Source organism: Kluyvera genomosp. 2, assembly GCF_036759865.1.
Taxonomy (GTDB): domain Bacteria; phylum Pseudomonadota; class Gammaproteobacteria; order Enterobacterales; family Enterobacteriaceae; genus Kluyvera; species Kluyvera ascorbata_B.
This window is the reverse complement of the sequence record NZ_JAPKIA010000006.1, coordinates 173,014-229,734: the sequence shown is the minus strand read 5'-3', so window position 1 is coordinate 229,734 and position 56,721 is coordinate 173,014. Positions and strand designations below refer to the sequence as shown.

Annotated in this window: 55 protein-coding genes and 1 pseudogene (2 of these 56 cut by a window edge); 18 read left to right on the top strand and 38 right to left on the bottom strand. The window is 56.4% G+C overall.

The genetic code is table 11. The features are described from left to right. Positions 1-373, bottom strand: partial view of an oxidoreductase gene (locus V6942_RS08655; RefSeq protein ID WP_182929890.1) — the start only. Its footprint begins 659 nt before the window's first position; 373 of the gene's 1,032 nt are visible here — the first part of the coding sequence; its start codon is at positions 371-373; the stop codon falls past the left edge of the window. Between the two features lie 266 nt (positions 374-639). Between V6942_RS08655 and yhhY the strand changes: the two genes are divergently transcribed. After that, positions 640-1,137 carry an N-acetyltransferase gene (gene yhhY, locus V6942_RS08650; protein ID WP_182929889.1) on the top strand — a complete coding sequence of 166 codons (498 nt, stop codon included), beginning with the start codon at positions 640-642 and terminating at the stop codon, positions 1,135-1,137. A 45-nt stretch (positions 1,138-1,182) separates the two neighbouring features. Here yhhY and ggt read toward each other — a convergent pair whose 3' ends face one another. Continuing rightward, positions 1,183-2,925 carry a gamma-glutamyltransferase gene (gene ggt, locus V6942_RS08645; protein ID WP_333501110.1) on the bottom strand — a complete coding sequence of 581 codons (1,743 nt, stop codon included), beginning with the start codon at positions 2,923-2,925 and terminating at the stop codon, positions 1,183-1,185. Between the two features lie 122 nt (positions 2,926-3,047). On the opposite strand from ggt, the pseudogene V6942_RS08640 reads away from it, so the two are divergent. Continuing rightward, positions 3,048-3,359, top strand: a pseudogene (locus V6942_RS08640) (DUF2756 family protein); the annotation flags it as partial. 2 nt (positions 3,360-3,361) lie between these two features. Here the strand turns inward: V6942_RS08640 and ugpQ are convergent. The 12 genes from ugpQ to livK form a co-directional block, all read right to left on the bottom strand. Beyond that, entirely contained in the window at positions 3,362-4,102 is a 741-nt protein-coding gene (gene ugpQ / locus V6942_RS08635) for a glycerophosphodiester phosphodiesterase (RefSeq protein WP_106925094.1), read from the bottom strand. Next, positions 4,099-5,169, bottom strand: a complete 1,071-nt coding sequence (locus V6942_RS08630; protein ID WP_333501105.1) for a sn-glycerol-3-phosphate import ATP-binding protein UgpC — start codon at positions 5,167-5,169, stop codon at positions 4,099-4,101. The genes ugpQ and V6942_RS08630 overlap by 4 nt, the downstream gene beginning before the upstream one ends. 2 nt (positions 5,170-5,171) lie before the next feature. Beyond that, positions 5,172-6,017: a sn-glycerol-3-phosphate ABC transporter permease UgpE gene (ugpE, locus tag V6942_RS08625; RefSeq protein WP_106925092.1), complete on the bottom strand. Its 846-nt coding sequence runs from the start codon at positions 6,015-6,017 to the stop codon at positions 5,172-5,174. Next, positions 6,014-6,901 carry a sn-glycerol-3-phosphate ABC transporter permease UgpA gene (gene ugpA / locus V6942_RS08620; RefSeq protein WP_106925091.1) on the bottom strand — a complete coding sequence of 296 codons (888 nt, stop codon included), beginning with the start codon at positions 6,899-6,901 and terminating at the stop codon, positions 6,014-6,016. Before ugpA ends, ugpE begins: the two co-directional genes overlap by 4 nt. Positions 6,902-7,001: 100 nt before the next feature. Further along, the gene (gene ugpB / locus V6942_RS08615; RefSeq protein ID WP_182966836.1) at positions 7,002-8,318 is read right to left on the bottom strand and encodes a sn-glycerol-3-phosphate ABC transporter substrate-binding protein UgpB; all 1,317 of its coding nucleotides are present in this window, start codon (positions 8,316-8,318) and stop codon (positions 7,002-7,004) included. A gap of 232 nt (positions 8,319-8,550) precedes the next feature. Then, positions 8,551-8,919 carry a type II toxin-antitoxin system death-on-curing family toxin gene (locus tag V6942_RS08610; protein WP_106925089.1) on the bottom strand — a complete coding sequence of 123 codons (369 nt, stop codon included), beginning with the start codon at positions 8,917-8,919 and terminating at the stop codon, positions 8,551-8,553. Next, positions 8,916-9,137 carry a type II toxin-antitoxin system Phd/YefM family antitoxin gene (locus tag V6942_RS08605; protein WP_333501104.1) on the bottom strand — a complete coding sequence of 74 codons (222 nt, stop codon included), beginning with the start codon at positions 9,135-9,137 and terminating at the stop codon, positions 8,916-8,918. The genes V6942_RS08610 and V6942_RS08605 overlap by 4 nt, the downstream gene beginning before the upstream one ends. Positions 9,138-9,235: 98 nt before the next feature. Next, positions 9,236-9,949: a high-affinity branched-chain amino acid ABC transporter ATP-binding protein LivF gene (livF, locus tag V6942_RS08600; RefSeq protein ID WP_106925088.1), complete on the bottom strand. Its 714-nt coding sequence runs from the start codon at positions 9,947-9,949 to the stop codon at positions 9,236-9,238. A gap of 1 nt (position 9,950) precedes the next feature. Beyond that, positions 9,951-10,718, bottom strand: coding sequence for a high-affinity branched-chain amino acid ABC transporter ATP-binding protein LivG (gene livG / locus V6942_RS08595; protein WP_182929886.1), 768 nt, complete (start codon positions 10,716-10,718; stop codon positions 9,951-9,953). After that, positions 10,715-11,995, bottom strand: a complete 1,281-nt coding sequence (gene livM / locus V6942_RS08590; RefSeq protein ID WP_106925086.1) for a branched chain amino acid ABC transporter permease LivM — start codon at positions 11,993-11,995, stop codon at positions 10,715-10,717. Before livM ends, livG begins: the two co-directional genes overlap by 4 nt. After that, on the bottom strand, positions 11,992-12,918 hold the full coding sequence (livH, locus tag V6942_RS08585) for a high-affinity branched-chain amino acid ABC transporter permease LivH (protein WP_106925085.1): 927 nt from the start codon (positions 12,916-12,918) through the stop codon (positions 11,992-11,994). The genes livM and livH overlap by 4 nt, the downstream gene beginning before the upstream one ends. 54 nt (positions 12,919-12,972) lie before the next feature. Then, positions 12,973-14,082 (bottom strand): high-affinity branched-chain amino acid ABC transporter substrate-binding protein LivK, encoded by a 1,110-nt coding sequence (livK, locus tag V6942_RS08580; protein ID WP_106925084.1) that lies wholly within the window; start codon positions 14,080-14,082, stop codon positions 12,973-12,975. Between the two features lie 444 nt (positions 14,083-14,526). Here livK and panM point away from each other — a divergent pair, with 444 nt between their 5' ends. Beyond that, a complete protein-coding gene (gene panM / locus V6942_RS08575) occupies positions 14,527-14,910 on the top strand; it encodes an aspartate 1-decarboxylase autocleavage activator PanM (RefSeq protein ID WP_106925083.1) in 384 nt (127 codons plus the stop codon). A gap of 155 nt (positions 14,911-15,065) precedes the next feature. Here panM and livJ read toward each other — a convergent pair whose 3' ends face one another. The 6 genes from livJ to ftsY all read right to left on the bottom strand — a co-directional run bounded on the left by livJ (position 15,066) and on the right by ftsY (position 22,324). After that, complete coding sequence (livJ, locus tag V6942_RS08570) at positions 15,066-16,169, bottom strand: branched chain amino acid ABC transporter substrate-binding protein LivJ (RefSeq protein ID WP_182929885.1); 1,104 nt, start codon at positions 16,167-16,169, stop codon at positions 15,066-15,068. Positions 16,170-16,476: 307 nt separating this feature from the next. Further along, positions 16,477-17,742, bottom strand: a complete 1,266-nt coding sequence (locus V6942_RS08565; RefSeq protein WP_106925081.1) for a 4-aminobutyrate--2-oxoglutarate transaminase — start codon at positions 17,740-17,742, stop codon at positions 16,477-16,479. A gap of 243 nt (positions 17,743-17,985) precedes the next feature. After that, the gene (gene rpoH / locus V6942_RS08560) at positions 17,986-18,840 is read right to left on the bottom strand and encodes an RNA polymerase sigma factor RpoH (protein ID WP_106925080.1); all 855 of its coding nucleotides are present in this window, start codon (positions 18,838-18,840) and stop codon (positions 17,986-17,988) included. A 256-nt stretch (positions 18,841-19,096) separates the two neighbouring features. Then, positions 19,097-20,155 carry a permease-like cell division protein FtsX gene (gene ftsX / locus V6942_RS08555; protein ID WP_106925079.1) on the bottom strand — a complete coding sequence of 353 codons (1,059 nt, stop codon included), beginning with the start codon at positions 20,153-20,155 and terminating at the stop codon, positions 19,097-19,099. Next, a complete protein-coding gene (ftsE, locus tag V6942_RS08550) occupies positions 20,148-20,816 on the bottom strand; it encodes a cell division ATP-binding protein FtsE (RefSeq protein ID WP_106925078.1) in 669 nt (222 codons plus the stop codon). Before ftsE ends, ftsX begins: the two co-directional genes overlap by 8 nt. Positions 20,817-20,818: 2 nt before the next feature. Then, complete coding sequence (ftsY, locus tag V6942_RS08545) at positions 20,819-22,324, bottom strand: signal recognition particle-docking protein FtsY (protein ID WP_333501103.1); 1,506 nt, start codon at positions 22,322-22,324, stop codon at positions 20,819-20,821. Between the two features lie 179 nt (positions 22,325-22,503). Here ftsY and rsmD point away from each other — a divergent pair, with 179 nt between their 5' ends. Continuing rightward, positions 22,504-23,100 (top strand): 16S rRNA (guanine(966)-N(2))-methyltransferase, encoded by a 597-nt coding sequence (gene rsmD / locus V6942_RS08540; RefSeq protein ID WP_333501102.1) that lies wholly within the window; start codon positions 22,504-22,506, stop codon positions 23,098-23,100. Further along, a complete protein-coding gene (locus V6942_RS08535) occupies positions 23,090-23,368 on the top strand; it encodes a DUF1145 family protein (protein WP_106925075.1) in 279 nt (92 codons plus the stop codon). Before rsmD ends, V6942_RS08535 begins: the two co-directional genes overlap by 11 nt. Before the next feature lie 35 nt (positions 23,369-23,403). Here the strand turns inward: V6942_RS08535 and V6942_RS08530 are convergent, their stop codons facing one another. Beyond that, the gene (locus V6942_RS08530; protein WP_333501101.1) at positions 23,404-23,760 is read right to left on the bottom strand and encodes a DUF2500 domain-containing protein; all 357 of its coding nucleotides are present in this window, start codon (positions 23,758-23,760) and stop codon (positions 23,404-23,406) included. Between the two features lie 135 nt (positions 23,761-23,895). On the opposite strand from V6942_RS08530, the gene V6942_RS08525 reads away from it, so the two are divergent. Together V6942_RS08525 and zntA are read left to right on the top strand one after the other, a co-directional pair. Beyond that, positions 23,896-24,522 carry a lysoplasmalogenase gene (locus V6942_RS08525; RefSeq protein WP_106925073.1) on the top strand — a complete coding sequence of 209 codons (627 nt, stop codon included), beginning with the start codon at positions 23,896-23,898 and terminating at the stop codon, positions 24,520-24,522. A gap of 78 nt (positions 24,523-24,600) precedes the next feature. Beyond that, a complete protein-coding gene (gene zntA, locus V6942_RS08520; RefSeq protein ID WP_106925072.1) occupies positions 24,601-26,796 on the top strand; it encodes a Zn(II)/Cd(II)/Pb(II) translocating P-type ATPase ZntA in 2,196 nt (731 codons plus the stop codon). 127 nt (positions 26,797-26,923) lie between these two features. Here zntA and V6942_RS08515 read toward each other — a convergent pair whose 3' ends face one another. Next, positions 26,924-28,819: a bifunctional metallophosphatase/5'-nucleotidase gene (locus tag V6942_RS08515; protein WP_182928499.1), complete on the bottom strand. Its 1,896-nt coding sequence runs from the start codon at positions 28,817-28,819 to the stop codon at positions 26,924-26,926. Positions 28,820-28,953: 134 nt separating this feature from the next. Beyond that, on the bottom strand, positions 28,954-29,199 hold the full coding sequence (gene tusA, locus V6942_RS08510; RefSeq protein WP_106925187.1) for a sulfurtransferase TusA: 246 nt from the start codon (positions 29,197-29,199) through the stop codon (positions 28,954-28,956). 181 nt (positions 29,200-29,380) lie between these two features. Between tusA and V6942_RS08505 the strand changes: the two genes are divergently transcribed. Together V6942_RS08505 and V6942_RS08500 are read left to right on the top strand one after the other, a co-directional pair. Next, the gene (locus V6942_RS08505; protein ID WP_182929880.1) at positions 29,381-30,046 is read left to right on the top strand and encodes a 7-cyano-7-deazaguanine/7-aminomethyl-7-deazaguanine transporter; all 666 of its coding nucleotides are present in this window, start codon (positions 29,381-29,383) and stop codon (positions 30,044-30,046) included. A gap of 73 nt (positions 30,047-30,119) precedes the next feature. Then, entirely contained in the window at positions 30,120-30,677 is a 558-nt protein-coding gene (locus V6942_RS08500; protein ID WP_106925069.1) for a DcrB family lipoprotein, read from the top strand. 33 nt (positions 30,678-30,710) lie between these two features. Here the strand turns inward: V6942_RS08500 and V6942_RS08495 are convergent, their stop codons facing one another. From V6942_RS08495 to V6942_RS08455, 9 genes are all read right to left on the bottom strand, one after another. Beyond that, complete coding sequence (locus V6942_RS08495; protein ID WP_182929879.1) at positions 30,711-31,901, bottom strand: MFS transporter; 1,191 nt, start codon at positions 31,899-31,901, stop codon at positions 30,711-30,713. A gap of 146 nt (positions 31,902-32,047) precedes the next feature. After that, positions 32,048-32,437 (bottom strand): 4-amino-4-deoxy-L-arabinose-phosphoundecaprenol flippase subunit ArnF, encoded by a 390-nt coding sequence (arnF, locus tag V6942_RS08490; protein WP_106925067.1) that lies wholly within the window; start codon positions 32,435-32,437, stop codon positions 32,048-32,050. After that, complete coding sequence (gene arnE, locus V6942_RS08485) at positions 32,437-32,775, bottom strand: 4-amino-4-deoxy-L-arabinose-phosphoundecaprenol flippase subunit ArnE (protein WP_106925066.1); 339 nt, start codon at positions 32,773-32,775, stop codon at positions 32,437-32,439. Before arnE ends, arnF begins: the two co-directional genes overlap by 1 nt. After that, entirely contained in the window at positions 32,772-34,427 is a 1,656-nt protein-coding gene (arnT, locus tag V6942_RS08480; protein WP_106925065.1) for a lipid IV(A) 4-amino-4-deoxy-L-arabinosyltransferase, read from the bottom strand. Before arnT ends, arnE begins: the two co-directional genes overlap by 4 nt. Beyond that, positions 34,424-35,326, bottom strand: a complete 903-nt coding sequence (arnD, locus tag V6942_RS08475; RefSeq protein WP_333501100.1) for a 4-deoxy-4-formamido-L-arabinose-phosphoundecaprenol deformylase — start codon at positions 35,324-35,326, stop codon at positions 34,424-34,426. Before arnD ends, arnT begins: the two co-directional genes overlap by 4 nt. Next, positions 35,323-37,308: a bifunctional UDP-4-amino-4-deoxy-L-arabinose formyltransferase/UDP-glucuronic acid oxidase ArnA gene (gene arnA / locus V6942_RS08470; protein WP_106925063.1), complete on the bottom strand. Its 1,986-nt coding sequence runs from the start codon at positions 37,306-37,308 to the stop codon at positions 35,323-35,325. Before arnA ends, arnD begins: the two co-directional genes overlap by 4 nt. Then, entirely contained in the window at positions 37,308-38,288 is a 981-nt protein-coding gene (gene arnC, locus V6942_RS08465; RefSeq protein ID WP_106925062.1) for an undecaprenyl-phosphate 4-deoxy-4-formamido-L-arabinose transferase, read from the bottom strand. Before arnC ends, arnA begins: the two co-directional genes overlap by 1 nt. A gap of 1 nt (position 38,289) precedes the next feature. After that, positions 38,290-39,429 carry a UDP-4-amino-4-deoxy-L-arabinose aminotransferase gene (gene arnB, locus V6942_RS08460; protein ID WP_106925061.1) on the bottom strand — a complete coding sequence of 380 codons (1,140 nt, stop codon included), beginning with the start codon at positions 39,427-39,429 and terminating at the stop codon, positions 38,290-38,292. 384 nt (positions 39,430-39,813) lie between these two features. Next, the gene (locus V6942_RS08455; RefSeq protein WP_106925060.1) at positions 39,814-40,320 is read right to left on the bottom strand and encodes a phenolic acid decarboxylase; all 507 of its coding nucleotides are present in this window, start codon (positions 40,318-40,320) and stop codon (positions 39,814-39,816) included. Between the two features lie 99 nt (positions 40,321-40,419). Between V6942_RS08455 and V6942_RS08450 the strand changes: the two genes are divergently transcribed. Next, a complete protein-coding gene (locus V6942_RS08450; RefSeq protein WP_106925186.1) occupies positions 40,420-41,286 on the top strand; it encodes a LysR family transcriptional regulator in 867 nt (288 codons plus the stop codon). Between the two features lies 1 nt (position 41,287). Here the strand turns inward: V6942_RS08450 and V6942_RS08445 are convergent, their stop codons facing one another. Further along, positions 41,288-42,478, bottom strand: coding sequence for an NAD(P)/FAD-dependent oxidoreductase (locus tag V6942_RS08445; RefSeq protein WP_333501099.1), 1,191 nt, complete (start codon positions 42,476-42,478; stop codon positions 41,288-41,290). 230 nt (positions 42,479-42,708) lie between these two features. Here V6942_RS08445 and pitA point away from each other — a divergent pair, with 230 nt between their 5' ends. Beyond that, positions 42,709-44,196 (top strand): inorganic phosphate transporter PitA, encoded by a 1,488-nt coding sequence (gene pitA / locus V6942_RS08440; protein WP_106925058.1) that lies wholly within the window; start codon positions 42,709-42,711, stop codon positions 44,194-44,196. A gap of 60 nt (positions 44,197-44,256) precedes the next feature. Here pitA and uspB read toward each other — a convergent pair whose 3' ends face one another. Further along, the gene (uspB, locus tag V6942_RS08435) at positions 44,257-44,592 is read right to left on the bottom strand and encodes a universal stress protein UspB (RefSeq protein ID WP_035894834.1); all 336 of its coding nucleotides are present in this window, start codon (positions 44,590-44,592) and stop codon (positions 44,257-44,259) included. 380 nt (positions 44,593-44,972) lie between these two features. Here uspB and uspA point away from each other — a divergent pair, with 380 nt between their 5' ends. After that, entirely contained in the window at positions 44,973-45,410 is a 438-nt protein-coding gene (gene uspA / locus V6942_RS08430; RefSeq protein ID WP_106925057.1) for a universal stress protein UspA, read from the top strand. A gap of 44 nt (positions 45,411-45,454) precedes the next feature. Here uspA and V6942_RS08425 read toward each other — a convergent pair whose 3' ends face one another. Next, the gene (locus V6942_RS08425; protein ID WP_106925056.1) at positions 45,455-45,964 is read right to left on the bottom strand and encodes an RrF2 family transcriptional regulator; all 510 of its coding nucleotides are present in this window, start codon (positions 45,962-45,964) and stop codon (positions 45,455-45,457) included. A 232-nt stretch (positions 45,965-46,196) separates the two neighbouring features. Between V6942_RS08425 and V6942_RS08420 the strand changes: the two genes are divergently transcribed. Continuing rightward, positions 46,197-47,396: an NAD(P)/FAD-dependent oxidoreductase gene (locus V6942_RS08420; protein ID WP_333501098.1), complete on the top strand. Its 1,200-nt coding sequence runs from the start codon at positions 46,197-46,199 to the stop codon at positions 47,394-47,396. 106 nt (positions 47,397-47,502) lie between these two features. Here V6942_RS08420 and rsmJ read toward each other — a convergent pair whose 3' ends face one another. Further along, a complete protein-coding gene (gene rsmJ, locus V6942_RS08415; protein ID WP_333501097.1) occupies positions 47,503-48,252 on the bottom strand; it encodes a 16S rRNA (guanine(1516)-N(2))-methyltransferase RsmJ in 750 nt (249 codons plus the stop codon). A gap of 8 nt (positions 48,253-48,260) precedes the next feature. After that, a complete protein-coding gene (gene prlC / locus V6942_RS08410) occupies positions 48,261-50,303 on the bottom strand; it encodes an oligopeptidase A (RefSeq protein ID WP_106925053.1) in 2,043 nt (680 codons plus the stop codon). A 193-nt stretch (positions 50,304-50,496) separates the two neighbouring features. Here prlC and V6942_RS08405 point away from each other — a divergent pair, with 193 nt between their 5' ends. Both V6942_RS08405 and gorA read left to right on the top strand, forming a co-directional pair. Beyond that, complete coding sequence (locus V6942_RS08405) at positions 50,497-51,339, top strand: 23S rRNA (adenine(2030)-N(6))-methyltransferase RlmJ (protein WP_106925052.1); 843 nt, start codon at positions 50,497-50,499, stop codon at positions 51,337-51,339. Between the two features lie 105 nt (positions 51,340-51,444). Then, the gene (gorA, locus tag V6942_RS08400) at positions 51,445-52,797 is read left to right on the top strand and encodes a glutathione-disulfide reductase (protein ID WP_333501096.1); all 1,353 of its coding nucleotides are present in this window, start codon (positions 51,445-51,447) and stop codon (positions 52,795-52,797) included. Between the two features lie 106 nt (positions 52,798-52,903). Here gorA and V6942_RS08395 read toward each other — a convergent pair whose 3' ends face one another. Continuing rightward, positions 52,904-53,644, bottom strand: coding sequence for a MipA/OmpV family protein (locus tag V6942_RS08395; protein ID WP_106925050.1), 741 nt, complete (start codon positions 53,642-53,644; stop codon positions 52,904-52,906). A 118-nt stretch (positions 53,645-53,762) separates the two neighbouring features. Between V6942_RS08395 and V6942_RS08390 the strand changes: the two genes are divergently transcribed. The 3 genes from V6942_RS08390 to V6942_RS08380 form a co-directional block, all read left to right on the top strand. Continuing rightward, complete coding sequence (locus V6942_RS08390) at positions 53,763-54,707, top strand: LysR family transcriptional regulator (protein WP_333501095.1); 945 nt, start codon at positions 53,763-53,765, stop codon at positions 54,705-54,707. A 133-nt stretch (positions 54,708-54,840) separates the two neighbouring features. Next, the gene (locus V6942_RS08385) at positions 54,841-55,926 is read left to right on the top strand and encodes a YncE family protein (RefSeq protein WP_333501094.1); all 1,086 of its coding nucleotides are present in this window, start codon (positions 54,841-54,843) and stop codon (positions 55,924-55,926) included. A 399-nt stretch (positions 55,927-56,325) separates the two neighbouring features. Next, positions 56,326-56,721, top strand: the 5' portion of a protein-coding gene (locus V6942_RS08380) for a LysR family transcriptional regulator (protein WP_182929866.1). Its footprint extends 492 nt past the window's final position; only the first 396 of its 888 coding nucleotides appear in the window; the start codon lies at positions 56,326-56,328; its stop codon lies off the right edge, out of view.

Here is a 56,721-nt window from a genome sequence, read left to right as displayed (position 1 = left end):
GATTTTGGTAAGGCGAAATCGTCAGGCCTTTATTTTTCGCCAGTGCAAACAGTTCTTTAGCTTCGGCCAGCGTCGGGGTGAACGGTTTTTCAACCAGAACATTTTTACCCGCTTCCAGCACTTTTTTCGCGTACTCAAAGTGGCTGTCGGCGTGGGTACACACCACCACCAGCTTCACCTGCGGATCGTTCAGGATGTCGTCGAGCTCACTGGTAAAGTGGATGTGCGCATACTGCGGCGCCTGTTCGTCCGGCTTTGGGCTACGGCGATAGATGTGCGCCACGTGCCAATCGGCTTTACGGTGCAGAACGTAGGGAAGATGGTAGCGAGTGGTGCTTTTGCCAAAGCCAATGAAGGCACAGTGTAGAGTCATGGTTCAGTCCTTTTGAAGTGTTTACTGAACACCATAGCGCAACGACAGGCAAAAAAAAGCCAGCGTTAAGCTGGCTAAAGTAATACTGGAAGCAATGTGAGCAATGTCGTGCTTTCAGGTACTCCGCAAGGACGCCCTGAATGCATGACAATAATAATCATTCTCATTCGCACTTGTCCAACACTTTTTTGCAAAAAAAGCGCATTGACGCACATTTTAAAATCAATGATGGTAAAGATGACTATCAACCACAGAGGATAAGATGAATGAGCGATATTGTGATACGCCACGCCGAAGCCAGAGATGCTGAACCTTTACGCCGCATCACCGCACATCCGGGGGTTTATCATGACACGCTACAAATTCCTCATCCGGCCATGGAAATGTGGGAAGAACGACTAAAACCGCGTCCAGGCCGTCGACATCTGGTGGCCTGCATCGACGAGCAGGTGGTCGGCCATCTGGTGCTGGATGTGGCGGATAACCCGCGCCGCAGCCACGTCGCCACCTTCGGCACCAGTATTTCCGCCGATTTTCAGGGGCGCGGGGTGGGCAGCGCGCTGATGCGTGAAATGATCAACCTGTGCGACAACTGGCTGCGCGTCGAGCGCATCGAACTGACGGTCTTCGTCGATAACCCCGTGGCGCTGGCGCTGTACCGTAAGTTCGGTTTTGACATTGAAGGCACCGGTAAGCGCTACGCGCTGCGTAACGGTGAGTATGTCGATGCCTACTTTATGGCGCGGCTGAAGACGGCGCACTGAACGGCTCCCTCTCCCTTACGGGGAGAGGGTTAACGTTAGGGTCAACTAGAACCCTGCGGTTAAGTCATCCGGCGAACGCGGGTCGGACGCACCGTACAGCCTACCGTCCGGGTCGACCATAATGCTCTGCGTGCTGCCCATGGCCTCTTTCACCGCCACCTTCTGCCCTTTCGTTTCCAGCAGTTTAAGCGTATCCGGGCTGAACCCCTTCTCAACCCGCAGCTCGTCCGGCAACCACTGGTGGTGGAAGCGCGGCGCATTGGTCGCCTCAGCGACGTTCATCCCAAAATCAATGCTGTTCACGATCATTTGCAGCACCGTAGTAATAATGCGACTCCCACCCGGGCTACCGGTGACCAGCCAGGTTTTACCGTCTTTCACCACGATGGTCGGCGACATCGACGACAGCGGGCGTTTTCTTGCCTCTACCGCGTTGGCATCACCGCCCACCAGACCATACACGTTCGGCACGCCGGGCTTGGCGGAGAAGTCATCCATTTCATTATTCAGCAGAATGCCGGTGTTCCCCGCCACAATGCCGGTACCGAAGGTGGTATTGAGGGTATAGGTTACCGCCACCGCATTGCCGTCTTTATCCACTACCGAGAAATGGGTGGTCTGGTTACTTTCATATGGCGCCAGCTTGCCGGGTTTTATCTGGCTGGAGGGTTTGGCTTTGTGGATGTCAATCTGGTCGGCTATCGATTTAGCGTAGGCTTTGTTGGTCAGCGCCTGCCACGGCACCTTCACAAAATCCGGGTCACCAAGATATTCGGAGCGGTCGGCATAGGCGCGTTTTTCCGCTTCCGCCATCAGTTGCATCGCGTCGGCGCTGCCGAAGCCGTATTGATGCAGGTCGAAGTTCTCAAGGATATTCAGGATCTGCACGATATGGATCCCGCCGGAGGACGGCGGCGGCATAGAGAAGATTTCATAGCCCCGATAGGTACCGCTAATCGGCGTGCGTTCGATGGCCTTATAACGAGCCAGATCCGCCTTGCTCATCAGCCCGCCGTTTTTGTGCATTTCATCGGCAATCTGATCGGCAATCGACCCTTTGTAGAAGGCATCCGGACCGTGTTCGGCAATCAACGCCAGGCTTTGCGCCAGATTTGCCTGCACCAGCTTGTCGCCTTTTTTCAGCGGCTCATCGTTTTTCCAGAAAATAGCTTTGCTATTGGCGTGATTCGGCAGCACTTCACTACCGTAAGTCTTGAGATCGTCGGCCAGCGCATCGTTCACGATAAAGCCGTCTTTCGCCAGCTTCATCGCCGGGTGGATCACTTTATTGAGCGGCATCGTGCCGTATTTTTCCAGCGCCAGTGAAAAGCCCGCAACGGTACCCGGCGTGCCTGAAGCCAAATGCGATGTCAGCGATTTTTTACTGTCCGGGTTGCCGTGCTCATCAAGGAACATATCGCGAGAAGCCTGCTCCGGGGCCATTTCACGAAAGTCGATCGCCGTAGTTTTACCGTCTTTGGTACGCAACAGCATAAACCCGCCGCCGCCGAGATTACCGGCCTGCGGGTGCGTGACCGCCAGCGCGTAGCCCACCGCCACCGCCGCATCGACGGCATTACCGCCCTGACGCAGAATATCCACGCCCACGCGGGTGGCTGCTGCATCGACGGATGCCACCATCCCCTTTTGGGCCCGTACGGGATGAAACACATCTTCTTCCACGCCGTAAGATACCGGGGGCGGAGGCGGGGCCGCCAGCGCGCTAAAACAGCTTCCTGAGAGCAGGGCGGCAAGCGCAACCCGGCGTAAAAACGTCAGCGTTATCATCATCATTATTCTCCAGACATGCAGGTATGGTCCGCACTAAGCCTGGTTCATAATGCTGAAATAATCCTCGTGACGGTGGGAAAGGAGTAAACTTAGAGTATCCCCTACAAGGAGGAAAGATGATGAAACGATTACTGATTGTCGCGGCGCTCTTGCCGTTCGCCGCGCTGGCCGCACCGCTGAACGTTGACAACAACCCAAACCAGCCGGGCTACGAAATTCCCAGCCAGCAGCGGATGCAGTCACGCATGCTCAACCAACAGCAGCAGCAGAAAGGCATGCTGAACCAGCAGCGGCAGGTGCAGACGCAGCAACAGCAGCAGCATCTGCAAAACCAGCTCAAAGCTAACCAGCAGCGCGTCCAGCAGGCGCAGCCCGGGATGCTCAATCAGCAGCAGCCGTTGCCCAATAACAACGGCGGCATGCTCAAATCCTATTAAGGCTGGAAGTCGGGTCCTATCACGTCAATCGCATCGGTACAGATGCAGTTTACGCCCCAGCGCAGCAGCTCCCGTGCGCGCTGGGGATTGTTTACCGTATACACCAGAATCTTCAGCCCGGCAGCGCGCAGCGCGTCCACCCGCGCTTCATCCAGCACACGGTGATTAAGGTGAATGGAGACGCAGCCCAGGCGTGAGGTCAGCGTCTGCCAGTCATCCCGCCACTCATCCAGCAGCAAACCGCGCGGCAGCTCGGGGGCCGCGAGCTGCGCGGCCTCAAGCGCATCGATTTCAAACGACGACAGCAGCGGCGGCGTCATATCGTTCCACAGCTCACGGGCGGCCAGCGCGATCGTTTTACCGGTCAGCGGCCCACAGCCGGTCGTCGGTTTAATTTCAATATTAGCCATCATGCCATGCCGACGGCAGCGTTCCGCCACCTCAGACAGCAGCGGCAGCGGCTCGCCCTTAAAAGCGCTGCTGAACCAGCTTCCCGCATCCACACGCAGCAGATCCTGCCAACTGAGATCGCCCGCTACGCCCCAGCCGTTGCTGGTGCGCTCAAGGTTATCATCATGCAGTAAAAAAATCTGACCGTCCTGAGATAGCTTGGCGTCAAACTCAATCATGGTGTGGCCGTAGCGCGCGCCCACGTCGATCGCCGCCAGGGTGTTTTCCGGGGCTAATTTACCGCCGCCGCGGTGGGCGACGATGTGAGGATAAGGCCAGTTGCTCATACACGCATTCCTGTTTCACCTTCGAAGAGGTGCAGATGATCGTCCGGCAGATGCAGCCACAGCGTAGTGCCTGCGTGCGGGCGTAACTGATGCGGTAAACGCACCACCATTTTCTGTTCGCCAAAGCGCCCATGCGCCAGGTTATCTGCACCCAAAATTTCCAGCGTATCGACCATCATCGGCACGCCGTTTTCCGCCTGTGAGCTTAACGCAATATGTTCCGGACGAATACCCAGCGTCATGGCGCGTCCGGCATATTCACGCCGCGTCTCCGGCAGCGACAGCTGCATACCGTTTGCCAGCGCAAAGCGCGTGCCGGACGCGTCCAGCCGCCCGTCCAGCAGGTTCATCGCCGGGCTGCCGATAAAGCTCGCCACAAAGCGGCTGGCCGGCTTCTCGTACACTTCCATCGGCGTGCCGATTTGCTCGGCGATACCTTTGTTCATCACCATGACGCGCTGGGCGAGGGTCATCGCTTCAACCTGATCGTGGGTGACGTACAGCGAGGTGGTGTTCAGGCGGCGGTGAAGCTGCTGCAATTCAAGACGCATCTGCACGCGCAGTTTCGCATCAAGGTTGGAAAGCGGTTCATCAAACAGGAACACCGCCGGGTCGCGCACGATGGCGCGGCCCATGGCCACACGCTGACGCTGGCCGCCGGACAGCTCGCGCGGGCGGCGTTTCAATAGCCCATCCAGCTCAAGAATGCGCGCCGCTTCCCGGACCTTCTCAGCAATGTGCGCCTTGCCCAGACCGCGAATTTTCAGCCCCCAGGCCATGTTTTCTTCCACGCTCATGTGCGGATAGAGCGCATAGTTCTGGAACACCATTGCGATGCCGCGATCCTTCGGCTCCATCTCGGTGACGCGTTTACGGTCAATCCAGATATCGCCGCTGGTGACGCGCTCAAGCCCCGCCACCATGCGCAGCAGCGTCGATTTCCCGCAGCCCGACGGGCCAACCATCACAATAAACTCCCCGTCCGCCACGTCCAGCGTCAGCGGTTGAATGACCTGGGTTTTACCGTCCCAGCTTTTGCTTACTGCCTGTAGTTTTAAACCAGCCATTTTTATTTCTCACTGTCCACTAAACCACGCACAAATGCCCTCTGCATGGCTAAAACGATAACGACGGGGGGAATCAGGGTCAGCAGCATCGCCGCCATCACCTGGTTCCACTGCGTGGTGCCTTCACCGGTGGCGATCATCCCTTTGATGCCCGCTACGGCGGTGCCGAGATTGACGTCGGTAATAATCAGCAGTGGCCAGAGATACTGGTTCCAGCCGTAAATAAAGGTAATCACGAACAGCGCCGCCAGATTGGTTTTCGACAACGGCAGCACGATGTCGCGAAAGAAACGCATCGGCGAGGCGCCATCGATTCGCGCGGCCTCAATCAACTCGTCCGGCAGGGTCATAAAGAACTGACGGAACAGGAAGGTGGCGGTTGCCGAGGCCATCAGCGGCAGCGTCAGCCCCGCGTAGCTGTCGAGCATCTTCAGGTTGGCAATCACTTCAACCGTCGGGAAAATACGCACCTCAACCGGCAACATCAGCGTGATAAAGATCATCCAGAAGAATAGGTTACGCAGCGGAAAGCGGAACCAGACGATGGCGAAGGCGGAGAGCATCGACACCGCGATTTTGCCGACGGTAATGGCAAACGCCATGATGAAGCTGTTAAGCATCATCAGCCAGAACGGCGCGCTGTTGGCACCCACGCCGTTGACCCAAATCGCCTGCATATTTTCCAGCAGATGCGTGCCAGGAATGAGCGTCATCGGCGTTTCAAACACGGCCTGGTTATCCAGCGTGGCCGCCGTAAACGCCACGTACAGCGGGAAAAGAATCACGATAATCCCGAGGATCAGCATGGTGTGGCTGAATATCGTCAGCCCGCGACGGTTCTCAATCATTGGTAGCGCACCTTTCTTTCCACGTAGCGGAACTGCACCACGGTCAGGATGATGACGAGGAACATCAGCACCACCGACTGGGCGGCAGAGGCTGAGAGGTCCAGCCCGGCAAACCCTTCGCGGTAAATCTTGTAAATCAGCGTGGTGGTGGCCTGCACCGGGCCGCCGGCGGTAGCCGCATCAATCACCGGGAAGGTGTCGAAGAAGGCGTACACCAGGTTCACCACCAGCAGGAAGAAACTCACCGGCGCAATCAGCGGCAGCGCCAGCTTGAAGAAGCGGCGAATCGGGCCCGCGCCGTCGATGGCAGCGGCCTCCACTAAGGAGCGCGGAATAGATTGCAGCGCGGCGAAGAAGAACAGGAAGTTGTAGCTGATTTGCTTCCACACCGAGGCGAAAACCACCAGGAACATAGCCTGACCGCTGTTTTGCGCATGGTTCCAGTCATAGCCGAACTCGCCGAGGAAATGGGTAATCAGGCCACGACCGGGGTTGAACAGGAAGATCCACAGCACGGCGGCCACGGCAGGCGCGACGGCGTAAGGCAGCAGCATCAGCGTCTGATAGAGACGGCTGCCGCGCACCACGTAATCCACCAGCGCGGCGAAAAACAGCGACACCAGCAGGCCGCTGACGGTGACCAGGGTGCTGAACTTCATCGTCGTCCAGAAGGAGTCGAGATAGTACGGATCGTGGAACAGCGTGACGAAGTTATCCAGGCCGACAAACTGGCTGGAGAGGCCAAACGGGTCGACGTTTTGCAGCGAGTACCACAGCGCTTCACCGGCGGGCCAGATAAAGAAAATAACGGTGATAATCAGCTGCGGGGCGACCAATGCGTAGGGCAGCCAGCGGGATTTAAACACCGGACGGGATGATGACATGAAGGTTTTATTCCTGAGCAGTGCCGGATGGCGCGATGCTTATCCGGCCTACATCAACGCGTAGGCCGGGTAAGGCGAAGCCGCCACCCGGCATTTCACATTAAGACTTGGTCGATTGCTCGAAGCGGCGCAGCAGCTGATTCCCGCGATCTACCGCAGAATCCAGCGCCTGCTGAGGCGTTTTCTTACCGGTCCACACGCTTTCCAGTTCTTCATCCACGATGGTGCGAATCTGCGGCATGTTGCCCAGACGCAGGCCTTTGGTGAACGGCAACGGCGGCTTGTTCAGCATTTGACGCGTGGCGATGTCGGCACCTGGGTTCTTGTCATAGAAGCCCTGCTGACGCGTTAAATCGTACGCTGCGGTGGTGATCGGCAGATAGCCGGTTTTCTGATGCCATTCCGCGGCATTTTCCGGCTTCGCCAGGAACTCAAGGAACTTCGCCACGCCGGTGTAGGTTTCTTTGTCTTTACCCTGCATCACCCACAGGCTCGCCCCGCCGATGATGGCGTTTTGCGGCGCGCCCTTCACGTCGGCGTCGTACGGCATCATGCCCACGCCGTAGTTGAATTTGGCGTAATGACGGATGTCTGCCAACGAGCCGGAAGAAGCGGTGGTGATAGCGCAATCGCCGTTGTAGAACTTCTCGGTCGATTCGTCTTTACGGCCAAAGTAACTGAAATCGCCCTTCTTATTCAGCGCTTCCAGCAAGGCAATGTGTTTGACCTGCTCCGGCTTGTTGAACTCCAGTACCGCATCGGTACCGTCGAAGCCGTTGTTTTTAGTCGCGACCGGCAGACCGTGCCAGGCGCTGAAGTTTTCAATCTGGATCCAGCCCTGCCAGCCGCTGGCGTAGCCGCACTTCATACCCGCCGCTTTTAGCTTCGCGGTATACTCGGCCAGATCCTGCCAGGTTTTTGGCGGCTGCTCCGGGTCTAACCCGGCTTTCTTGAAGGCGTCTTTGTTGTAGTACAGCACCGGGGTAGAGCTGTTAAACGGCTGGGAGAGCAGGTGCCCGGTTTTCGCATCGGTGTAGTAACCGGAAACCGTCGGCACAAACTGAGATTCGTCAAACTTGATACCGGCATCGCTGAATACCTGATATACCGGCTTAATCGCCTTAGAGGCCATCATGGTGGCGGTGCCCACTTCATACACCTGCAGCAGCGCCGGGGCGTTGCCGGTACGGAAGGCGGCGATGCCTGCGCTCAGGCTCTGCTCGTAGTTGCCTTTGTACACCGGGGTAATTTTGTAGTCCGGGTTGGCGGCGTTAAAACGCTGCGCCAGGGAGTCAACTTCTTTGCCCAGCTCACCTTCCATTGAGTGCCAGAACGGAATCGTGGTAACCGCCATAGCCTGACCTGCGAATGCCAGACTCATTGCCAATCCTAAAGCTGTATGTCGTAACGATATCATCGGTTATCTCTCTTTTTGTGCCGGGATGCGCGATATCACGCGTTTTATGTTCGCGGGGGTAACATGACATGCTCGAATGACAGAAAAATAACTTTTTTATTACAAAAAAAAGATAGTAACGCGACAAAGGGATGGCAAGGCGGTGACGGTTGTGAGAAGGGAAAGTGGGAGCTGAGACACGTATAGGTGTCGTGTCAGTACCCGGGTCGGCGCTGGCACAGCACTATCGGGATCATCCACGGAGCCGGGCTGCTATCTGCTCCAGCGTGAGTTGCCCAGCGGCAGCCTCAACCGTCATCGCAACAAAATCAGGATTAGCCGGTAATGAAATGCCGTTACGCTTTAAAAACAGTAAGGTAATAAATAATGCCGTCCGTTTATTTCCGTCATTAAAAATATGCCCACGCGAAATCGCCAGCAGATGCATGGCCGCAAGCAGCCAGACATCTGTCACGCCTTGATATTCGATTTGATTGAGCACCCGGTACATCAGCGCTTCTGCGCGGCCAGGATCGGGCATTCCCTCTACGCCAGGCGTTACGCGGAGCAACCTGTCGTGAAACTGTATTATCTCTTCCGCTGAGATAATCTGAAGGGTCATTTATCTGCCAGCTCCCTGATTTCATTACCATTTATCGCCATGATTGCCGCGAATTCATCATCCATTCTGGCCGCCTGATAACGCTCAAATTCTTCCGCGCTGATAATCACCGCAGGCTTATGCCCTCGGCGCGTAATGGTGACAGGCCCCCCGCTGACGGCACTTTCCAGTACCTCCGCCAGATTCTGCCGCGCTTCACTGTAGTTAATCGTACGCATATTCACCTCCAAATATGTACAATACAATTGTACAGCCATATTGTACAAAAAGAGAGCCATGAGGCTCTCTTTTTGTTTGGCCCGGGCGCTGCTGAAAACTAACCGCCGAGGTACGCGCTGCGCACCGCTTCGTTAGCCAGCAGCGCATCACCGGTATCTTCCAGCACCACGTGGCCGTTTTCCAGCACGTAGCCGCGGTCGGCAAGCTTCAGCGCCTGGTTGGCGTTCTGCTCGACGAGGAAGATGGTCATGCCCTGCTCGCGCAGTTGTTCGATGGTGTCGAAGATCTGCTGGATGATAATCGGCGCTAATCCCAGCGACGGCTCATCCAGCAGCAACAGGCGCGGCTGGCTCATCAGCGCACGGCCAATCGCCAGCATCTGCTGCTCACCGCCGGACATGGTGCCCGCTCGTTGGATACGGCGCTCAAGCAGGCGTGGGAACAGCTCGTAGACCCACTTGATGCGATCCTGGAACTGGTCACGCTCGGCAAAAAAGCCGCCCATCGCCAGGTTCTCTTCCACCGTCATGCGCGAGAAGACGCGGCGCCCTTCCGGGACAATCGCCACCGCTTCGCGCATGATTTTTGCCGTCTGCCAGTCGGTAATGTCTTTATCATCAAAGACAATGCGCCCGCTGGTGGCGCGCGGATCGCCGCACAAGGTGCCGAGCAGCGTGGTTTTGCCCGCGCCGTTGGCGCCGATAAGCGTTACGATCTCACCCTGATTAATGTGCAGACTCACGTCGTGCAGCGCCTGAATCTTACCGTAGTGGGCGCTGACTTTATCAAACGATAACATCACTTTATCCATATTATGCCTCACCCAGATACGCGCGGATCACATCCGGGTTGTTGCGAATCTCTTCCGGTGTGCCGTTGGCTAACGGCGTACCCTGGTTCACCACGTAGATACGGTCGGAAATACCCATCACCAGCTTCATATCGTGTTCAATCAACAAGATAGAGGTGTTGTGATGATTACGCAGTTCGGCAATCAGCTCGTCCAGCTCTTTGGTCTCTTTTGGGTTAAGACCGGCAGCCGGTTCATCGAGCATCAGGATTTCCGGCTGGGTCACCATGCAGCGGGCAATCTCCAGGCGACGCTGGTCTCCATAGGCCAGGTTCGACGCCTGGCGGTTGGCGTGCTCAAGCAGGCCGATACGCTCAAGCCAGACGGCGGCGCGGTCCAGCGCTTCGCTCTGCGCACGCCTGAACGATGGCGTTTTCAACAGCCCGGAGAAGACACCGGTTTTCAGCTGCTGATGCTGCGCCACCAGCAGGTTTTCAATCACCGTCATCTCGCGGAACAGGCGCACATGCTGGAAGGTACGTACCACGCCCATACGCGCAATCTGCTGGCCTGGCAGCCCTTCCAGATGCTTATCGCGCAGCATAATGGTGCCGCCAGTCGGCTTGTAGAAGCCGGTCAGGCAGTTAAAGACCGTGGTTTTTCCCGCGCCGTTCGGGCCAATCAGGGAGACGATCTCCTGAGGATGCAGCTCCAGCGCCACGTTGTTGACCGCCAGCAGGCCGCCAAAACGCATCATCAGGCCGTTAACGGATAATAATGGCTGACTCATACCTGCTCTCCTTCTTTCGCTTGCCCGTTTTTCAACTTCATCTGTACACGGGTCATCGGCAGAAGGCCCTGCGGACGCCAGATCATCATCAGCACCATCAGGCCGCCGAGCATCAGCATGCTGTATTCGTTAAAGTCACGCATCAGCTCGCGTGACACCACCAGCAGAATCGCCGCGAGGATGACCGCAAACTGCGAGCCCATCCCGCCCAGTACCACAATCGCCAGCACGAAGGCTGACTCGGCAAAGGTGAACGATTCCGGGCTAACAAAGCCCTGGCGCGCGGCAAACAGCGTACCGGCAAAACCGGCAAACGCGGCGCTGATGGTAAAAGCGGTCAGCTTGATGCGCGTTGGGCTCAGGCCCAGCGAGCGGCAGGCGATTTCATCTTCACGCAGCGCTTCCCACGCGCGGCCCAGCGGCATACGCAGCAGGCGGTTAATCACGAACAGGCTCAGCACCACCAGCAGCAGCGCGACCAGGTAAAGGAAGATAACGCGGTCGGACGGGTCGTACTTGACGTTAAAGAAGTTGCTGAAGGTATCCCAGCCACCTTCACGCGCGCTGCGGCTGAACTCAAGGCCGAAGAAGGTTGGCTTTGGAATCTGGCTAATGCCGTTCGGGCCGCCGGTGATTTCGGTGTTGTTAAGCAGCAGGATACGGACGATTTCACCGAAGCCCAGGGTCACAATCGCCAGATAGTCACCGCGCAGACGCAGTACCGGGAAGCCGAGCAGGAAGCCCGCCGCCGCCGAGACCAGCCCCGCGATTGGCAGACAGGTCCAGAAGCCGAGACCGTAATAATGGTTCAGCAACGCGAAGGTATAGGCGCCGATGGCATAGAAGCCACCATAGCCCAGCACCAGCAGGCCAGAAAGACCCACCACCACGTTCAGACCTAACCCGAGAATGATGTAAATCATGGTCAGGGTGGCGATATCCACCGTGCCGCGCGACACCATAAACGGCCACGCCACGGCAATCACCAGCAGCGCAATCAGGAACAGCTTTTGTTTCACCGTCGAGCCGTCAATCGCCGGCAGGATAAACTTCGGCCCGGAGACGCTTTTCAGCCCTTTCTGGAACAGCGGGCGCAGCATCTGGAAGAAAAACACCACCGCCGTGCCGATAAAGATCCACTGCCAGCGGATATCCGCCGCGCTGCCGACCACCAGTTTGGTGCCGTCAAGCTGCAGCTGCACGCCCATAAAGACGCCTGCCAGCACAAAGAACATGGCGGCAGAGAGCAGCGCCATCGCAAATTGCATCGGTTTCATACTTTCTCTACCTCCGGGCGGCCCAGGATACCGGTTGGCATCACCAGCAGGACCACGATCAGCAGCGCGAACGACACCACGTCTTTATATTCGGTGCTCAGGTAGGCCGACGACAGCGCTTCCGCAATGCCGAGGATCAGTCCGCCGATCATCGCGCCTGGAATGCTGCCGATACCGCCGAGTACCGCCGCAGTGAAGGCTTTCATCCCGGCCATAAAGCCGATGTACGGGTTGATAACGCCGTAGAACTGGCCAAGCAGTACGCCCGCCACCGCCGCCATCGCCGCACCGATAACGAAGGTCAGCGCAATCACACGGTCGGTGTTGATGCCCAGCAGGCTGGCCATCTTCAGATCTTCGGCACAAGCACGGCAGGCGCGGCCCATCCGCGAGTAGCGAATAAACAGCGTCAGCGCCAGCATCGCGATAAAGGTCACAATCCAGATGACCAGCTGCATGGTAGTAATTGAAGCGGAGAAGTTATCGCTGCTGCCAACAATCCACTGACCGTTAAACAGGCTCGGCAATGCGACATCGCGCGAACCTTCGGTCAGGCTGACGTAGTTTTGCAGGAAGATAGACATCCCGATAGCGGAGATCAGCGCAATCAGACGCTTGGAGTTACGTACCGGGCGATAGGCTACCCGTTCGATACTCCAGCCGTAGGCGCTGGCAATGACGATCGCCCCGATAAAGCCAGCCGCCACCAGCAGCCAGCCGGTGTCGATGCCCATCATCATCAGCGCGGCGATGATCATAAAGGAGACATAACTACCGATCATGTACACCTCGCCGTGGGCGAAGTTGATCATGCCGATAATCCCGTACACCATGGTGTAACCGATGGCGATCAGTGCATAGGTGCTTCCCAGCGTTACGCCGTTAAACATCTGCTGCACAAAGTAGAGAACCTGCTCTGACATAAATTAGCCTTTTGCTACCCCTGCGGATCTTCGCCCGCCAGGGGGAAATGAAGGTTACTTCACCGCGCTGGATGAGCCGTCGGCGTGCCACTGGAAGACGCCAAATTCAAAGCCTTTCAGGTCGCCTTTTTCATCCCAGGACAGCGGCCCAATCACGGTTTTCGCCCCGTTGGCTTTTAAATCCTTAATCAGCGCCTGCGGCTCATCGCTGCCGGTACGCTCCATGGCGGTAGCCAGAGACTGCACGGCGGCGTAGGTGATCCACACGTACGGGCCGCTCGGATCTTTCTTCTGCGCTTTCAGGGCATCGACGATAGCGCTATTTGCCGGATCCTGGTCATAGCGTTTTGGCATGGTCACCAGCATACCTTCCGCCGCAGCGCCCGCGATGTTCGACAGCGACGCGTTACCCACCCCTTCCGGGCCCATAAACTGGGTTTTCAGACCCACGGCGCGCGCCTGACGCAGCATCTGGCCCATTTCCGGGTAGTAGCCGCCGTAGTAAACGAAGTCGATATTCTCTTTTTGCAAGCGGGCAATCAGCGCGGAGAAGTCTTTCTCCCCGGCGGTAATGCCGTCGAAGAAGACGATGTTGGCGCCGCCTTTTTTCAGCCCATCCTGTACGGAACGCGCCAGGCCTTCGCCATACTGCTGTTTGTCATGAATGATGGCGATACGCTGCGGTTTGACCTTATTCAGAATGTAGTTTGCCGCCGTCGGCCCCTGCGAAGAGTCCAGGCCTGCGGTTCGCATAATGTACTGATAGCCGCGTTGGGTCAGCTCCGGGTTGGTGGCCCCTGGGGAGATCATCAGAATGCCTTCATCTTCATAAATGTCAGAAGCAGGCTGCGTTGAAGAGGAGCAGAGGTGGCCGATGACGTATTTAATACCGTCATTGACGATTTTGTTGGCGACCGCCACCGCTTGTTTCGGGTCACAGGCGTCGTCGTACTCCACGCCCACCAGTTTATCGCCCTTAATACCGCCTTTGGCGTTGATATCTTTAATGGCCTGGCGCGCACCGTTAAACTCCATGTCGCCCCACTGCGCAACCGGGCCGGACATCGCACCAACGACCGCAACCTTGATATCGTCAGCCAAAGCCCCTTGAGACATAGCCAGCGCGATCATCCCTGCGATTACTGTTTTTGTATTCCTTTTCATACTTCGGGATCCCCATTCGTGATGTCGTGTTTACACGTCGTGGCGTGTAGATATTTTGTAATGTTGTGGTTAAAAAGCATTCTGTACTTTTACTATACAACGCTATTTTTGCCATTATCTTTAATGGGTTAGCGCAGCTTTTTGAACGAAAACAGACTAAATTCTCTATTTTTCAGTCTATTAAGAAAAGATAATATTCTGATTTTTGCCATAGATAAACAAAAAAAAGTCCGCTATGCAGCATAAAATAACGGTACAAAGAGCCGAATAAAACGCTGGATTTTAGGTTAAAATTCTGTCGATTTTTCGATCCATGCTGTTTCGGACTGCCGCCGGAGTTATCGAAAAACGAATCACCTAGCTGCCAGGGTAAAAAAGAGAGAGCCTGCAGCAGAATAAATTGAGTACACTGACCGTCATTTCCGTGATTTGAGCCCATTGCCCATGAAGCTGACCATCATCCGTTTAGAGACCTTTAGCGACCAGGACCACATTTGCCTTGGCAAGATCTGGCCCGCCGGTACTGCCACAGAACGTGCGCTCGACGACGCTCACCGTCTGTATGCCGCCCGCTTTAATGAACGCCTGCTTGCCGCCGTGAAGGTGACGTTGAACGGTGCCCATGGCCAGCTTGATGATCTTTGCGTACGCGAAGTCACCCGCCGCCGCGGCGTAGGGCAGTATCTGGTGGAAGAGGTGATGCGCGATAACCCGCAGGTCAACCGCTGGACGCTGAGCAAGTCAGGTGTTGAAGAGAGCCTGGAAATGGCGGCGTTTGCGAAAGCACTGGGGTTTAAATCGCAGACAGACGGCTGGGTTCGCGGGTAGTGACGATCCCGGCGTCGGCTAACGCCTCGGCCGGGTGACATCTCGTGTAGGCCTGATAAGCGCAGCGCCATCAGGCAGCGCTACGCACATTGCCGGATGGCGGCATACGCCTTATCCGGCCTCCATTTGATGCGGTTCCGTAGCGCAATAAAGTCTTACTTCGCGTCGGTCGCCGTACCGTTCGCGTGCCAGTTGAAGATACCGAATTCGAAGCCCTTCAGGTCACCTTTCTCATCCCAGGACAGCGGCCCCATGACGGTATCGACGGTGTTGGCCTTCAGGAATTTAGCAATCTCAGCCGGATCGTCAGAGTGGTTCAGGCCCGCCTGCAGCGACTGCAGCGCCGCGTAGGTGGTCCACACGAACGCACCGCTCGGATCCTGTTTCTTCGCCTTAATCGCATCAACGATCGGTTTGTTCGCTGGAACCTGGTCGTAGTTCTTAGGTTTCGTCACCAGCAGACCTTCCGCAGAATCGCCCGCGATATTAGACAGCGACACGTTCGCCACGCCTTCCGGCCCCATGAACTGGGTTTTCAGACCAGCAGCCCGAGCCTGACGCAGGATCTGGCCCATCTCAGGGTGGTAACCGCCGAAGTAAACAAAGTCGATGTTCTCTTTCTTCAGTCGCGCAACCAGCGTAGAGAAGTCTTTCTCACCAGCGGTAATACCGTCAAAGAAGACCACATTCGCGCCGCCCTTCTTCAGGCCGTCCTGCACCGCGCGCGCCAGGCCTTCACCGTACTGCTGCTTATCGTGAACGACTGCGATGCGCTGTGGCTTCACTTTCTCGAGGATGTATTTCGCGGCGGTCGGGCCCTGGTCGGAGTCCAGACCGGTGGTGCGCAGAATCAGCTTATAGCCGCGAGCGGTCAGTTCCGGCGCCGTCGCTGCCGGAGTAATCATCAAGATACCTTCGTCTTCATAGATATCAGACGCAGGCTGTGTAGAGGAGGAGCAGAGGTGACCGATAACGTATTTGATCCCGTCATTCACCACTTTGTTTGCCACCGCAACCGCCTGTTTCGGGTCGCAGGCGTCATCATATTTGACGATTTCCAGCTTATTACCTTTGATACCGCCTTTGGCGTTAATATCGGCAACCGCCTGAGTCGCGCCGCTGAACTCCTGGTCACCGTACTGCGCCACCGGGCCGGACATTGCGCCAACAACAGCAACTTTAATATTTTCTGCTAATGCCATATTGCTGAATGCCAGTGCAATACATCCTGCCAGTAACGCTTTACCCTTCATTTTCATCCTGAGGTTCCCCATTGTTATGGTTATTGCATTTGTTGTGATGTTGTTATTTAGCACATTATTCTTATATCCTACGCATGGTAAGTATAAGATATTAATATTAAGGGACGCTGCCTGTGCTTTTGCAGCATACTCTGCTAAAACATACCCCATTTTTATGAATTTGAAACGTTAATTTTGACGGATTTGTAACGCGAAAATGACAAAAAAAAGCCACTCATCGGAGTGGCTTAAATGTTCGGGTGACAACATAAAGTAGGCCGGATAAGGCAACGCCGCCATCCGGCAATGCACATGGCGGCTGCGCTTATTCCGCCAGCGCCCGGCGAATCACCTCCAGCGCCTGCTGGAACTGTTTCTCTGGAATGGTGAGCGGATAAAGGAAGCGAATGACGTTGCCGTAGACGCCGCAGCTCAGCAGCAGCACCCCTTCCGCCAGCGCACGCTCCTGCACTAATTTGGTGAATTCCGGCGACGGCTCGCGGGTTTGCGGGTCGACAAACTCGACGGCCACCATCGATCCCACGCCGCGCACGTCGGCAATCGCCGGGCAGCTTTCTCGGGTCTTGTTCAGCACTTCAATGAGATGCTGGCCCAGGTGATTCGCCCGCGTGCACAGCGCTTCTGCGTCAATCACGTCCAGCACCGCATGGGCGGCAGCAATCGCCAGCGGGTTACCGGCGTAGGTACCGCCAAGGCCGCCCGGCGCAGGCGCATCCATCACTTCGGCACGCCCGACCACGCCAGAAAGCGGGAAACCGCCGGCCAGGCTTTTGGCCATCGTGATCAAATCCGGCTTCACGCTGTGGTGTTCCATCGCAAAGAGCTTGCCGGTACGGGCAAAACCGGTTTGCACCTCATCGGCAATAAGCAGAATACCGTGGGTATCGCACAGCGTACGCAGCGCCTGCATAAAGTCAGGCGGCGCAACGTTAAAGCCCCCCTCTCCCTGCACCGGCTCAAGAATAATGGCCGCAACCTGATCTGCTGCGATGTCGGCTTTGAAAATGTGGTTCAGGCTTTTCAGGGCCATATCGGTCGTCACACCGTGTGCAGCGTTTGGATAGAGCGCATGGTAGACCGAACCGGGGAACGGGCCAAAACCGATTTTGTAGGGCGCCACTTTGCCTGTCAGGGCCATCGTCATAAAGGTACGGCCGTGGAAACCACCGCCGAAGGTAATCAACCCCGGACGCCGGGTGTAGGCGCGGGCAATTTTTACCGCATTCTCTACGGCTTCAGCCCCGGTGCTGAAGAACGCCGTTTTGGCATTTCCAGCAATCGGCGCCGCTGCATTAATACGTTCTGCTAATGATACATAGCTTTCGTAGGGGACAATCTGATAGGCGGTATGGGTGAAAGCCTGAAGCTGTTTCTCCACCGCAGCCATCACCTGCGGGTGACGATGGCCGGTATTCAGCACCGCAATCCCGGCGGCAAAATCGATATACTCATTCCCTTCAATATCCCACAGCGTGGCGTTCTCAGCGCGATCCGCATAGAATCCGCACATCACGCCAACCCCGCGCGGCGTCGCCTGCAAACGCCGATGATTCAGTGACTCGTTACTCACGGTAAACCCCCTGCCGTTAAAAGACGGAAAAATTCGTAGCGCTTATTGAGTTTTTGCCATTGGCTGAATTAACGCCAGCGGCAAACGCGAAATAAGCAGAGGAAAGCGTGATGACGGTGAGATTATCTGGAGGACGAGCCCGTAGCGGGGTCGATTGCCGGATGGCGGATGCACCTTATCCAGCCTACAAAACAAAAACCCCCGAATTCACATTCGAGGGTTCATTGGGTACGACGCCAAAAATCAGGCTTCGATAGCCGCACGCAGTTTTTTCATCGCGTTCTTTTCAAGCTGGCGCACGCGTTCGGCGGAAACGCCGTAACGATCGGCCAGTTCCTGCAGCGTAGACTTGTTGTCTTCATCCAGCCAGCGGGCACGGATGATGTCCTGACTACGTTCGTCCAGGCCCTGCATCGCGTCGGTCAGCTTGTTGGCCGCCTGCTCTTCCCAGTTATCGTCTTCAATGCCGTCAGCAAAGTTGGACGATTTGTCCTGCAGATAGAGCACCGGGGCAACCGTCTGGCTGTCGGATTCATCATCCGAGGACATATCAAACGCCATGTCCTGCGCCGCCATACGTGATTCCATTTCACGCACGTCTTTGCTGGATACGCCCAGTTCGCGGGCCACCATTTCCACTTCGTCCTGATTGAACCAGCCCAGACGCTGCTTGGTTTTACGCAGGTTGAAGAACAGCTTACGCTGTGCCTTAGTGGTCGCAACTTTGACGATACGCCAGTTACGCAGCACATATTCGTGGATTTCTGCTTTGATCCAGTGCACCGCAAAGGAGACAAGGCGTACGCCCACTTCTGGGTTAAAACGACGCACCGCTTTCATCAGGCCAATGTTGCCTTCCTGAATCAGGTCCGCCTGCGGCAGGCCATAGCCCGAGTAGTTACGAGCAATATGAACAACAAAGCGCAGGTGAGACAGGATCAGCGTTTTAGCTGCTTCCAGATCGCCCTGGTAATGCAGCCGTTCAGCAAGCGCCTTTTCTTCATCAGCCGTCAACATCGGCCATGCGTTCGCAGCCCGGATATAGGATTCCAGGTTACCAACAGGGGCTAACGCTAAATTTTGCATTTCTTTGGTCATTCAAATCCTCTCAATTCACTTCATACTGACGTGGTTTGTTCCCGAGGGCAACAAACATGCCAGGCTCGATGAGCAACGAGAATATCATCCGCTCTTTTATCAGACAGTGAGTTTATCCACAAGTTCCATGCAACAGTGTGAATAAATTGCGCACAAAATGTGACACGCGATAGCCGCGAGGGCAGAAAGATGGGGTTTAAAACGGCATCCCCTGCGGACGGAAGTCGTCGCAGGGGAAGAGTATAACAGAACTTTTTTAGTCGGGGGTAAAGTGGCGTAAATGTTGTACCGTGGCAAGCCAGGCTGCCACCCAACCAATCATCGAACACAGCAGCAGCAGCAGCAAACATTCATCGAAGGACAGGCCGCTCAGCTCGAACTGCGTACCGAACACCCGCGCCACTTCGGTCACCGCTGACGACAGGCGCATCACCAGAATCTCCGACAAAATCAGCGACAGGAACGCGCCGGCAAAACCGAGCAGCGCGCCGCCGTACAGAAACGGACGCAGAATAAAGCCATCGGTCGCGCCAATCAGCTTCTGCACGTTAATGGTATCGCGACGAGCAAAGATGCTCAGACGCACGCTGTTACCAATGACGAGGAACACCGCCGCCACCATCAGCACGCCGATCATCGCCGCCACGCGCCCTACCAGCCCGGTAATCGAAGCCAGACGCGCAAACCAGCTGTCATCCATGCGCACTTCGTTGACGCCCTGAATCTGCGCCACGCGGTCGCGCAGCGTATTCAGCGCTTCCGTCGTCTGGAAGTCGATTTTCGGAATAACGACCGCTACCGCGGGCAGCGGGTTCTCTTCCAGCATATCCAACGCGCCGCCAAAACCCGACCAGTTGCGGAATTCGCCCAGCGCCTCGTCGCGGGAAAGATAGTTCACCTTATCCACGCCCTGCTCGGCCTGAAGCTGGCCCACGACTTTCGCCGCCGCGTCGTCATCCAGCGTTTTTTCCAGATAGACGGTAATCTGCGGGGACGGATAGTACTGGGACGCCGCGGTGTTCACGTTCTTGTACACCATGTAGCAAACGCTTGGCAGCGTCAGGGAGATAGCGATAACCATCACCGTCAGGAAGGTGGCGAACGGTTTGCTTTTCAGATCCTGCAGCGCGCCCTGCCACGCATAGCGCACCTGCTCATTGAACACGTTGGTTTTGCGTGAATTCGGCTTCGGCGCGGGCTTGCTGCGCTTCGGCGCATTGCGCCCGCCGTCCCCCCCCGAGGTCACAGACTGACGGAAACGATCGAGGCGTCCGCCAAACTGGCGAATCTGGTTGATTGCATCGCGCTTATTCACTTGTCAGGCCTCCGTGCAAGTGGCCGTCGCTCAGCGTTAGCATGCGATACGAACGGCTGGAGATCAGTCCAATATCGTGGGTTGCCATCAGTACCGTTACGCCCACGCGGTTAAACTCTTCAAACAGCCGCAGGATGCCTTCCGACAGCGCGTTATCCAGGTTACCGGTAGGTTCATCCGCCAGCAGTACCGCGGGTTTATTCACCACCGCGCGCGCGATGCCCACGCGCTGCTGCTCACCGCCGGAAAGCTGGATCGGGAAGTTTTTCGCCTTGTCCAGCAGCCCGACTTTATCCAGCGCGGCCGACACGCGGCGACGGATATCGTCGGCGCTGGCACCCGCAATAATCAAAGGGATCGCGACGTTGTCAAAAACAGTACGGTCCATCAGCAAATGGTGATCCTGGAAAATCATGCCGATCTGACGGCGCAGAAACGGCACCTCGCGGTTCTTCAGGCGGCTGATATCGTGGCCGCTGAAGAAGATTTTGCCAGCGCTCGGCCGTTCAATCCCACAGATAAGCTTCAGCAGGGTACTCTTACCCGCGCCGGAGTGGCCGGTCAGAAATGCCATCTCGCCCGGCTGCAGGTGGAAAGTGACGCCCTGCAGCGCTTGTCTCCCGCCGAGATAGGCTTTGCTGACGTGTTCAAAGCGAATCATTGTTAGTCCTCTCGGGCAAAAAGTGCCTCAATAAAATCGCCCGCTTTAAACGGACGCAAGTCCTCTATACGTTCGCCGACGCCGATATAACGAATCGGGATACCGAACTGGTCCGCCACGGAGAAGATCACCCCACCTTTGGCGGTACCGTCGAGTTTAGTCAACGTAATGCCGGTCAGGCCCACAGCCTCATGGAACAGTTTGGCCTGGCTGATAGCGTTCTGCCCGGTGCTGGCGTCAATAGTCAGCATCACCTCATGCGGCGCATCCACGTCGAGTTTCTTCATCACGCGGACAATTTTCTTCAGCTCTTCCATCAGGTGCGATTTGTTCTGCAGGCGCCCGGCGGTATCGGCAATCAGCACATCGACGTTACGCGCTTTCGCAGCCTGAATAGCGTCAAAGATGACCGAAGCCGAGTCTGCGCCGGTGTGCTGCGCAATCACCGGAATGTTGTTGCGCTGGCCCCAGACCTGCAGCTGCTCGACCGCCGCGGCGCGGAAGGTGTCGCCTGCCGCCAGCATGACGGATTTACCCTGCTGCTCAAACTGGCGTGCCAGCTTGCCGATGGTGGTGGTTTTACCCACGCCGTTGACGCCGACCATCAGAATGACGAATGGCGTTTTGCCTTCAATATTAAGCGGTTCATCAACTTTTGCGAGAATTTCACCCATTTCTTCTTTCAGCAGACCGTACAGCGCTTCGGCATCGCGCAGCTGTTTACGGCTGGCGGTGTCGGTCAGGCTACTGATAATTTTACGGGTGGTCTCCACGCCAACGTCGGCAATCAACAGCTGTTCTTCGAGCTCTTCAAACAGATCGTCGTCGATTTTCTTGCCGCGGAACAGACTGATAAATCCGGAACCGAGATTTTCTTTTGTTTTCAGCAAACTGCGCTTCAGGCGCGCAAAGAAACCTTCTTTGGTTGGCTTTTCCTGCTCCTGCTGGGCATCGTCGGACGGCGCATCATCTTGTGCTTCGATGTCGTCTTCGGACTGTGTCGCCAGCGCCTGTGCTTCCAGTTCTTCGTCAGTTAGCGCAGGCTCAACGTCGTCAATCACCTCTGGCTGGATTTCCTCGACCGCTTCCGGCTGTGCTTCAACAACCGGCTGGATTTCTTCAACCACTTCCGGCTGTGCTTCAACAACCGGCTGGATTTCTTCAACCACTTCCGGCTGCGCTTCAGCAACCGGCTGGATCTCTTCAACCGCTTCCGGCTGCGCTTCGGCAACCGGCTGGATTTCTTCAACCACTTCCGGCTGCGCTTTTTCGCTTTCCGCGACCTGCTCGGTCACTTCCACGACTTCAGCAGCAAAAGCTTCGCTCTCGGCAACCGTATGGCCGTCTTCAGCTGCAGGTGTCGGTTCGGCAACGACTTCCGGCTCGGCAGCAGGCGTATCTTCTACCGGCTGCGATTCGATTTTTTCTTCTGATTCAACAACCTGTTCCTGTTCTTTTTGCCCAAAGCCCAGCCAGGAAAAAAAGCCACGTTTTTTTTCTTTTGCCATTTGCTACCACACTCCCCGCTGTTTTTGATGGCGCCACTTCGCCACAATCGACGCGAAGGCTAAAATTAAGGATGAAATTAGTGGCTTAGTCTACCACTTAACTTCCCTGTCTTCACCGCTTTCACCCAGCAGAGCAGATCGCTAGAATAGCAGGCCGAAAGAGCGACCAGAGCAAGCAAATGAAAAAACCAACTTCCGGCGGCAGTGGCCAGATTCGCATTATTGGCGGTCAGTGGCGCGGCCGTAAACTCCCCGTTCCTGATAGCCCAGGATTGCGCCCCACCACCGACCGGGTGCGCGAAACGCTATTCAACTGGCTGGCCCCGTCGATGGTCGACGCCCGTTGCCTGGACTGCTTCGCGGGCAGCGGCGCGCTGGGGCTGGAAGCGCTCTCTCGCTACGCCGCCAGCGCGACGCTGCTGGAGATGGAGCGTCATGTCGCCCAACAGCTGCAAAAAAACCTTGCGACGCTGAAGGCCGGGCATGGCAAAGTGGTCAATACTAACGCCCTTACCTTCCTCAACCAGGCCGGTACGCCGCACGATATCGTGTTTGTCGATCCGCCGTTTCGTAAGGGGTTACTGGAAGAGACGCTACGCCTGCTTGAGAGCAACGGCTGGCTGGCCGACAGCGCGTTAATCTACGTCGAAAGCGAAGTCGAAAACGGACTGCCGCCGGTGCCCGCAGGCTGGGATCTGCACAGGGAAAAAATAGCGGGTCAGGTGGCCTACCGCCTCTATCATCGTGAAGAACAGGGAGAAAAGGATGCTGATTAATCTGGGTCGCTTATTGATGCTGTGCGTGTGGGCGTTTCTGGCGCTCAACCTGTTCCATCCGTTCCCGCGTCCGCTGAATATTTTCGTCAACGTCGCGCTGGTCTTTATGGTCCTGATGCACGGTATGCAGATGGCGCTGCTGCAATCGACGCTGCCAAAAGATGGACCGCAGATGACGCGCGGTGAAAAGGTCCGTATTTTCCTTTTCGGCGTCTTCGAACTGCTGGTGTGGCAGAAGAAAATTGGCGCCAGCCTGAAGAAGAAATAATCGGCCGGCCTGGCGCTACGCCAGGCCGCGTTATCTTAGTCGGCGTGAAACGCCACGAAGAGCGAGCCTTTGTAGCTCAGGGTCCCTTTGTCCCCCACCGTCAGTTGATGATACTGCGCGGCATCGACCCGAAAACTCACCTCCAGGCCCCCCTGCTCCGGCTTAAAGCCGACGTCATAGCGCATTTCACTGCCCGCAGGCGTTACCGTCTGCTGACGAGAGCGACGATCGTTAAGCACCTTCTCGCGTTTATTGCTAACGACCACCCGCTTTTGCATCAGCGGCGCGGCATCGTTGTCCATCTTTTCCCGCCGCTGCTGCACATAGCGAAAAGACGCCGCCACCACGATAACGGCTACGACCACGATGAAAAAAAGGGGCATTTTGCTCATTTCAGGTTCTCTTAAGAATTTACGCAAATGATAGTAAAGGGCGCGGTCAGCCATTGTCATCAGGTCGCCAGCCCGACTACACTGGATATTCAGGACTGGCTATACAGTACCCATCAATGATAACAGGGACTTAATATGCTTTGGTCGTTCATCGCCGTTTTCTTCTCAGGCTGGCTCTATGTCGATGCCGCCTACCGTGGCCCTACCTGGCAGCGCTGGGTCTTTAAACCCATCACGCTTATCTTATTGCTGTTTCTCGCCTGGCAGGCGCCGATGTTTAACGCCATCAGCTACCTGGTGCTGGCGGGCCTGTGCGCCGCATTGGTCGGCGATACCCTCACACAGCTACCGCGTCAGCGGATGCTGTACGCCGTAGGGGCATTTTTCCTCTCGCACCTGCTGTATACCATCTGGTTCGCCAGCCAGCTGACCTTCACCTTCTTCTGGCCGCTGCCGGTAGTGCTGTTGGTGATTGGCGCGCTGTGGCTGGCGGTCATCTGGACGCGGCTTGAAGAGATGCGCCTGCCGGTACTGGCCTTTATCGGCATGACGCTGGTGATGGTGTGGGTAGCGGGTGAACAGTGGTTCCTGCGGCCAACGGACACCGCGATGTCCGGTTTCCTCGGCGCCTCGCTGCTGCTTATTGGTAACATTGTGTGGCTGTTCAGCCAGTATCGCCGCCGCTTCCGCGCCGATACCGCAATTTATGCCGCCTGCTACTTTGCCGGACATTTCTTTATCGTTCGCGCGCTGTATCTGTAATTTCCTGCTTGACTCTGGAGTCGACTCCAGAGTGTATGCTGCGCTTAATGAATCAACGATCATTAACCGGAGGATACCATGTCGACTCCAGAGACACAGGGCAAGAAGCCCCCTCAGTTCACCTCATTCAAGCCCGCGCTCGTACCGCAGGATGATTGCTGCTGCGACAGCCAGTGCGCGAGCACAGTAGCGCCGGCCGACGCTGTGCTCGACGCCCGCTACAGCTGGGTCGTCAACGGTATGGACTGCGCCGCCTGCGCCCGTAAAGTAGAGACGGCGGCCGCCCAGGTGGCCGGCGTGAAAAAAGCGAAGGTGGTCTTTGCCACCGAAAAACTGCTGGTTGAAGCCGATGAAGACGTACGCACACAGGTGGAAAAGGCGGTCAGCGCCGCTGGCTACACGCTGCGTGGCGAAGATACCCCTCAGGCCAACGCCGCGGACTCCCGCTGGAAAGAAAACCTGCCGCTGATCGTGCTGATCGTCATGATGGCGATCAGCTGGGGGCTGGAACAGTTTAATCATCCGTTCGGCAACCTTGCGTTTATCGCCACTACGCTGGTCGGCCTGTACCCTATCGCCCGCCAGGCGCTGCGCTTAATCAAGAGCGGTAGCTGGTTTGCCATTGAAACGCTGATGAGCGTCGCAGCCCTCGGCGCGCTGTTTATCGGCGCAACGGCCGAAGCAGCCATGGTGCTGTTGCTGTTTTTAATCGGGGAACGGCTAGAGGGCTGGGCGGCAAACCGCGCGCGTCAGGGCGTGAGCGCACTGATGGCGCTGAAGCCAGATACCGCCGTGCGCGTGCGCGACGGCCAGCGTGAAACCGTAGCCCAAAAGGACCTGCAGCCGGGAGACGTGATTGAAGTCGCTGCCGGCGGCCGTCTGCCTGCTGACGGTAAATTGTTAACGCCTTTCGCCAGCTTTGATGAAAGTGCTTTAACCGGCGAGTCGATTCCCGTTGAGCGTAGCGCCGGAGAAAGCGTACCGGCAGGCGCGACCAGCGCTGACCGTCTGGTGCAGCTGAGCGTCATCTCGAAGCCGGGCGATAGCGCCATTGACCGCATCCTGCGCCTGATTGAAGAGGCCGAAGAGCGCCGCGCGCCTATCGAGCGCTTTATCGACCGCTTCAGCCGTATCTACACCCCGGCCATTATGGCGGTTGCGCTGCTGGTCACGCTGGTGCCGCCGCTGCTGTTTGCCGCGTCATGGGAAGAATGGATTTACAAAGGGCTGACTCTGCTGTTGATTGGCTGCCCGTGCGCGCTGGTCATTTCTACACCTGCAGCAATAACCTCTGGCCTCGCCACTGCAGCGCGTCAAGGCGCGTTGATAAAAGGCGGCGCGGCGCTCGAGCAGCTCGGCCTGATTCGCCAGATGGCGTTTGATAAAACCGGTACCCTGACCCTCGGGAAACCGCAGGTCACCCGTATTATCCCTGCCGCCGAACTGGCTGAAGATGCGCTGTTGGCGCTGGCGGCCTCCGTTGAGCAAGGATCCACGCATCCGCTGGCGCAGGCGATTGTTCGCGAAGCGCAGCAGCGTCAGTTGGCTATCCCACAGGCCAAAGCGCAGCGTACGCTGGTCGGTTCAGGGATTGAAGCGGAGGTCGATGGCCAGTCCATCGTGATTTGCGCAGCAGGAAAAATCCCGGCAGATGCGCAGCAGGCGCAGATTCAGCAGCTGGAAAATGAAGGTAATACCGTGGTGTTGGTCACCCGCGACGAGACGCTGTTGGGCATTCTGGCGCTGCGCGATACGGTACGTCAGGAAGCGCGGCAGGCAGTGGACGGCCTGCGTGAACTGGGGATTCAGGGTATCATCCTCACCGGCGATAACCCACGGGCCGCGAAGGCGATTGCCGACGAGCTGGGGATGACGTACCGCGCGAATCTGCTGCCTGCCGACAAGGTCAAAGAGGTCACTGCGTTGAACGCACAAGGGCCGCTGGCCATGGTTGGCGACGGCATCAACGACGCTCCGGCAATGAAAGCAGCGGCAATGGGGATTGCGATGGGCAGCGGTACCGACGTCGCGCTGGAAACCGCCGACGCGGCGCTGACCCACAACCGCCTGACCGGGCTGGTGCAAATGATCCGTCTGGCGCGCGCGACCCATGCCAACGTACGGCAGAACATCGCCATTGCGCTGGGGCTGAAGGGCATATTCCTGGTCACCACCCTGCTCGGTATGACCGGATTATGGCTGGCGGTGCTGGCCGATACCGGCGCAACGGTACTGGTGACGCTGAACGCGCTGCGGCTACTGCGAAGGAAATAACCGCGCAGTCCTGTCTGCCGGGTGGCGGCTACGCCTTACCCGGCCTACGGGTTACCTACCCTGTAGGCCTGATAAGCATAGCGCCATCAGGCAGTTCGGCACAGAGCGCGGATGGTGCACTGCACGCTTATTCGTTGATCGCCTCAAGCATCACCAGCCGATCGCTCACCCGCTTTTTCGCCGACGGCGAGGTAGCAGCTGCGAGCTCAGCCTGTAACGCTGCCTGTTTTTGCTTCTTCGCCTGCGGGTCGCTAAACAGCAGCGTTTTCACATTCAGCGACGCGACGTTGCTATAGCGGCCATCATCGCTGGTCGGCACGCTGATTTTGCCTTCATTCAGCAGATTTTCGACAATTTTACGTTCACGATCGTAGCCTTCTAGCCCTGCCAGCTTCCAGCGCTGCACCGTTTGTCCCTGATATTTACCGTGCTTCACTTCGCTCAGATAGCGAATCGTTAAATTGCGGATAGTCCCCGCCTCTTCGCCATACTCAGCTTTGCTGTCCGACAATACCGGGAACTGCATCCCTTCCAGCGCGCCGCCCTTTTGCGTCAGGTGGCCCATGCGATAGCTGTTCATACCAAGACGAATCGGCGTGCTGTCCGTTACCGGCGTGCCATCGGCCATTTTCAGATCGCGAATGCGCTGCCCGGCGGGCTGGCGCAGATCGATAGTGTAGGTGACGCCATCAAAGAAATCGTTGGTGGAATATTTAGAGGCCCGTCGCTGCGGATTAAAACTGTAAGTGACGTCGCCGTCATGCACTTGGTTAAAGTAGCCCGCCGACCACTCCATGTACTTTTTCAGCTCTTTGCCGGTCAACTGATACACGGTGATTTCGCCGCCCGCATACTGATAGTTAAAGGCAATATCTTTCGCCTTAATGGTTCCAACGTTGAGCTTAGGCTGGTCATTATCGATCTGCAGTGCGATAACCTGCGCTTTTGGCGCGAAGTGGCGGCTGGCATCCTGATACAGCTTGCTGATACCGGTATCCTGAATATGTACCTGTGGAATCCCCTTCACCGCATCCGGCGGGACCAGGTCCTGGCCGCTCAGTTCGGCAATGGGTCGATTAGCGTTGGCGCGCAGAATTTTATGATAAGGCTGATATACCGTTTCCAGCGCTTTATCCGATGCCATCCCTTTAATGCTATAGGTGTAACTGTCTTTGTTGATCAGCACATATTTGCCGTCGCGCAGCTCAAACTGCAGATCGATTCGCGACAGCGCGCGGCCGTATTTATCCGGTTCGGTGATAATCACGCCGTTAATCACTTCTTTGTCGACCTTCACGTGCATGTGTCCGGCGACGATAGCCGCCAGTTCAGGGTTAGCGCGCGCAATATCGCCCACCCCGGTGCCCGGCCGCTGGTTCTCGTTATCAATCCCCATGTGTGCCACCAGCACAATAGCGTCTACCTGGCCCTGAATCTTCTGGATGGCCTGTTTTACCGCATCAACCGGATCGGTAAAGTTCAACCCTTTTACCCGGTCAGTGCCTTTGGCAAATTCGGCGGTCATCGGCGTATCCATGCCGATCACGCCAATTTTTACGCCCTGGCGTTCAATAATCTTATAAGCAGGAAGGTAAGGCTTGCCGCTGTCCCACAGGATATTCCCGGCCAGCGCCGTGCCCTTAAACTGGTTGAGCGAAGTCGACAGCGATTTCAGGCCAAAATCGAATTCGTGGTTGCCCATCACCCACACGTCATAGTCCATGGCGTTAAAGCCGAGGATCATCGGGCTGGTTTTGTCGTTCTTAAAGGTTTCAACAAAATTGCCCTGTATGGTATCGCCCGCGTCGACCAGGATGACGTTTGGCTGCTGGCTACGCACCTGGCGAACCTGGGTGGCAATCTGACTCAGGCTTCCGGCCAGGTTTTCCGTATCCGTCGAATAATCCCACGGGACGAAGGTGCCGTGGAGATCGGAAGTCCCGAGAATCGTGATATTGACGGGTTCAGCCATCGCCGCAGAAGTACCCAAGCAGAGTAAGAGCGCAAGAAGTGATTTTTTCATTTTTATTGATGTGCCCAAAGGGGAATGAGGCAAAATTATGCGATTCACATCAATAAGTTTACTAGCAGCTTTACAGGGTAAACATGAAAAGTGAGAGACAGCTCAAGCTTGTTAAGCTGTCGAGACGGCGGTAATTAGTGGCTTTTGCGTAACAGATAACGGTACGGCAGCGCGTCGATCTGCTGGGCAATCAGCTCATGTTCCATAAAGCGACAAAAGCCCGGAATATCGCGCGTCGTGGCGGGATCGTCAGCGATAATCAGCAGCGTTTCGCCCACCGGCATCGTGCGCACGGTTTTACGCACCATCATTACCGGCTCGGGACAGCGCAGCCCTTGCGCGTCCAGGGTGTGGTCGGGGCTGGAGAACAAATCGGTCATTATCTTCTCGTCATTATCAAAAAACGCGCTTAGTTTACGCTGACCGCGTGATGAAGCAACCAGGTTAACGATTGCGCGAAAAACAACCATTGCAATGACGCACGAAAGCAGTATCATTCCGGCCCTGCAATAGGTTTGCAGATTATTGGGTTCCCTCACCCCACCGCTAAAAAGGTACAATATGACTCTCTTTACCGCGACACAGCGCCGTCACGCGCTGGTCTGGCTATCGCTATTTCATCTGCTGGTGATCACCTCCAGTAACTATCTGGTGCAGCTGCCGGTCAGCATTTTCGGCTTCCACACCACCTGGGGCGCATTTAGCTTCCCGTTTATCTTCCTCGCCACCGATCTGACCGTGCGCATTTTTGGCGCGCCGCTCGCGCGACGCATCGTGTTTGCGGTGATGATCCCGGCGTTGATGATCTCATACGTCATTTCATCGCTGTTCTACATGGGCGAATGGCAGGGCTTTGGCGCACTGGCGCACTTCAACCTGTTCGTCGCTCGTATTGCCGCCGCGAGCTTTATGGCCTACGCGCTGGGGCAGATCCTCGACGTTCACGTGTTTAATCGCCTGCGCCAGAACCGCCGATGGTGGCTTGCGCCGACGGCCTCGACGCTGTTCGGCAACATCAGCGACACGCTGGCCTTCTTCTTCATCGCGTTCTGGCGCAGTACCGACCCGTTCATGGCCGATCACTGGGTTGAAATCGCCCTCGTCGACTACAGCTTTAAAGTACTTATCAGCATTGTTTTCTTCCTGCCGATGTATGGCGTACTGCTGAATATGCTATTGAAAAAGCTGGCAGATAAATCTGATTTGTCGGCAATGCAGCCAGGTTAAGGGTTCATCTGACGGGTTGTGTTAAGATAGGCGCAAGAGCCGTTCATGGCTATTTATCGAAAGGAAGAAGTCAATGCGCAAATTGGTGAAATATGCTGGTATTGGCCTGCTGGTGATGGGGCTTGCTGCCTGCGACAACAGCGATACCAACGCCCCAGCCCAGGGTTCAGCTGCGGCAAGCGATGCCGCGGGCCAGTCGATTAACCTGCTCGACGGCAAGCTGAGCTTCACGCTGCCAGCCGGGATGACCGACCAAAGCGGTAAGCTGGGTACCCAGAGCAACAACATGCACGTTTACTCTGACGCCACCGGCCAAAAAGCGGTCATCGTTATCATCGGTGATAGCGCCAATGAAGAGCTGTCGGTCCTGGCAAACCGCCTGGAAGAACAGCAGCGCAGCCGCGACCCGCAGCTGCAGGTGGTGACCAACAAATCCATCGAGCTGAAAGGTCATACCCTACAGCAGTTGGACAGCATCATCTCTGCCAAAGGGCAAACCGCCTATTCTTCCATTGTTCTGGGCAAAATTGACAACAAACTGCTGACCCTGCAGGTTACGCTGCCGGCGGACAACCAGCAGCAGGCGCAGGCCGATGCTGAGAAAATCATCAATACGCTGGTTATCAACTAAGCCAGTCTGATGCCAATGCGGCCTCTTGCGAACCTACGCCAGAGGCCGTTTTTTTAGCCGCCATCCAAGCAGCAGCGCCACCGCCACCAGCCCTGCGGCAGCCAGATAGATTGTCGATACCCCCATCCACGCCATCATCAGCCCGGCCAGCGGCCCGGTAATGCCCAATGATAAATCCATAAACACGGTATACGTCGCCAACGCCGCCCCCTGATTCTGCTGCGGCACCGCCTTGACCGCCACCACGCCCAGCGCGGGAAACACCAACGAGAAGCCCGCCCCGGCAAGGAAAGTGCCCAGCTTGGCCATCAGCGGCGTCGCCGCAACACCAACCAGCAGTAGGCCAGCAACCTCCACGGCAAAGCAGATCATCGCCACGTTCAGGCCACCAAGCCGGTTGATGCCGTTAGGGAACAACAGCCGCGTGCCCACGAAGGCGCAGCTGAACAAAGTAAGCGCAAAGGCAGCGCCGTCCCAGCCTTTAGCGTCGTAGAACAGCGTGATAAAGGTCGCGATCACGCCAAACCCTGCAGAGGCCAGCGCCAGCGCCATGCCGTAGGGCCAGACGCGACCCAACACCGCGCGAAAGGACATGGCTTTGCCCTTTTTCGCCTTAACTTCATCACGGGGCAGCGCCGCCAGAATTGCCACGGCGGCGACCGCCATAATCGCCAGCGCCAGCCCATGCAGGCCGATGTAGCGGTAGCACAGCACGCCGAGCGGCGCGCCCATCGCCATTGCACCGTAGGTAACAATGCCGTTCCACGAAATCACTCGCCCGATGTGTGGCGAACCCACCACGCCAACGCCCCACAGCGTGGATCCGGTGCCGGCAAAGCTCTGGCCAATCCCCAAAATGACGCGCCCCACGCACAGCAGGACAAGGCTGAGCAGCGGCCAGCCGCCGCCGAATGCCGCCAGCAGGTAGCTCAGTCCACTGAGAAAGCAGCCGCATAAACCAAAAACGACGATTTTTTTCGGCCCCAACTGGTCAGCATAGCGCCCGGCATGGGGGCGGCTGAGCAGCGTAGCAAAATATTGCAGGCTAATGACCAACCCGGCCCAGAAGGCGCTAAACCCCATAACATCATGGACATAGCCCGGCAGCACCGCCAACGGCAGGCCGATGGTGAGATAGCTGGCAAAGTTGAATATAACGACGGAGACAATACGCAGATTGAGGCGCAGACCGCTTAGCTGCTCCTCCGCGTCGGCCACAGGCATGGCTAATCCCTTATAGACGCAACAAAAATGGCATTATTGCATATTTTGTCGCCGGGGCGAGGCTTATAGGATGCACGGCCTGATAGGCGCAGCGCCATCAGGCAGAATGGCGCAAATTGCCGGATGGCGACATCGCCTTATCCGGCTTATGCGGTATGAGAGGGTTTGTTTGGCCAGAAGATAGTGAGCACGCCAGCGATAATCACGACAACGCCCAGCAGGCCTCGCCACGAAAAAGGCTCATGCCAGCCCGGCAGCAGAATTGCGGCCAGCCACACCACCATATAGCTAAGGCTGAGCAGCGCATAGGCTTTTGCCAGCGGCAGGCGCTTGAGGGCGAAGTACCAGCAAGCCATCGAGGCGACATAACCCAGCAGCCCCAGGAAGAGCCCCAGCGTCCCCGATTCAAAATGCAAAAGATGACCCAACAGCAGCAGCGGCTGCTCCGCCGACGGCAGCGTTGTCATTGCCGCGCGTAACGTCAGTTGGGCGGCGCTGACCAGCGCCACGCTCATTAACGCCCAGATAAGCCCCATCAGGCGCTGCTCCCCAGTAACATAATGCCAACGATAATCAACGTGACTCCCGCCCAGTGACGGCGGCTCACCGGCTCGTGCCAGATAGCGCGGGCCGCCAGCGTGACCCAGACAAAGTTAAGGCTGAGCATCGGATAAGCCACGCTGACCGGAATTTGCTGTAGCACCAGCAGCCACAGCAGCATCCCCAGACCGAGCATCGCCAGCGCCAGGCCAAGCCAGATCAGCAGATGGCGCCCGCGCTGCCCTTGAGGGGCAGGACGGGTCGCCTGTTTCTGGCACAGCTGCCCGCCGCAGCTTAGCAGGCTGGCGAGCAGCAGGCAGGCCCACGTGATCATTGCGGACGATACTGAATAAAGACGGTGCGACCCATGGCATATACCTCATCCGGTTTTGGCAGCGGCAGTTCCGCTAACTGTACGTCACGAGACAGCAGCAATACCAGTGAGATCGGCCCTTCCTGGCGATGTGCCGCCAGCCACTGCGGGAACGCTTCATACGAGACAAAGCTGCCCTTCGCGTCAGGATAAGAAAGACCATACTTCAGCTCACCCTGCTGACCGTACAGTATCACGTCGCTACGCTTCAGCTCCCAGGCCAGCCCCGCGGCCACGCCGACGCTGTTGCTCAGCACGTAGCGGCTCGGTGCCAGCGACTCGTTGACGATATCGACCAGGAACTGCGGCTGTTTGCTGTCGGTGACGCGATCGGGTATCGCCATGCCGACCAGCAGCGCCAGCGCCAGCGGGCACAGCGCAGCCAGCGTCCAGCGACGTGCATCGTGCTTGATAGACAGCCAGCCCATCAGCGCCCAGAAGAAGAACGCCACCGCCGCCAGCACGCATTTGTACAGCTCTATCTGCATCCAGACCGGGTGCTTCATCGGCCCCCATGGCGACACGACCGCCACCGCCACCAGGCCAACCACGCCAAAGACGATGTTGATGATCCCGTTGATTCGCAGCGCCCGAGAGCCGACTTTGGCGGCATCGACCGCATAGCGCGCCATCAGTATCGCCAGCGGCGCGAAGCACGGCAGGATATAAGTCGGCAGCTTACCTTTGGCGATGCTAAAGAACAGGAACGGCATCACCACCCAACCCAGCAGATAAAATGCCCCTCGCAGGCCTTCTCGTTCTTGCCAGCCGCGCTTGAACGCGCCGGGCAACAGCGCCAGCCACGGCAGGCTGCCAGCCACCAGGAACGGCAGGTAGTACCAGAACGGCGCTTTATGCTGCGCGTCACTCTGGGCGAAGCGTTGAATATGCTCAACCCAGAAGAAGTAGCGCCAGAAGTCGCCCTCGCGCGCAGCGATCGCCAGCCCCCACGGCAGCACCGTCAGCACACACACCAGCACCGACAGCCAGCCCCAGACCAGCACTTCCCGCCAGCGCTTTTGCACAATAACCCACGGCAGTACGCCAATCACCGGCACCGCCAGCGCCAGAAAACCTTTGGTCATCACGCCCATGCCGCAGGCGATACCCAGCAGCACGTAGCCCCAGGCGCGTTCAGCGGTGGTTTTCGCCTGCGCGGCCAGCCAGAAGCTGCACATCGCCAGCGTCATCCACAGGGTGATCATCGGATCGAGCACCGCATAAGTGCCAATGCCGTAAACCAGGAAAGCGGTCAGGAAGATCGCGCCCGAGAGCACGGCCACCTTTTTGTCCTGCCAGATTTTCCACGCCAGCCAGGCAACCAGCAGCGCCGAGACGGTAATGGAAAACACGGCGCCAAAGCGCACGGCAAAGTTATTGTGGCCGAAAAGCCACTGGCCAATGCTGTTAATCCAATAACCGGCAATAGGCTTTTCAAAATAGCGCAGCCCCAGGAAGTGCGGCACCACCCAATCGCCGGTTGCCAGCATTTCGCGGCTGATTTCCGCATAGCGGGTTTCGTCCGGCTGCCACAGCAGCCGGAAGTTAAGCGGAACCAGATAGTACAGAACAAACAGTGCGGCTAACGAAATACCGTAGCGAAGGGATTTCATACATCAGAGCTCATCAGTTGTTGGCAGCCCAGCCAGCCTTCACGACCGGCGATTTCTCCGCGCACCACCTTCCCGACCGGCAGCTGACGGAAGTCATCCGGGAGAAGCTGGCCCAGCGGGCAAAAACGAATTTCCTGCTGCGCCGCAAGGGTCAGCAGATAGTCAAACTGCTCGGCGTAGGCGCCGCCTTCCACTTCAGCGTGGATGGTGTAAACCGGCGTCCCCGTGTCCTTGCGAATTTGTTCCAGCAGCCAGCGGTTAAAACCTTCTGCGCTCACCACGCTACCGACAACTTCGTCCCAGGTGGGCAGCGTAACGGGGATCTGCACGGTAGCCAGATCGCCGTTGCTGAGCTGAGGAAGGAACGGCTGCGTGCCGCGACAGTCGCTGTTGTAGAGAAAATCGAACGACTCTTTCGCCTTCACCACGCGCTGGTCGGCGCGCCAGCCTGCAACAGCCGAACAGGAGACCGGGCGGCCAAGAATGGCCTCCAGCTCGTTCAGCCCGCGGCCGATTTCATCCACCAGCTGCTGTTCATTCCACATGCCGCTCCACTGCTGCCAGCGGTGGTGATCCCAGGCATGCAGGCCGACCTCATGCGCCTGCGCGACGCTGCGGATGATCTCCGCGTTAGCCGAACCAATGCGCCGCCCTGGCCACGCCGTTCCGGCCAGCAGAATATCCCAGCCATACAGCGATGCTGCGCGCGAGCGCAGCATCTTCCACAAGAACTTCGGTTTTACCAGGCGCCACAAGTGGCGCCCCATGTTGTCCGGCCCGACGCTGAAGAAAAAGCTGGCCTGCACGCGGTGCTTTTTGAGCACCGCCATCAGCCGTGGCACGCCTTCGCGCGTTCCGCGAAAGGTGTCGACATCAACGCGCAAACCTACTTTTTTCATGATGGTTTTTCGTCCGTCAGTTCAACTGTGCGCAGGAAGAAGTCCAGCGTCTCTTCTACCGTTTGCTGCATCTCTACCGTCGGCTGCCAGTCGAGGCAGCGTTTAGCGTTGCGAATGCTCGGCTTACGGTGCTCAACGTCCTGGTAACCTTTGCCATAGTAGTCGCTGCTTTCCACTTCACGGAAGCCAGCAAACGGCGGGAAGCGGTCGCGCAGCGGGTGACGTTCGAAGCAGTCGAGCAGCATTTCGGCCAGCTCTTTGATGCTCGCTTCGTTGTCCGGGTTACCAATGTTGATGATCTGCCCATCGCAGCGACCGTCTTTGTTTTCAATAATGCGGAACAGCGCTTCGATGCCGTCGCTGATGTCAGTGAAGCAGCGCTTCTGCTTGCCGCCTTCGATCAGCTTGATCGGCGAACCTTCTACCAGGTTAAGAATCAGCTGAGTGATAGCACGAGAGCTACCGATACGCGCAGCGTTCAGGTTATCAAGGCGCGGCCCCATCCAGTTAAACGGACGGAACAGCGTAAACTTGAGGCCCGTTTTGTCGCCATAGGCCCAAATAACGCGGTCCAGAAGCTGTTTGGAAACCGAGTAGATCCAGCGCTGTTTGTTGATAGGACCGACCACCAGGTTGGAAGTATCTTCATCAAAGTTGGCATCCGTACACATGCCGTACACTTCGGAAGTCGACGGGAAGATGATGCGTTTGTTGTACTTCACGCAGTCGCGAATAATCTTCAGGTTCTCTTCGAAGTCCAGCTCGAACACGCGCAGCGGGTTACGGGTGTACTCAATCGGCGTGGCGATCGCAACCAGCGGCAGCACCACGTCGCATTTCTTAATGTGATACTCAATCCATTCTGAGTGAATGCTGATATCACCTTCCACAAAGTGGAAACGCGGGCAGTCGAGGAAGCGGCTGATGGCGTCAGAGCCAATATCCAGACCGTAGATTTCGTAGTTGTCGTCCGCCAGCAGACGCTCGGTGAGGTGGTTACCGATAAACCCGTTAACGCCGAGGATCAGTACGCGGGTACGGCGCTTCACGGCCGTGAACGGACGGCTGGAGAGCAGTGCGCCCGCCACCAGGCCCAGCGCAGGTGCCAGCTGTGCGCCCTGCATGTAAACGCCGTTGGCGCTTTGACCGGTAACGATTTCCAGCGCGCCTTCACCGCAGGCAATCACCAGCGGAGAGACCGACAGCACGGTACCCGGCTTCGCCGCCGGCATGTCGGTGCGCACGCGTGATTTCCAGACGATAAATTTATTGGTGCCGACAAAACCAAACGCGCCCGGCCACGGATCGCTCACCGCGCGGACCAGGTTATGCAGCGTCTGCGCCGGTTTTTCCCATTCCAGGCGGCCATCTTCCGGAGTACGGCGCCCAACGTAGGTCGCCTGTGAGTCATCCTGCGCACGTGCATCGACCTGGCCGCTGCGAATTTTCGCCAGCGCATCGCCGAGCAGCGTCTGCGACGCCGCGCACAGCTTGCGGTGCAGCGTCAGCGCCACGTCGGAATCGGCAATCGCCACGCTCTGCTGAGCCACGATATCGCCTGCGTCGGCGCGGTGGGTCATGCGATGCAGCGTAACGCCCGTCTCTTTCTCGCCGTTCACCAGTACCCAGTTCAGCGGCGCGCGGCCACGATATTTCGGCAGCAGCGAACCGTGCAGGTTGAATGCGCCTTTTGGTGCCAGATTCAGGATTTCGTCGCTGAGCAGGTTGCGGTAGTAGAAGGAGAAAATCACTTCAGGTGCCATCGCACGGATACGGTCCACCCACAGCGGATGGTTAACGTCTTCCGGCGCATAAACGGTGATTCCCTGCTCGGCCGCCAGACGGGCTACAGAGCCAAAGAAGTTGTTTTCACCGGCGTTGTCCGGATGAGTAAAGATCGCCTCGATGTCGTATCCGGCGTCCAGCAGTGCCTGAATACCAGTGCAACCCATGTCGTGATAGGCAAATACAACAGCTTTCATTAACGATTTTCCTCTTCAGAAACCAGGCTTTCCTGGCGTACAACACGTTGAATAAAGTAACGGGGACGGGCACGCACGTCGTTGTAAATGCGGCCGATATACTCCCCGAGCAGGCCCATACCGATAAACTGGGCACCGATAAACATGAACAGAATAGCGAACAGCATGAACACACCGTCGCCCGCCCATTCCGGACCCAGCGCCAGACGCAGGACCACTAACAGAATGGAGAAGGCAAAACCGAGTACGGCGATAACGCTGCCGACCACGCTTAACAGACGCAGCGGCGTGGTGGTTAAACAGGTCACCAGGTCGTACATCAGGTTAATCAGGCGCATAAAGCTGTATTTTGAGTCACCGAACTCGCGCTCGGCGTGCAGCACCGGGATCTCCACGGCGCGGCGGGCGAAGGTATTCGCCAGGATTGGAATAAAGGTGCTGCGCTCGTGGCAGTTGAGCATGGCATCGACGATATGCCGACGATAGGCGCGCAGCATGCAACCGTAGTCGCCCATCGCTTTGCCGGTGGTGCGTTGAATCAGGCGGTTAATCATCTTCGATGCGGTTTTGCGGAAGATGCTGTCCTGGCGATTCTGCCGTACGGTGCCGACAACGTCGTAGCCTTCGTCTGCTTTTTCCACCAGCCGCGGGATCTCTTCCGGTGGATTTTGCAGGTCGGCATCCAGGGTAATAATCAGGTCGCCGGTGACGTGGCTGAAGCCCGCCATAATCGCCGAGTGTTGGCCGTAGTTACGGTTAAGCAGCACTGCCACAATATGGCTTTCCGGCGCCTCTGCAGCCTCAACCAGCATGCGCGCGGAGTCATCGCTGCTGCCATCGTCGACCAGCAGAATTTCATAGTCGCGGTTTAAGGTTGCGCAGGCCGCATCGGTGCGACGGATAAGCTCGGGCAGGCTGTCCTGCTCGTTGTAGACCGGTATCACTACCGAGACTTTTTTGACTAATGGGTACTCAAACATATTAGCGCTCCGCTAACTGACGGAGCGCCGTAATAACGCGCGTTGTGTCGTCATCGGTCATATCCGGGAAAAGAGGGAGTGAACAAATGCGCGCGCTGTTCCATTCGGTATTCGGCAATGACACCTCAGGGAAACGCTCGCGATAGTATTTCTGCGTATGGGCAGCGCGGAAATGCAGCCCGGTGCCTATGCCCTGGGCCTTAAGCTGTTCCATCAGCGCATCGCGGCTGATGCCGCAGCGCTGTTCGTCAACGCGGATGATAAACAGATGCCAGGCATGCAGATGCGGCCAGCTCGGCACGGCCAGCGGCTGGAACGGGGTATCTGCCAGCTCACGCACGTAGCGCTGAGCAATCTCGCTGCGGCGCTGGTTGGCCTGGCCCAGCTTACCTAGCTGCACCAGCGCCAGCGCGGCGTTAATGTCGGCGAGGTTATATTTGAAGCCGGGGCTTATCACCTCTGCCTGCGGCGCGCGGCCGTGGGTCTGGCGATCGTAGGCGTCAACGCCCAGGCCGTGAAATTTCAGGCTGCGAATGCGGTTCGCCAGCGGCTCGTCGTCGGTGACGATAAGCCCCCCCTCGGCGCAGGTCATGTTCTTGATGGCATGGAAGGAGAAAATCGCCGTTCCCTGTGCACCGATATGCTGGCCTTTATAGTACGTACCCGCCGCGTGCGCCGCGTCTTCAATCACCGGAATGCCGTGACGTTCAGCGACCGCACGAATGCCGTCGATATCGGCCGGTGCGCCCGCGTAGTGCACAGGGATAATGGCTTTGGTACGCGGCGTAATGGCGGCTTCGATAGCCTCTGGGGTCACCATCAGGTTGTCACGATCGACATCGATCATCACCGGGGTCGCCCCCAGCAGGACAATCATATTCAGCGTAGAAACCCAGGTCTGGGAGGGGGTGATGACTTCATCGCCGGGGCCAATGCCCAGCGCCATGAGCGTGACGTGCATACCGCCGGTTGCCGAGCTGACGGCGATAGCAAAACGGTTACCCGTTAGCGCACAGAACGCCTCTTCCAGCGCCTGGTTTTTGGGCCCGGTGGTGATCCAACCGGATTGCAGCACTTCCTTGAGCGCCGCGAACTCCGCCTCGCCCATCGAAGGGCGGGAAAACGGCAGAAAATCACTCATGAATGTTCCTTACCCTATTACTCAAATGAGCAAACCTGCCTCATCAATAAATGATTCGAGCGTTGTTTTTGTTTAAAACAGGAATAGATAAACGTGATATTCAAACCGACAACATTCGATGGCGGTAAAAGTACCAATGTTATCTTAGGATAAGATTAAGAAAGTAACAGCGGCGGACGCAATAAATGATTGGTAAACGAAATCAATAGTTTATGAGGATATATCCAGACACGGATTTAATGTAAAAAAACGCCCAGATTACATCGTAACTGGGCGTTTGCTCACATGATTCAACACACGTTAAACAAGGGCTTTATACTCTCGACGATTTAACGTTCGTTGCATATTAGTGTAATAAACACGGTGTTGTGACCGTATTAATACTCAACGTAAATTTGCCGGGAAATCTTTTGGCAATTCGCTGGCCGCACGGTCGATCACGCTATCATTATTTGCGCCACAGTCACGAATGAAGGTAATTGTCGCAAATTCGTCAATGACTTCAGTTGGATACGCTGGGCCTTCATCACGATACGCGTTCATCAGCGGGATGTGGTCGTTCTGGAAGCAGACGGTTTTTTCCGGATTATTCATCACCCAGCGCGGGAAGAAGATGGTTCCATGGAACAGTTTGTCGCCGAGGTTCGCAATCAGGCTAACGTCCGTCCCGGTCGGTTCGGTCCAGGAAATTTTGTAGACGCTCTCGGCCACGCGGACGATGTAGGCGCGCTGATCTTTCACCCAACGGTTCGCCACGAGGCCGCTATGGATGCGGTAATCAAGGGTCTGCTCGTTTTTCACGTAAATTTCGTAGTTCCAGCCGTTGTCATAGGTGTAGACCAGATGTTTGCCAACGAAGCCGCTCAAATCATGTTTATCAAAGTTGCTCATCTTTAAATCTCCTTGTTTCGATGCAGAGATCATATTGCTTTAAAAAATAAATGAATAACGCTATGTTTGGATGAAATTAATCTAAATTTTAAATCAATTATGCATAAAACGACCCTTGAACAGTGGGCAATACTTGAAAAGGTAGTTGAACTGGGGAGCTTTGCGCGAGCAGCTGAAGAAACGCATCGTAGCCAGTCCTCGGTCAGCTACAACCTGTCGCTACTGCAAGAGCGCCTCGGCGTGGCGCTGCTGGTGCCTGAGGGGCGTCGCGCGGTGCTTACCCCGGCAGGTGAACTGCTGCTGGGCCAGGTGAAGCCGCTGCTTAAGGCTTTCGCCTGGGTAGAAAGCCGCGCCTTAACGCTGCGCGACGGGATGCGCACCCGGCTGGATCTGGTGGTCGACAGTATTTTTCCCCGCGAGCGGCTGTTCGCCATCCTGCGCCAGTTCCAGCAACGCTATCCGCAAACCCAGGTCCGCCTGACTGAAGTGCTGGAGAACGCCGGCGATAGCGACCTCGTACTGACCGAGGCCGATGTCATGGTCCTCACCCGCCGTCAGGACATAACCGGGCGCGGCGAGTGGCTAATGAATATTGACTTTATCGCGGTCGCCCACCGCGATCACCCCCTCGCCCAGCAGGAAGGGCCACTGAGCGAAGAGCAGCTGCGCCCGTGGCCGCTCATCCGTATGGCCGATAGCGACGGCAGCCGCCAGGACACGCGCGATGCGTGGACCTTCTCGACGATTGACGCGGCGATTGACGCCGTGATGTATCAGGTAGGGTACGGCTGGCTGCCGGAAGAGCGAATTCAGACGGCGCTGGCGCAGGGGCTATTAAAACCGCTGCCGCTCAGCCACGGCGGGCGTCGCGCGACGCCGCTGCACCTGATCGTCAAACGCGATTTAGCGCCGCTCGACGAACAGGTGGAAACGCTGCTGGCGCTGTTTAACCAGCAGGAGAAGTAGTTTATTCGGCCAGCGCCTGCGCGCACGCCCAGGCGCTGGACCACGCCCACTGGAAGTTATAGCCGCCCAGCCAGCCGGTCACATCCATCACTTCGCCAATAAAATACAGGCCCGGTGCTTTCTTCGCCTCCATGGTGCGCGACGACAATTCGTGAGTATCAACGCCGCCAAGGGTCACCTCCGCCGTACGATAGCCTTCGGTGCCGTTAGGCTGCACGCGCCAGCAGGTCAGGGTATCTACCAGCGTCTGCTGCTCACGCACGTTCAGCTGTTTAAGCGTAACGTCCGGAATTTGCCCAAGCCGTTGCAGGCACTCAACCAGACGCTTCGGCAACAGTATCGCCAACGTATTTTTCAGACTTTGGTTCGGGTGCGCCGCGCGCTGTTCATCAATAAAGGTGCTCAGATCCACGTCCGGAAGCAGATTAATGCTGACAAACTCACCGGCCTGCCAATAGCTGGAGATTTGCAGCACTGCCGGGCCGGACAGGCCGCGGTGGGTGAAAAGCAGGCTTTCGCGGAATACCGTACCGTCCTCAGCGGTTATCACCGACGGTACGGAGACGCCGGACAGAACCTGGAACTGTTCCAGCATTGGCTTATGCAGGGTGAACGGTACCAGTCCGGCGCGGGTCGGCAGGACCTTCAGACCAAACTGCTCGGCAATTTTATAGCCGAAAGGCGATGCCCCGAGACCCGGCATCGATAGACCGCCGCTGGCGATCACCAGCTTATCTGCCGCCACCATGTCGCCATTCAGCGTTAGCGTGTAACCGGCATCATCACGGGCCACGCTGAGAATTTCACTGCGCAGGCGCGTCGTCACGTTACCCTTTGCACATTCAGCCACCAGCATCGCAACAATCTGTTCCGCGGAATCATCGCAAAACAGCTGCCCGAGGGTCTTCTCATGCCAGGCAATACCGTGCTTGCCGACCAAATCGATAAAGTCCCATTGGGTGTAGCGCGCGAGAGCAGATTTGCAAAAATGCGGGTTTTGACTGAGATAGGCCGCGGGCTCGACATAAAGGTTAGTAAAATTACAGCGACCACCGCCGGACATCAGGATTTTACGCCCCGGTTTTTTGCCGTTATCCAACAGCAAAACGCGGCGGCCAGCCTGCCCCGCCATGGCTGCACAAAACATTCCCGCCGCTCCGGCACCCACTACAATGGCATCAAACCTTTCCACGCACTATCCTCAACATAGGTATTGTCGGGAAGTGTAAATTTTTCATTGTTGTCATACCAGTGGAATCTCGACAAACCCGACTTATCTGATTGATACATCAGAAATAATTATTTTCAACCTTTTAACGAATACGGATAAATATCAAAAAAAGTAGAGATTTCACTTTGCCCGCGCCGCCAATGTCCCTGATAATGCCGCGCGTTCATGTCCTCAAAATGGCGTAACGTCCTATGTTACATTTGTTTGCAGGCCTGGATTTACACACCGGGCTGTTGTTAGTTCTGGCACTGATGTTCGTTCTGTTCTACGAAGCGATTAACGGCTTCCACGATACCGCGAATGCAGTTGCTACCGTAATTTATACCCGCGCTATGCGTTCGCAGCTTGCCGTTGCGATGGCGGCGATCTTTAACTTCCTCGGCGTCCTGTTGGGCGGTCTGAGCGTTGCCTATGCGATTGTGCATATGCTGCCAACGGACCTGCTGCTTAATATGGGCTCCGCACACGGCCTGGCCATGGTCTTCTCCATGCTGCTGGCGGCCATTATATGGAACCTTGGCACCTGGTATTTCGGTCTGCCAGCTTCCAGCTCCCACACGCTGATTGGCGCGATTATCGGTATTGGTTTAACCAATGCGCTGATGACCGGCACATCGGTGGTCGATGCGCTCAACATTCCGAAAGTCATTAATATTTTCGGCTCGTTGATCATTTCGCCCATTGTGGGTCTGGTCGTGGCCGGTGGCCTGATTTTCCTGCTGCGTCGCTACTGGAGCGGAACCAAAAAACGCGCCCGTATCCACCTGACGCCTGCCGAGCGTGAAAAGAAAGACGGTAAGAAAAAGCCGCCGTTCTGGACGCGTATTGCCCTGATTCTTTCCGCGATTGGCGTGGCATTCTCCCATGGCGCAAACGACGGTCAGAAAGGCATTGGCCTGGTCATGCTGGTACTGATTGGCGTCGCACCGGCGGGTTTCGTGGTTAACATGAACGCGTCCGGCTACGAAATCACCCGTACCCGCGATGCGGTCAACAACGTTGAAACCTTCTTCCAGCAGCGCCCAGAGCTGTTGCTGAAAGTGGCGAACAGCGCTGAGCCGCTAACCCCGGAAGCCGAGGCCGCCGTGGAATTCCACTGCCATCCGGCGAACACCATCAACGCGCTTGACCGTGCGAAAGCCATGCTGACCAACGTTGAGAGCTATGACACTCTTTCCGTGGAACAGCGCGGCCAGCTGCGTCGTATCATGCTCTGCATCTCTGACACCACGGATAAAGTGGCGAAGATGCCGGACGTGAACGCTGACGATCAGCGTCTGCTGAAGAAACTGAAAACGGACATGCTGAGCACCATCGAGTACGCGCCTATCTGGATTATTATGGCCGTCGCGCTGGCGCTGGGTGTGGGTACGATGATCGGCTGGCGTCGCGTCGCGACCACCATCGGCGAGAAAATCGGTAAGAAAGGCATGACCTATGCCCAAGGCATGGCGGCACAGATGACATCTGCGGTCTCCATCGGTCTGGCAAGCTATACCGGCATGCCGGTATCCACCACCCACGTGCTGTCCTCCTCCGTGGCGGGTACCATGGTGGTTGACGGTGGCGGTCTGCAAAGAAAAACCGTGACGAACATCCTGATGGCCTGGGTCTTTACGCTGCCAGCTTCTATCCTGCTGTCCGGCGTGCTCTACTGGCTGTCGCTCAAGCTTATCTAAACGCTACGCACAGTCGCAGTAAACAGAAAACGGGTCAGGAAACTGGCCCGTTTTTTTTACTTAGTGCCAAATCATCAGGGCAATCAAGCTAATCACCACCAGCCCGCATAGCGAACTGGTTAAAATAAACTGGCGACGAACCCGTTCACAGCGGCGAATAAACTCATCATCATGATGATCGCGGTATCGCTGCCCGTAGATATACCAGACCAGGCGCATTTGTTTACCCGGTTGACCGTGCGAAGTAAAAAAGCCACCGCCGTCAACATACTGATAAAGCAAGGGATCACAACCGCGTAGCACAACCAATAACGCACGCAACGATGAGAAGTAACGTGCCATATTAACTACACATACGACACACAGGGCCCAAAACAGCGCAATCGTGCTGATCATAACGCCTCCCCGGCGACCAGTCCTCGGAGACTCCGCAGGACATACCGCTCCCCAATAACCCACCCACACCAATAGAAAAAGAATGAGATTCGGATCACGTTAATTAATCCGATCGGCTCATTAAATAGTGTAGGAGATCAGTTAAATTTTTTACCACAAGGTTAATCGTTATCAATACGTAAGCAGGAAAAATTTGTTTAACTAATTGGCGAACCGGATGCATTGACGGCGCCCCAAGGCCGCTATAAGGTAGAAATATCTTCTACAATTAGGTCTTTAAGGGCAAATCCCGCGCGTTTAGCACGCAGGACGCGGGCAAGGGACAGCGCATGGGCTGTCTGGTCCACAGTCATCGACAACTTTATGGAAGGAGTAACACTATGGCTTACAAACACATTCTGATCGCGGTCGACCTTTCACCGGAAAGCAAAGTGCTGGTGGAAAAAGCGGTTTCAATGGCTCGCCCCTACAATGCAAAAGTCTCGTTGATCCACGTTGACGTGAACTATTCCGATCTCTATACCGGGCTTATCGACGTCAATCTGGGCGATATGCAGAAACGCATCTCCGAAGAGACCCACCACGCGCTGAGTGAGCTGTCCACCAACGCTGGCTATCCTATCACCGAGACCCTGAGCGGCAGCGGCGATCTGGGCCAGGTGCTGGTTGATGCGATTAAGAAATACGACATGGACCTGGTGGTGTGCGGCCATCATCAGGACTTCTGGAGCAAGCTGATGTCGTCCGCACGTCAGCTGATCAACACCGTCCACGTCGATATGCTGATCGTTCCGCTGCGCGACGACGAAGAAGAATAAATCTCGCGTTGAGCATCGTGAAACGCCTGCGCAAGCAGGCGTTTTTATTTCTCGCCTTTCCGCCCGGCAATCCACTCCTGCACTTCTACCACGAAGGTGTCCGGCGCTTTGCGGTACATCTTACGCGCCAGATCGAGAATCGTATGCTGGCCTAGCGCCTCTTCCATCCGCTGCTGCGCCATATCCATCACCGAACGTACGCCGCAAATGCCTTCGCATGCCCACTCCGGCGGCTGCTCATCAAACACCGCCAGCCGCTGACGGATCTCACGGCACTCAAAAATGCGTTTATCGCCGTCAATGGCGTTGGCCACGTCCAGCACGGTAATGTCTTCAGCCGGTTTTGCCAGCTGGAAGCCACCGCCCTTCCCTTCGCTGCTGCGCACCAGCCCAGCCTTCGACAGGCGGGTAAAGATTTTAGCCAGGTAGTCGTAGGGCACTCGCTGCAGTTCGGCGATTTCGCGCACGCTCATATCACGGGCGTCGCCTTTGCCATCCACCATACACATCAGACTATGAATGCCGTACTCAACCCCGGAACTGTAGAATGCCATGCTCTTATCTCAGCCAAAATGAATCTGAGTTGATTGTATCTTTTTCACGCCATGCAATCCAGACACCGCGCTTAATCTCTCGAACACAAATAATTTAATTATCTACTTATCATATACATACTCCCAAACAACTCGTCAGGTTCGAGAAAAGGATCTAAATCCGATTGCTTTTCTAGACTACGACAAATAAAATCCGAGTCAATAAATCAACGTGACCCGTGAGATAACCGTAATGCAAAAACAAATTCTGATCGTCGGCGCTGGCTTTGCCGGTATGTGGGCAGCACTCAGCGCCGCACGTCTGGCGGATAAAAACCAGCAACCTATTGATATCACGGTCATTGCGCCGCAGCCGGAGCTGCGCGTACGCCCGCGCTTTTACGAAAATGCGGTCCAGACGCTGGTCGCGCCGCTGCAGCCTCTGTTCGATGTCACCGGCGTACGCTTCCTGCAAGGGCACGTCGAGCAGATCCTGCCAGGATCCAAAGAAGTGAGCTGGAAAGATGCCAGCGGTGAAAACCACCTGCATCATTACGATCGTCTGGTTCTCGCCAGCGGCAGCCAGGTCAACCGTGATATCGTCGCCGGTGCCGCCGAGCACGCGTTCGATCTTGACCAGCTGGAGAGCGCAACCGTTCTGGAGCAACACATTAACGATCTGGCGCAGCAGCCAGAGAGCGATGCCCGCAATACCGTGGTCGTTTGCGGCGGCGGCTTTACCGGCATTGAAATGGCGCTGGAGCTACCGGGCCGTCTGCGTAAGATTCTGGGTGCCGATGCTAAGACTAGAGTAGTCGTAGTTGAACGCGGCGCACAGCCGGGCGGGCGCTGGAGTAAAGCACTGCGCGATGTGATCATCGAAGCCTCCGCCGAACTGGGCGTAGAATGGAAGGTCAACGCTGAAGTCGAGCGCGTGGACGCCTCAGGCGTGACGCTGAAAGATGGCCAGGTAATTGCGTCCCAGACGGTTATCTGGACCGTCGGCGTACAGGCTAACGGCCTGACCGCGCAGATTGATGCTCCGCGCGATCGTCAGGGCCGTCTGCATGTCAATGCCAATCTGCAGGTGGTGGGCCATGAGGATATCTACGCCACCGGCGACGTGGCTTACGCCGCCACCGATGACAAAGGCAACCATGCGCTGATGACCTGCCAGCACGCCATTCTGCTGGGTAAATTCGCCGGTAACAACGCTGCCGCCAGCCTGCTGAACGTGGCACCGCTGCCGTATCGTCAGGAGATGTACGTCACCTGTCTGGATCTCGGCGCGTGGGGCGCGGTATATACCGAAGGATGGGATCAGCAGGTGAAACTGACGCGCGCAGAAGCGAAGAAGCTGAAGGTATCCATTGTGAGCGAACTGATTTATCCGCCGAAGGCGGAGCGTGCGGCAGCGTTTGAGGTTGCCGACCCTTATGCTCCGTTTGTTTAACCCGTGATGCCGGATGGCGGCTAACGCCTTATCCGGCCTACTGGCGGCACCGAACTGTAGGCCCGATAAGCGTAGCGCCATCGGGCACTATAGCTCACCATCTGGCCTAGGCCGTCCCCGCATAAATATCAAACCGATGCCCTTTGGTCACCACCGCATTCGGCGTTGCCACGTCGGCCAGCGGCGGCGCGTAGTCCGGACGCTTCACCACCACGCGTTTAGTGGCCAATTGACGTGCGGGTTCCAGCAGCCCATCGGCGTCGAGATCCGGCCCCACCAGCGACTGAAACACGCGCATCTCTTTCTTCACCAGCGCGCTTTTCTGCTTATGCGGGAACATCGGATCGAGATACACCACCTGCGGGCGTGGCGTGATATCGGTTAACGCCGTCAGGCTTGAGGCGTGAATTAACTGCAAACGTTCCTGTAACCAAGAGCCAATTTCCGCATCGGCGTAACCGCGCGCCAGACCATCGTCGAGCAGGGCGGCAACCACCGGGTTGCGTTCCAGCATCCGCACGCGACAGCCCACCGAGGCCAGCACGAACGCATCGCGTCCCAGCCCGGCGGTCGCATCGACCACGTCCGGCAGGTAATCGCCTTTAATACCGACCGCCTTCGCCACCGCTTCGCCACGCCCCCCGCCAAATTTGCGCCGGTGCGCCATCGCGCCGCCAACGAAATCGACGAAAATGCCGCCGAGCTTAGGTTCATCGCGTTTGCGCAGCTCAAGGTGTTCCGACGTCATCACCAGCGCCATCAGGTTGTCTTCGTCATGTTCCAGACCCCAGCGGGCAGCCAGAACAGATAAGGCGCCGTCTCCGGCGCCCGTTTCATCAAGTAAACAGATTTTCACGCGAACGATCAGCCCTTGATACCGTAATGCGCCAGCATGGCGTCGAGCTGAGGTTCACGACCGCGGAAGCGTTTGAACAACGCCATCGGTTCTTCAGAACCACCGCGGGTCAGAATGTTATCGAGGAACGACTGACCGGTTTCACGGTTGAAAATCCCCTCTTCTTCGAAGCGGGAGAACGCATCCGCCGCCAGCACGTCGGCCCACAGGTAGCTGTAGTAACCCGCGGCATAGCCACCGGCAAAGATGTGGCTGAAGGCGTGTGGGAAACGACCCCAGGTAGGGCCAGGCACCACGGCGACCTGTTTCTTAATTTCAGCCAGCGTTTCAAGGACTTTCGCCCCCTGCTCCGGGTTGTACTCCGCATGCAGGCGGAAGTCGAACAGACCAAACTCCAGCTGACGCAGAATAAACAGCGCCGCCTGATAGTTTTTCGCCGCCAGCATTTTATCCAGCAGCGCCTTCGGCAGCGGTTCGCCGGTTTCATAGTGACCGGAGATAAACGCCAGCGCCTCCGGCTCCCAGCACCAGTTTTCCATAAACTGGCTCGGCAGTTCGACCGCATCCCACGGTACCCCATTAATACCGGAAACACCGGCAGTTTCGATACGGGTCAGCATATGGTGCAGACCATGACCGAACTCGTGGAACAGGGTAATCACTTCATCGTGGGTAAACAGCGCGGGTTTGCCGTTCACCGGACGGTTAAAGTTGCAGGTGAGATAGGCAACCGGCTTTTGCAGCGTGCCGTCGGTTTTACGCATCTGGCCGACGCAGTCATCCATCCACGCCCCGCCGCGTTTATGTTCACGGGCATACAGGTCGAGGTAGAAGCTGCCGCGCAGCGCGTTGTTTTCGTCATACAGCTCGAAGAAACGGACTTCCGGGTTCCAGACATCCACGTCGGTACGTTCTTTCGCGGTAATGCCATAAATTCGTTTAACCACTTCAAACAGGCCGTTAACGGCTTTGTTTTCCGGGAAGTACGGGCGCAGCTGCTCGTCGCTGATGCTGTAGAGGTGCTGTTTCTGTTTTTCGCTGTAGTAGGCGATGTCCCACGGCTGAAGCTCATCAACGCCAAACTCGGCTTTCGCGAAGGCACGCAGCTGGGCCAGCTCTTTTTCACCCTGCGGGCGGGCGCGTTTCGCCAGATCGGTTAAGAAATCGAGCACCTGCTGCGGATTCTCTGCCATTTTGGTGGCCAGTGATTTAAAGGCGTAGCTTTCAAAGCCCAGCAGTTGCGCCAGTTCGTGACGCAGGGCGAGGATCTCTTCCATCACCGGCGTGTTATCCCACTTACCGGCGTTCGGCCCCTGGTCAGAGGCGCGGGTGGAATAGGCGCGATACAGCTCTTCACGCAGCGCCTGGTTGTCGCAGTAGGTCATCACCGGCAGATAGCTCGGGATATCGAGCGTCAGCAGGTAGCCCTGCTGCTCTTTGGCTTCCGCCTGAGCCTTCGCCGCCGCCAGCGCGCTTTCCGGCATACCTGCCAGCTCGGCTTCATCGGTGACTAGCTTCGTCCAGCCCATCGTGGCATCCAGCACGTTATTGCTATACAGGTTCCCCAGCTCGGACAGGCGGGTGGCGATTTCGCCATAGCGCTGCTGCTTCTCTTTCGGCAGGCCGATACCGGACAGCTCAAAATCGCGCAGCGCGTTGTCGACCGCTTTTTTCTGCGCCACGCTCAGGGTGGCATAGGTGTCACCGTCCCGCAGGTCGCGGTAGGCCTTATACAGGCCTTCATGTTGGCCAACCCAGGTGCTGTATTCAGACAGCAGCGGCAGCGTTTGTTCGTAGGCTTCGCGCAGTTCCGGGCTGTTTTTCACCGAATTCAGGTGGCTGACCGGCGAAAAAATACGTCCCAGCACGTCGTCCACTTCGGCCAGCGGCTGGCAGAGATTTTCCCAGGTGTACGGCGCACCCTGCGCCACGACGCGTTCCACGTTTTCACGGCAATCGTTCAACGCTTTGGTCACGGCGGGAACAACATGCTCAGGCTGAATTTGGGAAAACGGCGGCAGTTCGAAGGGCGTCAGTAATGGATTGGTCATATGCGCAGTCCTGGTCTAAGAAAGAAATGAAGCGCTCAACGGCGCTTTAGCTATGGATCTAGAATGGGGGATAGTTGGCTGAATTTCAACGTCAGGGCAGGATGTTCCGCTCTCGATGGACGAGGGCGGCAATCCTGGCGGATCTGCGGTAAACTATCGGCTATCTTGTTTACTTCCCGGAATATCCGTATCCATGCTCAGTTATCGCCATAGCTTTCACGCAGGCAACCACGCCGACGTCCTAAAACACACCGTTCAGAGTCTGATCATCGAGTCGCTGAAAGAGAAAGAAAAACCGTTTCTCTATCTGGATACTCACGCCGGTGCCGGCCGCTATCAGCTGAGCGGCGAGCACGCCGAAAAGACCGGTGAATATCTGGAAGGGATCGCCCGCATCTGGCAGCAGGATGACCTGCCAACCGAGCTGGAGCCCTATATTTCCGTGGTTGAGCATTTCAACCGCAGCGGCCAGCTGCGCTACTACCCGGGTTCACCGCTGATTGCCCGCCAGCTGCTGCGCGAGCAGGACAGCCTGCAAATGACCGAGCTGCACCCAAGCGACTTCCCGCTGCTGCGCTCAGAATTCCAGAAAGACAGCCGCGCGCGCGTTGAGCGGGCGGACGGCTATCAGCAACTGAAAGCGAAGCTGCCGCCGGTTTCCCGTCGTGGTCTGGTTCTTATCGACCCGCCGTACGAAATCAAAAACGACTATCAGGCGGTCGTGAGCGGCATCGTTGAAGGGCACAAGCGCTTTGCGACCGGCACCTACGCGCTGTGGTATCCGGTGGTGCTGCGCCAGCAGATTAAGCGCATGATCCACGATCTGGAAGAAACCGGCATTCGCAAGATCCTGCAAATTGAGCTGGCGGTGCGCCCTGACAGCGACCAGCGTGGTATGACCGCTTCCGGCATGATCGTCATCAACCCGCCGTGGAAGCTGGAAGCGCAGATGAACAACGTGCTGCCGTGGCTGCACGCTAAGCTGGTGCCTGCGGGCATCGGCCACACGTTGGTGAACTGGATTGTGCCGGAGTAATCACAGGCATCGGTGGAACCTATCAGTTTCAGGTATACAATCGCGAGTATTTTGGCGGGGAGCATGACGCTCACCCGCTCGACATTGAACGTTTGAGGAGCGGCCATGACCAAACATTACGATTACATCGCCATCGGCGGCGGCAGCGGCGGTATCGCCTCGATTAACCGTGCGGCCATGTACGGCCAGAAGTGCGCGCTGATTGAAGCCAAAGATCTGGGCGGTACCTGCGTGAACGTCGGCTGCGTACCGAAAAAAGTGATGTGGCATGCCGCGCAGATTCGCGAAGCGATTCATCTGTATGGCCCGGACTACGGTTTCGATACCACCATTAATCATTTCGACTGGGATAAGCTGATTGCCAGCCGCACCGCGTACATTGACCGTATCCATACCTCCTATGACAACGTGCTGGGCAAAAATAAGGTCGATGTCATTAAAGGCTTTGCGCGCTTCGTCGATGCGAAAACCATTGAAGTGAACGGCGAAAGGATCACCGCCGATCATATTCTGATCGCAACCGGCGGCCGTCCGAGCCACCCGGATATTCCCGGCGTTGAGTACGGTATCGACTCCAACGGGTTCTTCGAACTGCCAGCGCTGCCGAAACGCGTCGCGGTAGTCGGTGCCGGCTACATCGCCGTTGAACTGGCTGGCGTGATTAATGGCCTGGGCGCAGAAACCCACCTGTTCGTGCGTAAACACGCGCCGCTGCGCAGCTTCGACCCGTTGATTGTCGATACGCTGGTGGAAGTGATGAACGCCGAAGGCCCGCAGCTGCACACCCACGCCGTTCCAAAGGCCGTGGTCAAAAATGCCGACGGCAGCCTGACGCTGGAACTGGAAGATGGCCGTAGCCAGACCGTTGATTGCCTGATCTGGGCGATTGGCCGCGAACCGGCGACCGACGATTTCAATCTGGCAGCAACCGGCGTAAAAACCAACGATAAAGGCTACATCGTCGTTGATAAGTTCCAGAATACCAACGTACCTGGCATTTATGCTGTGGGCGATAACACCGGCGCGGTTGAGCTAACGCCGGTGGCGGTCGCCGCAGGCCGTCGTCTGTCAGAGCGCTTGTTCAACAACAAGCCGGACGAGCATCTCGACTACAGCAACATTCCGACCGTGGTCTTCAGCCATCCGCCTATCGGCACCGTCGGTCTGACCGAGCCGCAGGCGCGTGAACAGTACGGCGACGACGCCGTGAAGGTGTACAAATCCTCCTTCACCGCCATGTATACCGCTGTAACGTCGCATCGCCAGCCTTGCCGTATGAAGCTGGTCTGCGTGGGCCCGGAAGAGAAAATTGTCGGTATTCACGGCATTGGTTTCGGGATGGATGAAATGCTGCAAGGCTTCGCGGTTGCACTGAAGATGGGCGCAACCAAGAAAGACTTCGACAACACCGTTGCTATTCACCCAACGGCTGCGGAAGAGTTCGTGACCATGCGTTAACGCGGGCCGCCTAGATGAAAAAGAGCCAGACTTCGGTCTGGCTTTTTTATGCCGGTGATCCGGTGAGCGGTAGGCCGAATAAGGCGTTTACGCCGCCATCCGGCAATCAGAACCGCCAGTTGATGCCGGTCAACAGAGTAAAGCTGTCATCGCGGTCGACCATCGGGCTGTTTTTAATTTCATTGGGCAGCACGCTATAGGTCGCATTCGCCATCAGAATCAGGCTACGGGTCAGCGGATATTTCACCGTCAGGCCTACGTACGGCATCCAGCTCTCCGCTGGCGACCACGTCGCTAAGCCGCTACGCCGGGACTCTGCGCCCGACACGCCATAGTAGTAGCGGTTAAAGCGGTCATCGTAATAATAGACACCCGCCGCGGGAATCACCGACAGCTTGCCCACCGGCAATACGCGGAACCAGGACAGCTCGCCAACCCAGCCATCGCTGTTGTCCAGAACATCCGCCGCCGCCGACAGCTTCAGGCTGCCCCACTTTTCATGGTGATACCATGCCATGCCCGCCATGGCGGTACTGTGACGCTTATCCAGCTGCTTCATGGCGCTATCGTCGTTATCCGACGGGTCAAAGGTAAGCGGCATCCAGGAAGCGGTCAGGCTGACTTCATCACGTGGGGTTTTAAAGAGCGCGTAGCCTAATGTGGTCTGCCGAATATAAAAAGAATCACCTTCATAATTTACGATAGGCACCGCATGGGTATTTTCATTATATCCACGCCAGGGTGATTCATTATAAATAACTCCGGCACCAACGGATAATTCTGATGCCACAACATTGGACATAAATGGCGCTAACAAAAGTAGCAGCGCGCTGTGCTTAATTGACATTCCCGTTCTTCCAACCTACTATCATATCCTGATAGAAAATATGATAATATTTGTATTTATATTGCTGCAATCGCAATATTTATATAGAACTATATCAATTTATATATAGAGCCAGGCAATGAAGAAACTCCAGATTAAGCCGCAAGAATTAAAAATAATATCGGTGATTGCTGCCAGCGAGAACGTCAGCCACGCCGCCACTGCGCTGGGCATGGCCCAGGGCAACGTAAGCAAGTATCTCGCTGATGTAGAATCTAAAATTGGCCTGAAGATTTTTGAACGCAGTTCCCGTAAACTGTCGCTAACCCGTTTTGGCGAGGCGCTGATCCCCTATGTCAACGAACTGCTGGAAAAAGAAACCCAGCTAAATAATTTCATCGCTGACTATAAGCATGAAAAAAAAGGTCGGGTCACGGTTTATGCACCGACGATGATTAACGCTTACCTGGCTCGTAACGTTGTCAATAAAATAAAAGATATCGGCAATATTAATTTATATTTAAAAACATTTAACCTGGAACGAAAGTCTTTATATGAGGGCTCTGATTTTCCTGATGATTGTGATATTTTGATTTCCTGCGTACAGCCTAAAAATGAATCGCTGGTCGCCAACTATATCACCAAATATGTCCTCAGCGCGTATGCCAGCCCTCGCTATCTGACACAATATCCAATGAGTTCGCCGGACGAGTTGGCACAGCACTCCTGTATTCTGATGGATTCCATGATGATCGACGAGGCCAATATCTGGCGCTTTGGGCTAGCCGGCAGCGAGGCATACCGTGATTTTCGCGTTGAGGGTAACTACATTTGCGACAATACCCAGTCAGCGCTTGAATTGGCGCGTAACGATCTGGGGATCGTCTTTGCGCCAAAGAGTAGCGTACAGGCCGATATCGAATCCGGTCGTCTCGCACCCTGCTTTGCCCAACAGTATGAATGGTGGCTGGACCTGGTGGTCATCTACCGCAAGCGTGAGTACCAGCCCTGGCGAGTACAGTACATCCTGGATGAGGTGTTGGCTGAGCTTCGCCGTCAGGTGGCGCAAACCCAGCAGCCCTAGCGTCAGCAAAAAAACACCTCGGCAAACGCAGCAAAAGTTTGCTCATTTCATATAAATGATTACTATTCTCATTCTTATTAAAACTATCCCGACCTCAGTTTCGGGAAACGCTTATCTTATGATGGAGTTGAGAATGGTATCGTTCAGTCTGCGTAAAACGGTGCTCTGCGCCGCGCTCATCACCGCTTTTACCGTGCCCGCCCTGCCCGTAGCCGCCGAAAATACGCAGCCTGGCAACACTGCTGGCACGCTAAAAACGACGTCTTCTGTCACACAGCGTGAACTGGGCGATGGCCTGTATGAAATGGCGCTATTCCCGGCAGACCACGCGCTTTACGTAGCCAGCGCCCAGAGCTTTAAAGAGACCAACGGCGGCGTGATTTATCGTCTGGACCCGACCACCCTCGCAACCACCGGCATAACTCACACCGACCTCAAGAATTTCGGCATGGCGGTCGATGATGACGGCAAAACGTTCTACGTAACCAATTCACTGGACGGCGGTGTGTCAAAAGTGGACGCTAAAAGCGGTAAAGTGCTCCAGCGTCTGATCCTCGGCGGCAAAGGGAAAGAGGGTCATCCGGCCGGGGCGCGTGAAGTTCTGTTCCATAAGGGTATGTTGTTCATTGGCCGCGTGGCCGATCCGGGTTCTATTTCGGTCGTCGATGCCAAAACCATGACCCTGAAAGCCACTATTGATAATGCAGGTAAATGGGTTACCGGTATTATTTTCTCACCGGTCACCCAGCGCATTTATGCAACCAACGGCAGCGGCGAAGTGCTGGTTATTAACCCGCAAAACAACAAGATTGAACAGCGCTGGACGCCGGGCGATGGCAAAGAGTACCTGCTGCTGAATATGGCGGAAGACCCCAAAACCGGCCGTTTGTTCGTGACCGACGATTCGCAGGGTAAAACGACGCTGGTCTTTGATGAGCGCACAGGCAAAGTCATTAAGCGTATTGCCGGCGATGCGCTCGGTATTAAGTTCGATGCGAAACGCAACGCGATTTTCATCAGCCAGCGCGAGGCGAAAAAGGTTCTGCGTCTGGATGCTACCGACTATAGCGTGAAGCAGAGCTGGGATTTCGCTACGCGCCCGAATAGCCTGCTGCTTTCAGACGACGGCAGCGCGCTGTACGTGACGCTTAAGCAGGATTTCAACAAAGATCACTCAACGAAAGGGCCGGATAGCATCGTGCGGATCGCTCTGGATTAACCCTAACCTGCACGTCATCAGGCGTGCAGGTTTTCCGCCCTCGGTATCCTCACCGCCGTTTATCACCGCTGTCCCCACCTAACCCTGAGAATAATGCAGTTTTTTACCCGCAGGACAATTAACCACTTTTTTTTTATACTATTTTCTTATTCCTACCGCTGCGATTAATCATAAATTTAAAAAAATATAACCACCAATGATTATATTTATAACCCATAATGAGCACTCATCTACTACTTTATTTTTTATACTACATACCCACCCTATCCATATCCGAAGTATGTTATTTTGTGAGCGCAGAAAATTAAACAATTCAACTTTCTGAATTAAACAATACGGTATATACAGGGATATTACCCCTACGTATAATTTCGCGCTGTCATACATTAAGGTCAGGTTATGCTCAAGCACGTTCAGGATATGGCGCTTTTTGCGCTGCTGGTAAAAAACGGTTCATTTACCAAGACCGCCGCTGAACTGGGCATGACCAAATCACGTATCAGCCAGAGAATCAGCGCCCTTGAGGAGTATCTCAATCTGCGTCTGCTCAATCGCACCACTCGTAAGATTTCACTCACCGCGGACGGCGAGCGCTATCTGGCCTACTGCCATGAGGTTGTAGATGCCAGCATCCGCGGTGATAAAACGGTACAGGCGCTGCAAAAGCGAACGGGCGGGAAGCTGAAAATCATTGCGCCACCTGGATTTATGGCCAGCATTTTACCCGCAGTACACCATCAGTTTTTGCAGACGCACTCGGATATTGAGCTTCAGCTGATTACCGCCGACTCCTTT

Bases quoted from the DNA above. Each gene is read 5' to 3' on its own strand.
- V6942_RS08505 (WP_182929880.1), top strand. From the start codon at position 29,381: ATGACTCTCTTTACCGCGACACAGCGCCGTCACGCGCTGGTCTGGCTA.
- V6942_RS08450 (WP_106925186.1), top strand. From the start codon at position 40,420: ATGCATAAAACGACCCTTGAACAGTGGGCAATACTTGAAAAGGTAGTT.
- V6942_RS08525 (WP_106925073.1), top strand. From the start codon at position 23,896: ATGCTTTGGTCGTTCATCGCCGTTTTCTTCTCAGGCTGGCTCTATGTC.
- tusA (WP_106925187.1), bottom strand. From the start codon at position 29,199: ATGACCGATTTGTTCTCCAGCCCCGACCACACCCTGGACGCGCAAGGG.
- V6942_RS08530 (WP_333501101.1), bottom strand. From the start codon at position 23,760: ATGAGCAAAATGCCCCTTTTTTTCATCGTGGTCGTAGCCGTTATCGTG.
- V6942_RS08610 (WP_106925089.1), bottom strand. From the start codon at position 8,919: ATGACCCTTCAGATTATCTCAGCGGAAGAGATAATACAGTTTCACGAC.
- livF (WP_106925088.1), bottom strand. From the start codon at position 9,949: ATGGATAAAGTGATGTTATCGTTTGATAAAGTCAGCGCCCACTACGGT.
- prlC (WP_106925053.1), bottom strand. From the start codon at position 50,303: ATGACCAATCCATTACTGACGCCCTTCGAACTGCCGCCGTTTTCCCAA.
- ugpE (WP_106925092.1), bottom strand. From the start codon at position 6,017: ATGATTGAGAACCGTCGCGGGCTGACGATATTCAGCCACACCATGCTG.
- ftsY (WP_333501103.1), bottom strand. From the start codon at position 22,324: ATGGCAAAAGAAAAAAAACGTGGCTTTTTTTCCTGGCTGGGCTTTGGG.
- V6942_RS08535 (WP_106925075.1), top strand. From the start codon at position 23,090: ATGCTGATTAATCTGGGTCGCTTATTGATGCTGTGCGTGTGGGCGTTT.
- V6942_RS08395 (WP_106925050.1), bottom strand. From the start codon at position 53,644: ATGTCAATTAAGCACAGCGCGCTGCTACTTTTGTTAGCGCCATTTATG.
- V6942_RS08455 (WP_106925060.1), bottom strand. From the start codon at position 40,320: ATGAGCAACTTTGATAAACATGATTTGAGCGGCTTCGTTGGCAAACAT.
- yhhY (WP_182929889.1), top strand. From the start codon at position 640: ATGAGCGATATTGTGATACGCCACGCCGAAGCCAGAGATGCTGAACCT.
- zntA (WP_106925072.1), top strand. From the start codon at position 24,601: ATGTCGACTCCAGAGACACAGGGCAAGAAGCCCCCTCAGTTCACCTCA.
- V6942_RS08495 (WP_182929879.1), bottom strand. From the start codon at position 31,901: ATGCCTGTGGCCGACGCGGAGGAGCAGCTAAGCGGTCTGCGCCTCAAT.
- V6942_RS08385 (WP_333501094.1), top strand. From the start codon at position 54,841: ATGGTATCGTTCAGTCTGCGTAAAACGGTGCTCTGCGCCGCGCTCATC.
- arnT (WP_106925065.1), bottom strand. From the start codon at position 34,427: ATGAAATCCCTTCGCTACGGTATTTCGTTAGCCGCACTGTTTGTTCTG.
- livG (WP_182929886.1), bottom strand. From the start codon at position 10,718: ATGAGTCAGCCATTATTATCCGTTAACGGCCTGATGATGCGTTTTGGC.
- arnA (WP_106925063.1), bottom strand. From the start codon at position 37,308: ATGAAAGCTGTTGTATTTGCCTATCACGACATGGGTTGCACTGGTATT.
- arnD (WP_333501100.1), bottom strand. From the start codon at position 35,326: ATGAAAAAAGTAGGTTTGCGCGTTGATGTCGACACCTTTCGCGGAACG.
- panM (WP_106925083.1), top strand. From the start codon at position 14,527: ATGAAGCTGACCATCATCCGTTTAGAGACCTTTAGCGACCAGGACCAC.
- V6942_RS08420 (WP_333501098.1), top strand. From the start codon at position 46,197: ATGCAAAAACAAATTCTGATCGTCGGCGCTGGCTTTGCCGGTATGTGG.
- gorA (WP_333501096.1), top strand. From the start codon at position 51,445: ATGACCAAACATTACGATTACATCGCCATCGGCGGCGGCAGCGGCGGT.
- V6942_RS08390 (WP_333501095.1), top strand. From the start codon at position 53,763: ATGAAGAAACTCCAGATTAAGCCGCAAGAATTAAAAATAATATCGGTG.
- V6942_RS08605 (WP_333501104.1), bottom strand. From the start codon at position 9,137: ATGCGTACGATTAACTACAGTGAAGCGCGGCAGAATCTGGCGGAGGTA.
- pitA (WP_106925058.1), top strand. From the start codon at position 42,709: ATGTTACATTTGTTTGCAGGCCTGGATTTACACACCGGGCTGTTGTTA.
- ggt (WP_333501110.1), bottom strand. From the start codon at position 2,925: ATGATAACGCTGACGTTTTTACGCCGGGTTGCGCTTGCCGCCCTGCTC.
- V6942_RS08405 (WP_106925052.1), top strand. From the start codon at position 50,497: ATGCTCAGTTATCGCCATAGCTTTCACGCAGGCAACCACGCCGACGTC.
- livK (WP_106925084.1), bottom strand. From the start codon at position 14,082: ATGAAAAGGAATACAAAAACAGTAATCGCAGGGATGATCGCGCTGGCT.
- livH (WP_106925085.1), bottom strand. From the start codon at position 12,918: ATGTCAGAGCAGGTTCTCTACTTTGTGCAGCAGATGTTTAACGGCGTA.
- uspB (WP_035894834.1), bottom strand. From the start codon at position 44,592: ATGATCAGCACGATTGCGCTGTTTTGGGCCCTGTGTGTCGTATGTGTA.
- arnB (WP_106925061.1), bottom strand. From the start codon at position 39,429: ATGAGTGATTTTCTGCCGTTTTCCCGCCCTTCGATGGGCGAGGCGGAG.
- arnC (WP_106925062.1), bottom strand. From the start codon at position 38,288: ATGTTTGAGTACCCATTAGTCAAAAAAGTCTCGGTAGTGATACCGGTC.
- livJ (WP_182929885.1), bottom strand. From the start codon at position 16,169: ATGAAAATGAAGGGTAAAGCGTTACTGGCAGGATGTATTGCACTGGCA.
- V6942_RS08500 (WP_106925069.1), top strand. From the start codon at position 30,120: ATGCGCAAATTGGTGAAATATGCTGGTATTGGCCTGCTGGTGATGGGG.
- ugpA (WP_106925091.1), bottom strand. From the start codon at position 6,901: ATGTCATCATCCCGTCCGGTGTTTAAATCCCGCTGGCTGCCCTACGCA.
- arnF (WP_106925067.1), bottom strand. From the start codon at position 32,437: ATGGGGCTTATCTGGGCGTTAATGAGCGTGGCGCTGGTCAGCGCCGCC.
- V6942_RS08630 (WP_333501105.1), bottom strand. From the start codon at position 5,169: ATGGCTGGTTTAAAACTACAGGCAGTAAGCAAAAGCTGGGACGGTAAA.
- V6942_RS08425 (WP_106925056.1), bottom strand. From the start codon at position 45,964: ATGGCATTCTACAGTTCCGGGGTTGAGTACGGCATTCATAGTCTGATG.
- ugpB (WP_182966836.1), bottom strand. From the start codon at position 8,318: ATGATATCGTTACGACATACAGCTTTAGGATTGGCAATGAGTCTGGCA.
- ftsE (WP_106925078.1), bottom strand. From the start codon at position 20,816: ATGATTCGCTTTGAACACGTCAGCAAAGCCTATCTCGGCGGGAGACAA.
- uspA (WP_106925057.1), top strand. From the start codon at position 44,973: ATGGCTTACAAACACATTCTGATCGCGGTCGACCTTTCACCGGAAAGC.
- V6942_RS08515 (WP_182928499.1), bottom strand. From the start codon at position 28,819: ATGAAAAAATCACTTCTTGCGCTCTTACTCTGCTTGGGTACTTCTGCG.
- livM (WP_106925086.1), bottom strand. From the start codon at position 11,995: ATGAAACCGATGCAATTTGCGATGGCGCTGCTCTCTGCCGCCATGTTC.
- arnE (WP_106925066.1), bottom strand. From the start codon at position 32,775: ATGATCACGTGGGCCTGCCTGCTGCTCGCCAGCCTGCTAAGCTGCGGC.
- rsmD (WP_333501102.1), top strand. From the start codon at position 22,504: ATGAAAAAACCAACTTCCGGCGGCAGTGGCCAGATTCGCATTATTGGC.
- ugpQ (WP_106925094.1), bottom strand. From the start codon at position 4,102: ATGAGCAACTGGCCTTATCCTCACATCGTCGCCCACCGCGGCGGCGGT.
- rpoH (WP_106925080.1), bottom strand. From the start codon at position 18,840: ATGACCAAAGAAATGCAAAATTTAGCGTTAGCCCCTGTTGGTAACCTG.